Consider the following 57671-nt stretch of genomic DNA (forward strand, 5'->3'; position numbering starts at 1 on the left):
CTATACATGTGAGGTTTACATAAGTCCGCATTATCGGTAGTCACTGTATTTAGTAACCTATAAAAAAGCCCTCCAGATTGAGGGCTTTCATGTGCACATAATCATACTTATCGGAAGTAAATGTATTTTTTATTCAACATTCAACATTCAACATCCTTTAGTTGAACAAGAATAATTCGTTATTTTTCTTAAATTTTGTAGAAATACGGTCCGCAAAATTCCTCATGAGTATGGATATATGTCCATGTAAAGTCCGTATCGACTATATAAACATCATCAATATAGCTTTCAATTTTGTTTATGATGTCTTCTGCCTTTATCCTGTTTGCATTCTTAATCATTAGAGCATTTTCATCGCCTTGATAAAAAATATAGCATTCATTTTTATTCTTAAAAGACTATAGAAAATTAGAACAGACCCATCGGAGGGAGTACTCGGATTCGAACCGGGGAATAAGGGTTTTGCAGACCCATGCCTTACCACTTGGCTATACCCCCTTAAGAATCAGCGGGATACAAACGTATTCCCGCCTGAAAATATTCTTAAACATACTCTGAATAAATTTTGATTAGGCTTTATCAGAAACAACTTTAACCTTCGTTTGCGTAACGCTACGCTGACCATCCACACTAACAGGGACATCCCCTGCCAAAGTGACCCGACGTACCACCCGATGTTGATCACCATAATCGTTAACCGCATAGTGCTGTGTTGCACGGTTATCCCAAATCACTACATCACCGACAGCCCAGCGCCAGCGTACAGTATTTTCTGGTTTGGTAATATGATCTTGCAAAACGGAAAGGAGATGATTGGAATCAGACAAGGATAATCCAAGAATTCTTTTTACAAACTGTCCTAATACCAATGTTCGCTCTCCTGTTTCTGGATGCACCCGTACGAGAGGATGCTTAGTCTCATAAATAGTTGATGTAAATACGTCCTTATAATAACGATAATCCTCTGATGATGCTTGTGTGTGATAAGCTGCATAATCATAATCATTTGTATGCAACGCCCAGCGCTGATCAACAAGATTACGCAATTCTTTGGATAAATTTCGATAAGCAGTTGCTGTATTTGCCCAAATCGTGTCCCCACCAACTTCAGGGATGATAACTGAGCGGAGAATGGAGGCTTTAGGGTACGCATCTACAAATGTTACATCTGTATGCCAAGCATCTGCACGCCCTCCATGAGTTGAATCAAGTTCAAGAATGCTCGTGCCATCTTTACTCGGTACCGTTGGATGAGCATACAATTCGCCAAATAGACGCGAGAACGCTTCTTGGCCAGCATCATCAAGGTGCTGTTGATCACGGAAAAACAATACCTTGTATTTTAATAAAGCCTCTCGTATCGCCAACACTTCCGAAGTGTTCAAATCAGCAGATAGTCGAATCCCTGTTACTTCAGCCCCAATCCTCGCTGTAACTGGTTTAATTTCTAACTGAACTTTAGTAGAATTTGATGGATTAGTCTTACTCATACAATCTCCCCCTTACGTTTCCTTCAGAATATAATTCTATTTTTTTGACAAACAAAGAAAGTTTTGAATAAACAAGAACAGGCCAGAGCACCTATTGGTGTCCTGGCCTTCAGTTAACTGATCAGCTCTTACTTATAGAAATTTAATTCATACTAATCTTATGTACTTTGTTTGATATTTAGATTGTAATACTTTTCCTGTTACACTGTCAATTCTTTAATTGATATTTCAAAATAAAAAATTAATAGTTTAGAAATTCTATGGGTATTACTCTGCGCTAATTTCTGTCTGTACCTGCTCTGGGGATACTTCCTTTGTATGGGTACCCCCACTTATATTTAAGCCAATTACACCACCAATAATCATAAGTATCGACAATATTTTAACTAAGGAGATAGGTTCTTTAAAATAAATGAGAGCTATAGTTGCGATAATAGCTGTACCTAGCCCAGACCAGATAGAATACGCAATACTTACATCAATCTGTTTAAGTGCCAACGTTACCAGAGTAAGACTCAATCCATAAAAAACAAATATAAAGATTGAAGGAATTGGTCTTGTAAATCCTTCAGACATTTTCATGGACGTTGTACCTAATACCTCCGATAAAATCCCTAGTAAAAGTAAAATCCAACTCATTACCCCTTCTCCACCTTTCTTCATCTTGAAATGCAAATGGAACCTAGAAAGGTTCCATTTGCGAAAACAATACATAATTGAATTTAGAAAATTATTATTTTTATCCGCCGTTTTTTATCTCTCCATCACGTATACTGGAAATGAAATAATCACACCACCTACTAAAATCCTTATCACGTTTCATTTCTTCTATTGATTTATTATGTCTAGATAGAGGATTTGGCATGTCGACTATAATTCTTCCAGGATTGGACTGCATAACTACAATACGCGTCCCTAGCAATAACGCTTCTTCAACATCATGTGTAATAAAAAACACACATTTTTTCGTTTTTCTCCAAATTTCAAGAAGATGGTTTTGCATGGATACACGAGTTAAAGCATCTAGAGCACTAAAAGGTTCATCCATTAACATAACCTTAGGGTTCGCAGCAAGCGTTCTTGCAATAGCTGCCCTTTGCTTCATCCCCCCTGAAAGCTGATAAGGTAACTTTTTAGTAGCAGCTTCTAACCCCACGATTTCCAGGTAGTAAGAAACTGTATGCTTTCTCACTGCCCTCGGTATGCCTTGCATTTTTAAACCAAATTCAATGTTTTTTTCAATTGATAACCACGGAAATAAATTGTGATGCTGAAATACTACTCCTACATCGGCATTAGGCTTTCTATGGGGATTTCCATTGATTCTGACCTCACCTATTATATGCTTCTGAAACCCTGCTATAACATTTAGCAATGAAGATTTCCCACAACCTGATGGACCTAATACACAAACAAAATCGTCTTCATATAATTCGAGATTAATATGCTCTAATACACATAAATCTTGATTTTCATAACGTACACTCAAATCTTTTATTTCAATTACATTAGAACGATTTACAGTCTCTGCATGTTGTTTATGTGGGATACTTACGCTCATATTACTTCTCCTTTCTCTTCTATTGTTTATACAAATCGCTTAGCAACGCACGCTGATATGTATTTAAATCCGGCGCAGACGATATATTTTTCTGTTTGACCATAAAATCCGCAGTATCTTTTAAGACGTTAGCTAGTTTCCCTGGCTGCCCTGACGTTCCAAAATACTCCTTCTGCTGGGAAGCGTCCAGCCAGATAATTTGCTTCATTGTTGTTAAGCTTTCCTCAGGAGACAAGCCTAATTCTTTAGAGAGAAGCTGAGCAGATTGTTCTGGTTTGTCGTGATAATAATGTACTGCCTCATCTAAGACAGCGATATATCCTTTAACAATGTTAGGGTACTTCTTCGCAAAATCCTTATTCACAATTCCAAATTCCCCAGTCACAATGTCTTTTTGTGCCAAGTCTTTTGAACTAATAATCATATTCCCGCCTTCAGTGATCAACTTAGTCTGTATCGGCTGCCAAATGTAAGCTGCATCAATATCATTCCGTTTCCAAGCAGCATAAATGTCAGCTGGCTGCATATCAAGGAGCGTAATTCCTTCTTTTTGAGGGTTAATACCTTCCTTTTCTAAAGCCTTTAGCAAGCTATAATGAGACGTTGAACTAAAGGTGGTCGTAATTTTCTTCCCTTTTAAATCCTTTAATGATTGAATACCAGAATCTTGTTTTGCGATTAACGCTTCGCTTTCGCCGATAATATCATGCAGGTAGTACACTTTATACGGTAACTTGTTTGCAATTCCTATTGAACCCGGAGGTGTACCTACAAGACCAAAGTCAATACTCCCACTTGCCATCGCATTATTCACATCTCGGCCTGAATCAAACTTAATCCAATTAATTTTTACATCAGGATACTTTTTTTCTAGCAAGCCTAAAGCTTTGGCTAGCAATTCTCCATTAGGGGAAACTTGATATCCCAATCTAATTTCTTTTGGTGCTATGTCATTTGATGTGGAGTCTTCTGCCCCTCCTGCTGCTCCTTGATTCGAGCAACCCGTAATTAGACTAATAATCATAATTAATATAAGAATCCATAACGTATTTCGTTTCCTTTGAAAAACCATATCATTTCTCCTCCAACTTTTGTAATTGCTATGTTAGGAATCTTATTTCCCAACCCATGAGAATTGAACACGTTGATACCATCTAATAATGCCATCCATTAAAATGGCGATCCCTCCCATTAAAATGATTCCTACAAAGACAATATCACTCCGTAAATACTTACTAGCATCCAATACCATCCAGCCAATACCTGAAGTGGCAGCGACCATTTCCGCAGCAACTAGCGTAGCATATGTAACCCCAATCGCGGTGCGAAGACCCGTTACAATGTCTGGAAGGGCAGATGGGAGGATGATATATAAAAGAACTTTCCCTTTTGAAGCTCCTAATGTTAATGCACCATTAATCCGATCACTTGGAACTTTCTGTACACTAGATACAGTTGCCAGAAACAACGGAGCAAAAGCACTTAGAAATAATAATGCTATTTTCGATTTATCATCGATCCCCATCCATAGCACAAGTAAGGCATAATAGGCTAGCGGAGGAAGCGGCCTATAAAATTCAACAATAGGATCAAAAATAGCCAGTATGTATTTTGAATAGCCACATAGGATTCCTAATGGTACTGCTGTAAAAAACGCTAAAACCAAAGACGAAGATAACCTATATAGACTATTTAGAATGTGAGTATTTAACGATGCTCCTTTGTATCCCTCTGTTAATAAATCTAAAAATGCTCTCCAAACAGCTTGAGGAGACGGTAGAAAAATAGGGTCTACCCATTTCAAATTGGTGCTCACTGCCCAAATAATACATAGCAAGCTAACGCTAATCACTGAGACTCCCCTAATAGATATCCTCCCTCTGTACATCAATTTTTCATTCACGTTATATCCCCCTTTCCTTTGAACACAAAAAGGCTCCTTTTGATTTTGCTAAAAAATCAAGAGGAACCTCCAGTCGTCTGGTCAGATAACCTAAAATTCATATCGGTTTATTATGGTATTTGTAGTTTTCCAATAATTTCTTGTTACCACGATATATCATCCATACTTCCCGCATAAAGGTACAAATCTAAATAATCATTTATCCATAGTTGCTTTTCTCTAATGTTCATAAAAAATCCCCTTTCTTATCTGCTGAAGCTAGGCTCTTCTGGAATTGGCATCCTATAAAATAAAAACTATAGTTGCTGAGGTTTCACCAAACCAGCCCCTTCACCTTTCTGGATAAGAGAGTTTGTTTCTTATAAATAATCATAACAAAGTATCTTCAGTTTACGCATTTAGTGATCCTTCAAAAATAACTTCTTTTAATGGTTTTCTAGTACTAGGATTTTCACGTTCTTGCAAATTCGCATCAAGTGTTTCTTTGTTGTCACGATAACCAATGGTAATTACCGCATGAAGATCAAAATCTTCTGGAATCTTCAGTAAGCTTCGGGCTTTATCTTTATCGAACCCTCCAATTGCATGCGTACTAAGTCCAAGTAAAGTAGCCTGAATCGCTAAGTGTCCCCAAGCTGCGCCAGCATCAAATGCATGTGCATTGTTTAAATCACCATTATCCCTCTTTTTGTTCGATGCGATCAGAACAAGAACAGGAGCTTTTTCCGCCCAAGCTTGATTAAAAGGATTTAAGAATTCATGAAAAATCTTCAATTGGGCTTCTGTTTTCGCCACAATAAAGCGCCAAGGTTGATCATTAAAGGATGAAGGGGCCCAGTGTGCTGCTTCAAGAACACTATATAGCTCTTCATCAGACACCTTCCGACCGGAATATGCACGAGGGGACCAACGATTTAAAAATAAGGGATTAACAGAATACTCAGCTTTACGATACTTCTCAACCTCACTCGTAAGTTGTTCAACAGGATTAATTTTTAAACTCATCATATACACCCATTTCCTTAGTTTTTTGTAACAAAAGGCTCGTCTAATGAGAAGCCCGCATGCGTTTCATAACAAGATAAGATAGGTCAGAGGAAGCGGTAGACTTTCTCCCTTTGCCCCAACCGATATTTTCACGATAGCTGCCAAGTATTCCTTTTCTAATTAAAGCCTGTTCATCCACTTCAGTAGTTTGCTCAGCGAAAGGCGCTACATACAAAGCATCCACTGGACAATACAATTCACACATAAAGCAACTTTGGCAATCGGATTGTCTGGCAATGACAGGAGCATCTCCAGCCTTAGTCTTTTCAAACACATTGGTGGGACAAACAGATACACATAGATTACATTTTATGCAGCGATCTTTACTTAATAGTTCAATCATAAAACGATCCCCTCCCTTATAGGGAATTTAGGATTTTGATCAACAAATGGCTTCGCCCAAGTATGATCTAGTCCGCCGCTTAAGATACGATAATGCTGCTTTTGATCGATCGTTGGAAAATCTTCACGGCGATGCATACCTCGGGTCTCCTTTCGTTCCAGTCCGCTTGTATACATCCATCTGGCAGTTGCCGTCATAGCGGCAGCTTCACGGATTCTAGTCACATTACCATCTTTAGCCCCAATTCCTTGCTTGATCTCCTCCCAAATGCTGTCCAAACGATTAAGAGAGGCTTTCAGACCAACACCGGTCCGAAACCAGTTCCGATCATACGGAAACACTTCGTTTTGTACTGCTTTCACTATTTCTTGAGAGTCTGGCGCATCCGAGCTTACAATCGGCTGTTTCGGAACCCCAGAAGCTCTCGACAAGCCTTGTGCATTTCGGTTAGATGCGTAGCTTCCTTGTTTAATTGCAAACCTAGCTGCAGCCTCTCCTGACCAATAGCCAGAAGACATGGCCCAAGCGGCATTGTGACTGCCCCCACCGGTAAAGCCGCCGCAGATCAGCTCACGTGTTGCTGCATCGCCCGCTGCATAAAGTCCTGGAACTTGAGTGGCACAAGTTTCATCTACAATGTGGATGCCTCCTGTTCCCCTAACTGTTCCCTCGAATCGTAATGTAACCGGAAATTTTTGCGTAAAGGGATCAATACCGAGTCGATCGAATGAGAGAAAGAAGTTAGGCTGTGCCTTGCGCATAGCTGTTTTCATCATCTCATTAACTTTATCAAGCCTTGCATACACGGGCTGTGTAAGCAGTGTTCGAGCGATAACAGAACGTCCTTTTTGCGAGCCAGCCCCTTCAATCACCGTACCATCTTCATAATAAAAGGTTGCCCACGTATAGAAAGCCGATTTCGTTACGGGAGAAAAGGCTGGAGCAAGCGAGTAAGCCGTAGAAAATTCCATTCCGGAAAAGTTTGCTCCAGCTTCAGCGGCGAGCAAATACCCATCTCCAGTTAACACATTCGTACCAAGAGCTTTACTAAGGAAGGCACATCCTCCAGTCGCAATAATAACCGCTGCCGCCTCAATTCGCCATGCTTCTTGTGTTTGATTGTTAATCCCAGCGGCACCGGCTACCCCATATTCATCAGCAAGCAATTCTAAAGCAGGACTATGATCAAGAATACGAACTCCGGCTTTTTGAATTTGTTTTCTCATTAGCTTCATGTATTCAGGCCCTTGCAGGGTACCTCGGTGGGAAACACCGATTTCATCCTTTGGAAATGGGTAGCCCCATGCAGCGATTTGATTCACATTCTCGAAAGTGCGGTCCAATACACGCTTCATCCAGCCGCGATCCGCTAAATAACCACCCAGCGCTTCCCGGCCTTGCATTGCCTTCTCTCGCTCTTTAGAATCAGGATTCACATACCATACGCCAGTGCCTGATGGAGCTGTCGCACCGCTTGTTCCACAGTATCCTTTATCTACAAGCACAACTTTTGCCCCGCCTTTAGCAGCGGTTAACGCTGCCCAAGTACCCGCGGGACCGCCTCCGATGACAAGCACATCTGCACGAAGATTTAAATCAGCATGACTCATGTATAAATCCTCCCATCCGTGTAAAAGCGACTAAAAATCCACCCGAACATTCAGTCCAAGAACGATGCCTATCAGCATCATTCTTGGGGTTTCTGAAAATGGTACTCTACTTATATCAAGACTCATGGTCATGACTAGCAAGGATCATGATGATTAATGAACTTTTGTAAACTGATTCGCCGGACGAGAAAGACCTAAATTCTCACGTAAAGTATGTCCTTCATATTCAGTGCGAAATAAACCGCGACGCTGCAGTTCCGGTACAACTAAATCAACAAAATCCTCCAAGCCTCCCGGTAAATATGGCGGCATAATATTAAAGCCATCGGCAGCATCATTTTTAAACCATTCCTCTAGCTGATCAGCAATTTGTTGTGGAGTCCCTTTTATTTCCCTATGCCCGCGAGCACCGGCAATTTGTTGATATAGTTTACGGATCGTCAGTCCCTCTCTCTCAGCTAAGTCTTTCAACAGCTGAAAACGGCTTTTCCCTCCATTAATTTGATCTAGATTAGGTAATTCCGGGAGGGGTCCATCAAGAGGATAACCAGATAAATCGACTCCAATCATGGCGGAAAGCAAGCCAACTCCTGCTGCTGGAGGAATCAATTCTTCGAGAAGCGCTTTTTTCTCATTCGCCTCTTCCTCTGTTCTTCCGACAATCGGAAAAATACCAGGCATAATTTTCAAATCATCATGGGAACGTCCATACTTAGCAAGTCGCCCCTTAACATCTCTATAAAAGGTTTGTGCTTCTTCTAGTGTCTGCCAGGCCGTAAAAATCACTTCCGCCGTTTGAGCCGCTAGCTCTTTACCAGCTTCTGAAGATCCAGCTTGAATTACAACCGGATGGCCTTGAGGCGGCCTTGCAATATTTAATGGCCCTTGAACCGAAAACCATGTTCCTTTATGATTCACCTGATGCACCTTGTCTCGGTCCGCAAAAACGCCTGCTGTCTTGTCAATCACAAGGGCATCATCCTCCCAGCTGTCCCAAAGCTTTGTGACTACATCCACAAACTCTGCTGCTCGGTTATATCGAAGCTCATGCAATAAGTGCTCTTCTTTGCTGAAATTAAGTGCTTCTGCCTTTGTTGCGGATGTGACAACATTCCATCCTGCACGCCCATTACTTAAGTAATCCAAAGAAGCAAATTTACGGGCGACATGGAACGGCTCGTTATAGGTAGTAGAGACAGTTCCTGCCAGCCCAATTCGTTCAGTGACGGAAGAAAGCGCGGATAATAACGTAAAGGGTTCAGGACGAACGGTAACAGTTTGCTCTATTGCTGTAGGAGAGACGTTTTGGCCCACTGCATAACCATCAGCTAAGAAAATCATGTCAAACTTTCCACGTTCCGCTGTTTGGGCTAACTTTTTATAAAAATCGAACTTCAATACGTCATCCGCCTTTGCATCTGGGTGCCGCCAAGCAGCTACATGATGGCCAGGAATCATAAAAAATGCTCCAAGTCTGAATTGTCGTTTTTCTTTACTCATCTTTATCTCTCCTATTAATATATTTTATTCTCCTTGTGTAGCTTTCCAAGTTGTAAAATGTCCTTCCAGCTTTACAAGAGTCCAGTTAAATAATAGTCCTAATGCGGAAATTGTAATAATACCTGCATACATATTCGAAACTTGGAAATTGTATTGCGCATAGTTGATTAAATATCCTAAGCCGGCCTTTGCACCAACCATTTCTGCTGCTACCAATACGAGAATTGAACTGGCACCAGCTAGACGAATACCGGTAAAAATGGTCGGTACGGAAGCAGGGAGAATCACCTTTTGAAATAATCGAACTGGAGATAATCCCATCGATTTAGCAGACTTGATTAATAAAGGATCAACATGCTTTACCCCGCTGATCGTATTGAGAAGGATTGGCCATGAGCAAGCGTATATGATAATAGCAATCTTAGATGTTTCTCCAATCCCTAATATAAGAACAAAGACGGGAAGAAGCGCCAGTGCTGCAGTATTGCGAAATATCTCTAGCAATGGAGTCAAAATTTCAGAAAGCGGTTTATACCAGCCTACTAAGAGCCCTAGTGGAATCGCTAGTAATAAAGAGATTACGAATCCGGTTAAAGATCGAAATAAACTAGCTTTGAAATGAGATAATAGTTCACCAGATAATAGAAGCTGCCACCAAGCCTGAACCACTTCTGAAAACGGCGGCAAAAATGTGCGATCTACAAAACCGAGGCGAGGTGCAATCTCCCATACCGCCAGTAAGACAAAAATGGCAGCAAAGCTTTTGAACAGCTTTTTTAATGATATGAACGGAAGAAGTACTACTTTTTGCGATTGTTTTTTATTTAAGGTAATTGTTCCTCCAATATTAGCCATGAATAGTCACCTCTTTCTTCGAATTCCCTCTATGCGAGTGGGCTAACTGCTTATTTCGCTCAAGCTCTTGCGCTTTGGCTACCTCTTCCCGAAGCAAGCTCCAAATATCATGACGGATCTTTGCAAACTCGGGATTGGAACGCAAATCTTCTTCGCCTGTCCTTGATTCAAGTGGAATATCAATAATCTGTTTGATTTTTCCTGGACGGGAGGTCATGACGGCTACCCGCTGTCCTAAGTACACTGCTTCGTCAATACCATGGGTAATAAATACAATCGTTTTTTTTGTTTGCTCCCAAATTCGAAGGAGCTCACTTTGTAACGTCTCCCTTGTTTGTGCATCCAACGCAGCAAAGGGTTCATCCATGAGTAGGACATCAGGATCATATGCTAAGCTTCTCGCAATGGCTACCCGCTGCTTCATACCTCCAGAAAGCTCATGAGGATATCGATTTTCAAAGCCTGACAAGCCAACTAACGAAAGATAATGTCTAGCTCGTTCTGAGCGTTCTTTTTTCGGTACACCTTTTGCTTCTAAGCCAAACTCGATATTTCCTTGAGCGGTTTTCCAAGGAAATAATGCATACTGTTGAAAAACAATCCCGCGGTCAAGACTTGGGCCATCGATAGGCTTTCCATCTAATAGGATCTGACCAGATGTCGGCTTCGTTAAACCCCCAAGCAAATCTAGCAGCGTTGATTTCCCGCATCCGCTCGGACCTACGAGAACCATGAATTCCCCTGTTTTCACCTCAAAATGAATATCCTGTAAAGCAGTGAACTGAGCTTTAGAATTTTTCCTGCCTTCTTGTTTGATTGGAAACACTTTGTTGACGTGCTGAAAGCTAATTTTTACACTCATATTCATAGTCCCCTTTCATTTGGTTTATTTTTGAAACGGATTGAACTCATTCGTATATAGATCACTTGACTTAATTTGCCCTTTTTTCAGCTGACCATCTTTGATGAGCCAATCGATCCAAACACTAAATTCTTTATCCGCAATCACCCCGCCTTTTCCTGCTACACCTGTGCTCTTCCAATATTGAATAATAGAAGTATCTTCGTTTCTTCCTCTTTGCTTAATAATTTTTTCGTACCGTGCGATAACTTCTTCGCGAGGAGTGGTTCTAGCCCATTCAATTGCTTTGGCAGTTGCCTCTACAAATTTTTTCGCCGTATTCGGATTTTGCTTCAGGAATTTCTCAGTCATTACATAGCTTCCCGCGGTAAATTCACCAAACAAATCATAATCGCTAAATAAAGGATGGATTCCGCCGCGTTCAAGCGCTTTATCCCGCAGAATACCGCCAAGTACCGCAACGTCAATCTGCTTCTGCCGTAACGCTTGCTCTGTGCTGACGGGAGGAAGGGCCACCAAAGTGACTTGTTTAATCTCCTCATTTGTTAAACCATTTCTGTGTAAATATTCTTTTAACATAAATTCATGGTGGGCACCGAGTGTATTCATCGCCACTTTTTTTCCGATTAAGTCCCGAGCTGTCTTGATAGGACTTCCATCTAATACAAAAAAGCCGCTCCAAGTGTTTTTATCAACACCGTAATAACCAACAACTGACTTAATCGGTGCCTTTGCTGCCTTTAACTTCGTAACTGCTCCATTAAAAGCTCCACCAAAATCAACATCCCCTGTTACAGCTGATTGAATATCCTGTGGTCCGCTGGTTGTGTTCCCAATCCATTTCAGCTTAATTGGAGCTAAATATCCTAAATCCTCTGCCAGTTCAGGAAATGTAACATTATTTACAGAACCTTGGTAACGAAGCTCTAACGTTTCATATTTATCAGACCCAGAGGTACTTGATGTTTGTTTTCCGCAGCCGGAAATAAATATCATAACGATGAGCATTGAAAGTAAGATTAAAAAACTTCGTACAGTATCTTTCTTTTTTACATGCATTTTCTTTTCCCCCTAAACTTTTCCATCGTAGAATCATTGTGAATAAATGAAAGATAAGGACAGCTTCTAGTTATTAAATAAAAAAAGGTCTATACTCCAGAACGGATGATTCCGGAATAAAAACCTCTAGTTGACTAGTCGGTAACTAACCGCTATTCAATTCGTATAAAACAAAAAATCATCGATCATCAGCCGGCCCCCTTTTTTCATAGATATACAAAAAGAGGCTTCTACTCCAGGATAAAATATTCTGGAATAAACGCCTCTAGTTGACTAGTCGGTAACTAACCGCTATTCAATTCGTATAAAACAAAAAATCATCGATCATCAGCTGGCCCCCTTTTTTCATAGATATACAAAAAGAGGCTTCTACTCCAGGATAAAATATTCTGGAATAAACGCCTCTAGTTGACTAGTCGGTAACTAACCACTATTTAGTTCAAGTAAGGTGCAGAAGCAATAACTAACAGAACCTGCCTCCCAAAAAACTATGTATACCTAGTGGATAACTATGTTTTAAATCATAACAGCTGCCTTTTTTCTCGTCAATATATTTCTCTGTATTTTTTAAATTTTCAAAAAAGGTAGTTCTCTTAAAATACTGACTTTCCGTAGAGTGATCTAAAACGGCCGTTCGCCGATAATCGCGACACGTTCGGCTACACGCCGATTTGGATAATAGTCGGAAACCGCGTAATGCTGGGTAGCACGATTATCCCAAAATGCAATTGAGTTTGCCTCCCATGAGAAACGTACCTGATACTCAGGGGTTTGAACCTGTTGAAATAGATATTGCAGCAGCTGTTCACTTTCTTCAGTCTCAAGACCTATAATTCGGGTAGTGAATGCAGGATTCACAAACAGCGTCTTTCGTTTAGTCTCTGGGTGAGTGCGTACCACTGGGTGTTCAACGGCTGGAAACTCCTTTTGCCAAGCAATCAACGCTTCTTGGGACAAAGAGGGACCGAAAGCATGGGTAAAATCATGAATGGCAGTAAGTCCATCGATACGCTCTTTGATCTCTTCAGGTAAATTATCATAAACGGCAGCCATATCTGCCCAAAGTGTATCACCGCCAGCCGGAGGAGTTTCAACAAGGCGTAATACAGCGGCTTTAGCAGGATTCAGTCGCCATGTGACGTCCGTATGCCAAACATTCTCATAACCAATCCGCTTTTCATCCTTAGTAAAACGAATAACCTCATCAGAGTCACCCTGCGGATGCCATGGATGTGTTTCTAGCTCCCCCCATAACTTAGAAAACGCCACTTGTTGGTCACTAGTAATCTGCTGATTACGAAAGAAAATAACTTTCCACTCTAGTAGCGCTCTGTTCAACTCCTCCTTCAACTCGGGGGTGACTGGATTCCGCAAGTCTACTCCAATGATTTCAGCACCAATAGTTGGGCCTAAAGGCTTCACTTCAAATAATTTGTAATAATTTTCCTCCACTCCCTCTGGAAGACGCCGCAGAATACGTGTACCCTTGTGAACCTTACGATATGAAAGCTCCAGTGGACGATACTCATTTATAATAACCTTAGACATATAGCATTCTCCTTTCAAAAATAACGAAAATAGTTAATACATAGCAAAGTCATACCAAAACCGATTCCTGCACGCCCTTGGCTAATCCTAACCAAAATTCCTCATTCATTCGGGTTCATGATCCTTTTTTACACTGTAGGGAAGTATAAATTTCTAGCTAGAAGTGAATTCGACGTAGTCGGAAATCTTAGGAATACAGTATAAGTGCGACTATGCCTCTGTCCTCGCCAATCGTTTTCTTTATCTAGCCTATCTCACTCACCCCCTTTCATGACTCAAGCACTTGTGCCTGTCTGCTCCTCCGATGTATCATCTCCTTTTTGATGTAACAACAAAGCTAGGGGTACTGCAGTCAGTGCAAACAGACCTGCGATGAGAAAAGCATCATCCACACTCATTGTATAAGCTGTAGAATGAACCCACTTCTCTCCGTTTTGTCCTGCCGAAAGATTCAGTTCCTCCAAATGTACCCCCATCCTCGAATAGAAAATAGATGTGAACATCCCTAATGCTAAAGCGCCCGAAACCTGACGCAGCCAGTTGATGAGGGCGGCTGCATGTCCTGATAAGTTTCTCGAGACCACCCGCATACCTGCGTTCATAGCAGGTGTCATGGACAGGCCTATTCCGATATATCGGATGGACATCCATCCGGCTACATAAGTTAAAGTAGTGTCCACTCTCAAGTGGCTGAACTTCCACGATGCGGCTGCGAGAAGAATAGCACCAATAGCAACCAAGGGCATTGGACCTACACGATCGTAGACTTTCCCCGACAAAATAGTAGCCAATGCCAATGAAAGAGCTGGGGGAATAAGCAGCACACCAACTTCATAAGAAGATAGTCCGTGAATCTCCTGCAGATAAAGTGGAATAAAATAAATCCCAGAATATAGCCCTATCATCAATACAACGGATGCAGCAAGGCTGGCGGTGAATGTGCGTGATTTAAAAAGCCGCAGCTGCAGAAGGGGCTCTTTTACCTTCAACTCATGTTGAATAAACAATAAGATGGCTGTCAGTCCTATAATTAAACAGATTATTGAGTTTCCAGAAAACCAGCCCCACCGATGAACATTTCCAAAGAGGGACAATAATATCAAACTCCCAGTAATCGCTAAGACCATCCCTCTTCTATCCAGCCTTTGAGTTATGTTCACACGATAATAAGGCAAATATTTCGTCCCCATTGCATAGGTGATAATACCAAGCGGCACTGTTACTAAAAACATCCAACGCCAATTATATCCCTGCAGCCAACCGCTAATAGTCGGAGCTAATGCGGGTCCGAGAATCGTAGAAGCCGACCAAAGGCTAATTGCTAAAGCTTGCTTCCCCCTTGGTATAGTCTGATAGATCATTGCAAGCGAAACAGGTTGAATCAATCCGCAAAATATACCTTGAATGATACGAAATATAATTAATACATAAACATTCCAAGCAAACGAGCAAAGAATGGAGCTAACAGTCAATCCACAAATAGAAAACAAGAATAGTTTCTTGTTGCTGAAACGGTTACCCAAATAGCCGCTAATGGGAGCTATAATTCCGGTTGCTAGTGTAAATCCTGTAATGAGCCATTGAACAGTTCCTAACTCGGAGTGAAAGATTTGAATGAATCCCGGCAATGAAACATTTAGCGATACAATGTGATAGACTGCTACAAACGAACCAATAAATAAGGTTATTAAAGAAAGCCGGTAGGAGGATACAGACTCTTCGTTGGGGTCATATCCCATGAATACCCTCCTCCTATTCAGGAAGTTTCGACGTATTACGTATAAAATGGCTACGCATTGCAGAGCTCTTTTTGTTCTGTTTACTTTCTTTATCTTGTATAGCTATAAACTCAGTCAGCTGTTTAGTAAGACCTCTATTTCCAAATCGTATAAATTTATGTTGATCGGACTCTTGTTCTGTTTCTTGAACGAATCCTAAGAATGCTAGAATATAGATTCGACGGGAAAGAATTTCCTTGATGCCATAATGATAAAACCATTCATCGATGGTATTATATATCCCTCTGTTCAATCGATACTGTTGATTGCACCAATTAAAGAACTGTAAATCAGGCAAATTTAGATACTCATTTTGTTTTAACGAAGTCCTCCCTGTTTCTTTTCTAAAAATATGCTGTGAGTTCAAAACAATCTCCGACATATACAATTCCTCCCTAAATATCTGTTTAAAAATCCAAAAGATGTCCTTTACTTTTTTGCAAGTTTAAATCAATCATTTGTTTTATAGCGAATTCTCCATCCTTCCTCTTCTCCTTTCACTTCTTTACAAACAAAAAGGCCCTCAGTTTCAGATGAAATTCACCTTGAAAATTGAGAGCCTCTAGTGATCCAGTCGGCATATTTTTTATAAAGCATGTATCTCCCTGTTGTTTTCATTGAAACTCTTAAGGCGTTTCAATGTTTGTTTAACGTAGAGAATATCGTTCATAATTTGTTGTTTTAAATGGACTATTGAGGGGAATTTTTGTTCATTCCTTACTTTAAAAAGAACGCGACACTCTAGAGACTCCCCGTAAATATCGTTTACAAAATCCAGAAGATGTACTTCAATAGTTCTTGATACATTTGAATCGAATGTGGGTTTAACACCAACGTTCATAATCCCTGTATATTCCTTTTCATTCAGAAGTACACGAACTCCATATACGCCATTTTCTAATTGTTCATCATGAGAATCGATATTGGCTGTTGGAAAACCAAGTTTGCGTCCTATTTTTCTGCCATGAACCACGGTTCCTTGAATAGCTGTTTGCCCGAATCTCGAACTTAACATTACTTTTGACCTCCCTCGTACTCTTTATAATTATTACAATATTTCTAAATAAGGAGCCCCTTAGCATAAGTGAGGTTCATCTTATACTAAGGGGCTGCCGGTTGACCGGTAAGCCATATTCATCAAACATATATGTGTGATTGTATCAAAGTATTGTAGGTTCAGTTCTACATCTCTCTAAACAAAAATAGGTTATCTTTTCTTACTTTACCCACTTGTTTACTCAACATTAAAGCTATTGATTAACAATATATAATTTAATAAAACAGTTGTCAATGATCTTTTGGAAATATTTCGTTGAATCTATTCCCTAAAAGTGACATTTTAGATGATCTCTAGTCTATTTCTAGACACTATGTACAGGTTAGGGTTCAAGACATTGTTTATGGGAACTTTTTATCTATACAAGAAACTTCCCATGGGAAACGCTAGGCAGATCTCATCCTATGTTAGTCTTAATAAATTATCGTTTAGGAAACCATACTGTAAAGGAAAATTCTATTTTAAGGAGCTATTGTGCATGAAAGAGAAATTTAAACCCTTATTTGAGCCCTTTCAATTTCGTAATGGTATTGACGTGAAAAATCGGATTGTTATGGGGCCTACGACCAATTTTTCTTCCCATCCTGACGGTACAGTAACAGATGAAGAAGTCAATTACTATACCAGACGTGCACATGGTGTAGGAATGCTCATCACAGCATGTGCATATGTCACCCCGAATGGTAAAGGATTCCATGGTGAATTTGGTGCTGATACAGATGGAATGCTTCCAAGTTTAAGTCGATTGGCAAAAGCGATTAAAGATCAAGGAGCAAAGGCTATTCTCCAAATCTTCCACGGTGGTCGTTCTTGTCCACCAGAACTTCTACCGAACGAAGATTTGGTTAGTGCAAGTGCTGTTGCTGAAGAGCGTGATGGCGCTCCAGTTCCACGTGCGCTTGAGGAGGAAGAAGTCGGAGAAATTATTCATGCATTTGGAGAAGCAACTCGTCGTGCGATTGAAGCCGGATTTGATGGGATTGAAATTCACGGGGCAAATGGATACCTTATTCAACAATTCTTCTCCCCTCACTCCAATCGCCGTACAGATCGTTGGGGAGGAAATATAGAAAATCGTATGGCATTCCCATTAGCAATCGTAGATATTACGAAAGAAGCAGTTACTAAGTACGCCACACAACCTTTCATGATCGGCTACCGCTTCTCACCGGAGGAACCAGAAACACCTGGTATTACAATGGCTGACACCTTACAGCTTGTTGATGCCCTTGCTAATAAGGATCTAGATTATCTACATGTATCTTTAATGGAGTTTTGGTCTTTAGCCCGACGTGGCACAGACGATACACGATCTCGAATTGAACTCATTGTTGAAAAAGTAGATAAGCGTGTCCCTATTATTGGAGTAGGCTCCATTAAAACACCAGATGATGCTGTTAAGGCTATAGAATCTGGCGTTGAATTCATTGCCCTCGCAAGAGAAATTATTATTGAGCCCGATTGGGTGCAGAAAATCCTCGAGGGAAATGAAGCCGAAATTAATACAGTATTAGTAAGAAGCGATCAAGAGAAACTTGCCATCCCAATCCCACTTTGGCAGGCCATCATGAACACGCCAGGGTGGTTCCCTGTAGCCGAGTAAAGATATTTTAATAAAGAAAAAAGCGATTCAATGTAAAGTTGGAACGCTTTTTTCTTTACATCATCATATTGTTTTATTGGCCTTTTGATTGTTATTCCTTACGTAAGCGAATATCTAGTAAGAAAGTACCAAATGGCAGCAATGACGCCATAAAAGCCCAAAGTACACGCATGAAGGACCAGCGGTGTCTAAACCAAACAATAAGTAACATTAAGCAAAACGATACAAACAGGATACCATGTGCCATGCCAAAAATCTGGACAAGGATAGGAAAATCTGCAAAATACTTAAGCGGCATCGCGATAAAAAGTAAGATTAAGTAAGAAATCCCTTCAATAATACCAATGCGACGCAATAATCCAATGGCTGATGTCTGCATATGACTAAACCCTCCTATGAAAGTGAATTTTAGTAAAGGATTGGTTGTACACTATGAATCTTCCTCATATTAATAATAATTATTGGATGATTTGGATTGTATCTTGATCCTTGCTTTGTACACCTTCATCAAAAGTAAGTTTTGTTCTAAAACAGTACGATATCTCTTTTGAGGAAATCGGCATAAAAGCTGGTAGCTTAAAAGTAAATGGCAGTTTATTTGATTCTTCAGAATAAATCAGTCTTGATGTCAAAATGATTGTTGTATCAATTATTTGTTCTAAACCTGTAGAATGGTTAATCATAACCAAATCACACTCAATTCGTTTAATTTGTTGTTCAACGGTGCCCCCTTTAATTAAGAAATGTCCGTTAATATATTCATCCGGTCTATATGTTTTTTTAAGTAGGACAAGATCTATCTGTGCTGAACCTATTCCTAGAAGAGACATGGACTTCCGTAATATCAATGTATTTCCCCCTCAATTATATGTATTTAAGATTCACTTGATTTCCAGTCATGTGCTTTTCAATTTTTTACATTTTAAAAAAGTATAAATTTCTAGCTAGAAGACCATTCGACGTATCATGTACTTACCTCTCCCTCAAAATTACGAAATAAAAAAACCTTTACCATTTTTGGTAAAGGTTTTTTTATACAAATAAAGACCTTTACCTGCATGTTGGTAAAGGTCTTGCTAACAACGCTATGTTGCCAACAAAGCCGAGAGTAACAAAACTCCGTAATGACGACTTTGCTGTAAAAGCTACTCCCCTTTAGGAGAACTATTCAACTATTTGTAATAATGATAAGGTAGCTCCCATGAATCTGTCAATTATTATTTTATACTTTCTATCACAGATTGCTTATCTTACTCAAAAAGTCATTTAGCTCCCTTTCCCTCTCAAGTTTAAAAGGGTATCCAAAATTAGTTGGAGTTTTACCATTGTTTATCCCTTTAGGAAAACGCCTGAATGCAGTACTGTGGCTTGGTTTATCAGGAATTTTAAAATGTCCCTTTACAGTATCTGGATGCAAAACAATAGTTATTACTTTATTAGGGAGTAAATATACTATCTCTTTACTAATAGTGTGTTCAAACTCTGCGGCCTTTTTCGTTTTATTGATTAAAGTAAAATTATTTTCAGTGAAAATCTTATAAATCGCCTCGCTTATTGCCATTGTTTTAGATCCAATGTTCGAATTTGTTTGGGCATTTATAAGTTGTGCACCGTCCATATTATTAAGCTGTTCCCAAAATTTTTCTATAGTATAGGTGCCAATTCCATTTAGTCTCATATGCAATTGATCCAGTGATTCTGTTATGTTCCTAAGGGAATGTATTCCTATGCAAGAAAGCTCAGTCAGCAGATAGCTACATCCCTTTAGGGGAAGGACATTTATTGCCATATCTGCTAGTTCATTAGATAAAACAAGTGTTTTATCTTTAAATATAAGGTGTATTTTGGAAATGGGTAGTCTTATCTCTTGAGTTGAATTTTGCAGCCTTTCAGTTTCCGTTTTGATATCATTAAGCTGTCGTTGAATTTCTATCCACATATCGTCAAGTTTTTTATCTAGATATGGTTTAATCAAACCATTCATATCCTCCATTTTCCATGAATTTGATTCTGGAGCAATATGAATTGGAAGCCTATATGCCGGAGCCTCAAAATTATATGTTACATATACCTGCATGTACCAAACACTTATCTCAAATAGAAATTGATGAGCTTTCACCACATCGGAAACTTCCGCTTCCATCACATCATGCACCGCTTTGTTGCCTTTCTTTCGAATCCATTCCAGCTTCATATAAACATCTTCTTCGATTGCATTCTGGCGATATAATTTATGTATTCTCTCAGCGTGCTTGAGTGGGTATACTTCTTCCAATCCCTCTTCTTTGCTAATGATTTTCACAAGGTGTTCACTATATAAACGTGACTCTATCATTGTTACGTGAGGCTCATTAAACATTTTTTCTTCTATACGTTCAGCAAGTTTGGCTAAATCGGCAGAGAAGTGATTAACAAACTCAAATAAAGAAGCCATCTTTATCTCTCCTAGTTCTTAGCATCTATTAAACTTAAAAATTTTCTCTATATATTAAGTAAATGTTCCAATAACATACAAAATAATTTTATCAAAAAATTAGAAGTCAGTCTCTGGTTTATTATAAAGTTCATACAATGACAAGTTTTTTTATATTTTTAATTAATATTTTTTATTTTATTACAAAATATGGTAAATGAAATTATAAAGTGTTGCTTAGCAAAGTAACGACCACTGATTTAGGCTAATCCGAAATCATAATGGTCACAGTTGGGGTATGGCTCCCTGTTATCCAGTTAAACAGTTTCTTCATAATGAAATAAATGAGTATCATGACACACATAGATACAAACAATAAATACCAAATAAGAAACTTACATAAGAAAGGAACACCAAAAATGGATTTTACACATGAGAATACGTTTGCAAGAGATTTTATTCCACCAATGACAACGATCACAAGTGGAATTGGTCTAGAGATTCTTCCTGATTTATTTTGTTTGCCGATACAGATCGTTAATGTATGCTTTGTCGGGGATCCAAAAGAAACAAATGAGTTTGTGCTGGTAGATGCTGGAATGCCTGGTTGTGCTGATGTTATTATGAATGCTGCGAGGGAGAGATTCGGACAAAACTGTAAGGCGAAAGCTATCATCCTTACACACGGCCATTTTGACCATGTTGGTTCACTCTTAGAATTAGCTGAAGCTTGGGATGTTTCTGTTTATGCTCATAGGCTAGAAATGCCTTATGTAACCGGGAAAGAAAATTATCCTCCTGCTGATTCGACTGTAGATAAAGGGTTAATAGCTAAAATATCACCAATGTTTCCGAATCATGGAATTGATGCTGGGAGATGGGTTCAACCACTGCCGGCTGACGGTACAATCCATGAGTTGTCTGGATGGCGTTGGTTTCATACAGGCGGGCATACACCAGGACATATATCCTTATTTCGTGATAAGGATCGAGCTCTTATTGCCGGAGATGCATTTGTAACAGTTAAACAAGAATCTTTGTATAAGGTGATCACCCAAAAACAAGAAATTAATGGTCCCCCAAAATATTTTACAACGGATTGGGAAGCTGCCCGAGAATCTGTGCGCCATCTTGATGCTTTAAAGCCTTCCGTTGCCATTACAGGACACGGGCTTCCTTTAGTCGGGGAAAAGTTATCATATGAATTACACCGACTCGCAGAACAATTTGATGAAATTGCGATTCCAGAAAAAGGACGTTATCTCCATTGAAGGAGAGTTTTAAAAAAACATGTAAGTATAAGTGCAGTTACGCCTCTGCCTTCTCCTAACGGCTCGCCAATCGGCTTAAGGGAAGGGTATTCATTGCTATGGGGCAGAGAAAGCATTACAACCCTTAAAGAGGATATAACCAAAAGAACATCGCAAAAGAGATGCCGCTTAGAGGATCCCTTTTGCGATGTTCTTATTTATTGTGTGTATTCAAAAAGCTAAGTATAGAATTTGTTATCTCGCTTGCTTCAGTTCCTGCTGAAGGAACTCCGACCAGCTTAGTTACTTCACTATGAGAAATGTTCGTATATCCATAGAACGATACTTCATTTTGGTTCTGTTTTACAATGTCAATAAAGCGCAGAGTCGAAGTATTTTGCTTACGTGCAATCAAAAAAGAAGGTGGAAGTGGCTGGCGTACTGCATATGTAATCGGCGAAGCGACAGCCCACTCGTTTTTATTCTCTCCAAATACCTTTTTGTAAGACGGAATTCTCTGGATAAAGTATTCAAGATCAACAGGTCCATCTAAGTCCACAAGTGAGTGGATTATATCTGTTGATAAGTTATTTGCTTGTAAATACTTAGGATTCGTACCGACAAGCATAATGAGATGACCTCCGGCGGAATGTCCCATTAAGTTAATCCGTCCTTGGTCCAGGTTATATGTATCTGCGTTTTCGTAAACCCAACGAAGGGCTGTTACCACATCTTGGGCCATTTCTTCATATGAAGCTTTAGGATGTAGGCGATAGTTTATCGATATGAATGCATAACCATTTTCAGTGAAAAATGCAGGTTTAGCTGATACATTCTCTTTATTGCCTCTTGACCATCCTCCTCCGTGCACATAGAGGATGACGGGGATATTCGTTCCTTTAGGCGTATACAGATCTAGTTTTTGTCCACTTTCTCCGTATGTAATATTAGATATTTTTTCATATTGTTTTTTATCTATTGAAAGAAAATAATATGAAACGAAGGCTATAATTAGAAGTAAAATAGGCAATACATATACACTTTTTCTTTTCACTCTCAATTTCCCTCCTGGATTTCTCTTCTCTAAAGTTACAACCAAAATAGTTAGGACGCAAGAGCAGCACTCATTATTTCATTTTTTATAGCACTTATGTTTCCTTCTTTATATTCGATTTCTTTTTTATCCGTACATTCGATAAAATAGAAGGAATTCCCTTTCTACTATCGAAATATAATGATTACAATCCAGAGGAGGGATACCTATGATTATGAATCGTGTAAATTCATCTAAGTTGGTTTCTGTAGGTTATGATGCATCTGCAATGATTTTACGTGTCGAATTAAAAAATGCTACCTATGATTATTACAATGTGCCTGAGCATGTCTATAAAGGTCTTATGAGCGCTTCTTCTCATGGACATTATTATTCAACGTATATCAAGGATGCCCATCGCTACCAAAGAGTTCACTAATCGGTAAATTAAATGTAAAGCCGCCTGCAACAGTGAACGGTATACATAAAAAGCAAATCTTAATAGAAATTCTATAGTATAAGTTCAGGCTACTACGGAATAATACTATTGGTATTATCTTCTATTTATCGAAATCAAAAAATACTTACAGTCGTCCGGTAAATACTCTTTCTTGGCGTATGTATAACAAAGGCTGTATAATAAATGCTTATTAATACAATAAAGGAGAAATACAAAATGGCAACATTGCGTGTATATCAGCCAAAAGAAGAATACATATCAGTAGTAAAGCAATTCATTGACGTGGAAGAACAAAATCCTAGTAAGGAATTATTAGACGAATACTATGCTTGTGTATTTGAGACAGACGAAATGAACTTGCCTGGTGCGTTCGATGATGAGGATATTTTGCTTTCATCCGTAGAAGCAATGGTCAATGTATCAAGCAAGAAGCTGCGAGCATTAGGTGCATATGATGTAATTGATATAGCACAGAAAGAGAAACGAAAACAACTCTTACTATTAGAAGATGATGAGTATGAGGTAATAGAAGAGTAGCTGTATAGGATGTCTCACAAAAAGCTGAGTGCGTGTCCCTGCATTTTTGTGAGACCGTCTTTTTATAATATATCGAAATGTATACAGATACACTCGCTTACCCTTAAAACATAAGTTGCTGAATGATTATGGAAAATAGACAGCTTTGATGTGAGAGATTTTCCAATAAACAAATTCGCCATTCGCTAGTATAAGTTGCACCATACTATTTTGAACTTGCTTCAACAGGCCTGTTTTCATTGGATGATCCCCACAGTCGAGTATAACAAGGCTATCTTCACATTTCTTTAGCTGTTCCTCCAATGACCTTTGCATTGGCGAATTGGTAGGTTTAACAGGCAAGGCTTCGTTACCTAACGTATACGGAGTAAGAGAAGAACGATAGGGGATTAGCCACTTTAGATGATTTAACGATATAAGCATTGTCTTGTATATAGGGGAATAAAACACAAAATAATCATTGAGTATGTTTGTGATATATCCATGAATTGCTTTATCTCCAATGATATATATCTGTACAAAACGACCTTTCGCACTTAATAGTGTTTTTCGGTAAGAGATTTCATTTTCATCGTCACGGAACGGCGCTTCTATTTTATCGCCTTGTAGCTCGTTATTTAATTCAGTGCTAAGCTTTACATTTTGAATATGCACATGAGGAATATATAAATAATCCTTCCCATTGTATAAGACTATGATATCTAAACCCAAATCAACTAAAATCCCTTGTAGAAAGATTCCTCCTGAAATTTCTAAATCAATTTGCTTTCCAACAAGTTGTTTCAAATGGTACATATTTTCCCTCCTTCTAAACAAATTGGGAAAAGCGATGGAGATGCAATGTATGCACATCCACCGCCATTTTTATAGTCTGTTTTAATAACGTCCTTTCGGATTCCAATCATAGTCAATCGATTCAATGACAGTTTCACGTGAGTAACTACGGCTATTACTATTATTGCTATATTTATTACTGTATTTGTTATTATTCTTGTTACTGTATTTATCACTGTACTTGTTGCTGTTTTCGCTACTATCTTTGCTGCTGTCTTTGCTACTATCTTTATCGCTGTCTTGATTACTGCTTTGATTACTGCTTTGATTACTATCTTGATTGCTATCTTGGTTGCTATCTTGGTTACTGCCCTGATCACTAGTTTCATTTTGGGAATCTTCACTAGTGCTATTATCTTCTTCATTTTGGTTTTGATTGTTTTTTTCAATATTTTCCATTACCTTCTTGAATGAACCTTTCGGACCACTGCTGATACTTTTAATATGATACGGGTAAATGCGAAGTACCTCTTCATTGTTGACGAGTGTATAGTGGCCTCCTGTACCTTCGGAAAGAACTCCTTCAATTGCTTCTGGACCTTTACCATTGATGGATACCCATTTATGGTTCATATGGCGAAATACATCATGAAAGCTGCTAGCTGCTATATAATCTAACTGCATATTTCCTTCCATAGCAGTCTCTTTTTCCATAGCGATTTTCTTTTCAGAGTTTACAGTAATACTTTTAATATGTGCAGTATTGAAAAATACATATCCATCATCTTTTGTGAACAAAATAATATAATCTTCAACAGCAGCTACTAAACGTCCTGGTCTTGAATCTGGACCTTGGTTTACATGAACATTTTCATTGATTAGTTGCTTCAGCAAGCCGCGGAAATCATCAGCTTGTACACATGAGATGGCATCTTCTTGTTGCTCATAATATGAATGTGCATTTGCCTTTACATTCTCAGTAATGCTTTTAATATGCTGTACATTATAATAAACAATAGATTTAGGCTTTTGTACATATAATGTAACATAATCAGAGTGAGCCGCAAGAAGCTTTCCGATTTTAGAATCCGGCCCCTTTCTGTATACTTGAACCTCTTTCCCGATTAAAGAATTCAAAAAATCATGATGAAACTGAGGGTTAAATGACTCCTGCTTACGGTAACTTGTCGACAAAACCATTTCCTCCTTGTTGTTATATCCATAAGGGTTGTTTACACTGCATATATACGTGCCCTACAGCACGTTTGTATAAACGAATGTCTCGACTGATTGAAAAATTCAACTAAAGCCTATAAATCTAGTAAGCATGCCTAACTACAGCCCTGCGTATCTTTATCTAGAAAGTGATTCTATAGCGAGTTAAATACAAATTTGTACCTTATACAACTAAAATCTGTTGAACTTTGTTAAATTTATGTTAATATAATGTAAACGCTTATTTAATTTTTTGTAAAGCGGGGAATAAGTATGAGAATGGAAATGTTTTGTGGGGAGTTTCATTTTGCAGCACTAGACTTTGTCTTTGATTTACTTGATGAAATTACAATAAAGATTCAGAAGAGGGTTTTATTTTATGAGGAACAAATTTTCAGCTATGCCCGCAGGCAATTAGAGAATTTCTTTCTAACAGTTCGTTTAACACCAGCAGTGTTATGCGCTTACAAAAACGAACTATGGGGTACATTAGTCTTTAAATTAAAATCTATAGTAAAAGAAAAGCAGGTACTCAAATGCGCACAATAAATAAGGATAAATAAAAAACTCCTCCGCACCCATTTCGGAAGAGTTTTTTATTATTTTCTTACTCGTTCATCTGCCATTTATTCATCTTTGAGATGTCCTTTTCCCCTAGCTGTTTCAGAAGTGAGACAGGTTCATCATTGATAACTAAGTTTTCAATATACTGTTTCTTCAAAAACCCCTCCTCTTCCATGTTAGAAAGAAGTTGCATAAAACCATCATAGTACCCATGCATATTGAACAAAGCAACTGGTTTGGAATGATAGCCGATTTGCTGCCATGTCATGACCTCAGCAAGCTCCTCTAACGTGCCAATCCCTCCAGGCAACGCGATAAAAGCATCTGCCATCTCATACATTTTCGCTTTCCTGTCATGCATATGCTCAACAACGATTAAATTTGTGAGTTCGACATGATTGACATTTTCATAAATTTTTTTTGGAATAATGCCTGTCACCTTTCCGCCTTGCTCCAGAACAGATCTGGCCAATTCCCCCATCAACCCAACATTTCCTCCTCCATAAATGAGCTCGATGTCACAGGCTGCCAAGGTTTTTCCAAGAAGCCTCACATCATCTATGTACTTGCCGTTTTTTCCGAAACTGGAACCGCAAAACACGCATATTTTCTTCAACACCGCACGCCCTTTCCATATGTATGGTTTCTTTATTATTATATCTGCTTACACAATCGGTGTCATGGTGAAAACATAGCTGAAATTACTGTGTGGGATATCCTGTAATGATCTCCCTCTATACCTAATTTCTACAAAAAACATGTACACCCTCTATGGATGTACATGTTTTTTGTAATGATTAATCTTTTACAAATTTATTTTGTTTACATAATATTTTTATAATAAACAAATGTGTTATCTCAGTTAGACCTCCTATTTTCTTGTTCTTCGAGTAGTCTCTTATGAATCCAAATAGCGGCCTGTGCACCTTCCCCCATTGCAATTGTGACCTGCTCCGAATGAATCGCTATATCACCAGCTACCCATACATTTCTAATATTTGTTTCTTTCGTTCGGGGATCAGTTATAATGTGTTTATTCGGTTGTAAGGATACCCCAAGTTGCTCAGCAAGTTCATTGCGGACATGGTTGCCGCCAAACGCAATAAAAGCCCGTTCACCGCTTACAATCTTTCCGCTTTGTAATCGAACGCCTTGAAAGAACGAGCCATCTTCTGTAAGAACTTCCTCGATTTTTTCGTTTATATAAGAAATTTCAGCAGCATGAAGCTTTTTCTGTAGTTCATCTTCAATTGGTGTACCGTCATGATTGATGTATACAATGTCCTTCGTCCAATATGTAAGAGCAAGGGACATTTCCGCTCCGGTTTTACCAGCACCGAGTACGAGAACACGTTTATGTTGAACCTCATATCCATCGCAATCTGGACAAACATACACAGTTAGTCCTAAACCATCTTTAATATGTAAAATATTTGGTAACCTATCCATAACACCTGTCGCAAGTAAAATGATGTTAGCTTTATAGGTTGTACCAGCTTCTGTTGTTACGATATACAACCCTTGTTCTTGTCTTACCTGGACGACCTTATCTGTTTGAAATTGGACACGGTAACGTTGAGCATGAATTTTCCCTAAAGATCGCAGCGTTTCTCCACTTACACCGTCTGGCCATCCCAATATGTTATGGTATCCTTTACAAAGATTAGATCTTCCGTCATTAGAATCGATGACAAGTATGTTATGTTTGTATCTTCCAAGTTGGACAGCCGCTTGTAAACCTGCTATACCTCCGCCAATGATAATGCATTCGTAATGTTCTATCATATGTTTTCCTCACTATTATCGATGTTTACCCATTAAATAATATGTACAAAGGAGGTGTAAAGTATGTTTGAGATGTTATTACAATTTTGTATCGGATTATATTTACTTTTCAAATGTCAAAAAGCCTGCAAATATTTGCAGGCTTTTCAATTAGATTAGCAATGTTTCTTTTGAGACTTCACATTGACTTGTTGATTTTGCAATACTTTTACAGTTAATTCAATTACCATTTTTTCTTCTACTCTAGTGAATGTTCCTTCTTCAAATGGAGAATGTAACACTTCGCCTCGAGCGTTTAATACACGGCCCATTTGACGATCTAATGCTTCATCGAACTCAATAAAGCGGCTTTCGATTAGCTCACAAAACGGAAGCTCATTAAAGTGTTCTCCGCTTAATTGATCAAATTGCGATAAGTCGCCAGAGAGCAAATGCTCTTTTGGAGAGAATCCTTTTGGAAGTTGTGACTCAGTAAAGAATGTAAAGTTTTTTGTGTCTGGATTCGTTTGGAATTTCGGGTTGTTTAAGAAGTCGATAGCAGTTACACCAGTAAATGGGATGTCAATTGTTAAGGAACGAATATTGGATAAAACAGAATTGCTTGTTGCCGCAGTTGGAGTAGCGTATTGAATGTTTTTACGTACAAACCCTTTAATAAAAAGCTTGTTAGTTGGGGTCAGTAAACGACATTGTACAATTTTCAGATTCTTTTTAATTGCTTTAATCTCCAATACTGGCTCTGGGAAATTAATAATTGTGTCTACATCAATTTGTACTTTTGTTTCACCTATTACAACCGGTATTTTTGCAAATACATTACCCTCTGTAATATCTGGCTCTACATTACGATTTGATAATTCTGGCAAAACACTATTTGAATGAAGACCAGGGAAAAAAGGAGTTGATAAAGTTTTTGACTCGTGTCCAGTTTTTGACTCGTGTTGTCTACCCTCTAAAGAACCTCTAGAATGTTTTTCTGACATGGAAGCCATCCTTTCTTTTATTCATGTTGCATTTTCAATATTATGTATACGCGGAAAAGTGGACTACGATTGGACAAATACCCTAGGACAAGAGCATAATTTAGAAGAAATTTGTAGTTTTTTGCTAATACCGTTCGTTTTTATGCCCTTGACAAATATTCCCTAGAGATACATACCTAGAATTTTATTTCATTTGTTACATTCCAGGTTCCTTTCCTAATAACGATTGATATAGCACTCGTTTTAGTCCGTATCTGCAATGGAAAAAACAGATATAACCTGTTAAAATACTGAAGGTGTCTGAAGTTTTAAAGAAAACTCGCTGATTGGCGAAGACAGATGCTTGTGGTTGCAAGTGCACTGCATTTTCTAAAGTTTTCGACTATGTTAAATGACTTCTAGCTAGAAATTTATACTTTTCTACAGTGTAAAAAAGACACCGACGACCGTTCAAGGGAGGTACATCTATGAAAGTAATATTATCTAATCGTATGGAGGCATTCAAGCCTTCTATTTTCAGCGAATTGGCGGCTTATAAGCGAAAAAAATTAGAGGAAGGCTGCGCCATAATAGACTTAAGCATTGGAAGTCCTGATATGCCCCCACCTGCCTTTGTAACGGATATATTGGCAAATAGTGCGGGCAACGGGAATGAATATGGATATTCTCTTGCGGGTACTGAGGAGCTTCATAAAGCGATTTCTGACTATTATGTGAATACATATGGTGTTACTCTTCAACAATCGCAAGAAGTTTTAATGCTGATGGGTTCACAGGATGGTCTGGTTCACTTGCCAATGGTGTTCGCTAATCCAGGGGACTATATTCTTGTTCCTGATCCTGGCTATACAGCATATGCAACTGGAATTGCAATGGCAGGAGCGGTTCCTTACTTAATGCCGCTACAGAAGAAAAATGACTTTCTTCCAGACTTATCGCTTATTCCAGAGGATGTTGCAAAACGTTCAAAACTTATGATTTTAAACTTTCCGGGAAATCCTGTTCCAGCTATGGCAAATGACGTCTTTTTCTCTGAAGTCATTGCTTTTGCGAAACAGTATAATATTATTATTGTTCATGATTTTGCTTACGGTGAGTTGTATTTTGAAGGCAAGAAACCGATTAGCTTTTTATCAGTTTCTGGTGCGAAGGACGTGGGTATTGAAATAAATTCATTATCTAAAAGCTTTAACATGGCTGGATGTCGTATTGGCTATGCGATTGGAAATGAGAAAATTATTGCTGCTCTCGGACAACTAAAATCTAATTTAGATTATGGTGTATTTTATCCTATTCAACAAGCGGCCGCAAAGGCTTTGCGAGAGGGAGCTCAATTTTGTGAAGAAAGCAGAAGAATGTATGAACGAAGAAGAGATATACTGATAGATGGACTAGAAGCTCTTGGATGGAAAGTGGATAAGCCTGCAGGCAGTATGTTTATTTGGGGGGAGATTCCAAATGGATGGAGTTCCCTTGATTTTGTCTATGCGCTTATAGATCGTGCTAATGTTGTAGTAACACCGGGTCATGCTTTTGGCCCTTCAGGAGAAGGCTTTGTCCGAATTGCTCTTGTTCAAACGGAGGATAAGCTTCGGCTTGCATTGCAGAACATACAGAAAAGCGGGATATTTAGCTAAACAAACAGGCAGGGGATTCCCTGCCTGTTGATATTTTTTATATTACAATTCATGGCGTTGGTGTAAATTATACAAGGGGTTTTTGGATTAAAGTAGCGAATTCAAGCTCGTGCACATGTCCATCGTCTAATGTAGTAGTTCCTTTGACAAAGTGTACATGTTTGCCATTGCCAACAGGGATAGCAGGACCTGTTTCTATTGCAACCTCATGGTGATGATCCAAAAAGTCAGTATTAACGAATATTACATGTACATGATTGTCTCCTTTCGGGATCACTTCACTTGTAACTCCTGCAAAACGATGATTATGTCTATCATCCCCTTCCTCTGCCAATTTGGTACTGGATACAAATTCATGCACATGGGTCTGAATTGTTTCTTCTCCTACATTTGCTGTAGCTGCGGTTGTCTGTATCAATTCTCCTGCTGTCTGTCCTAATCTTTCTGTATCAGTTTTTGTGTTAGGTTTATCCTCCCTATTGTTCCTCTCTCTACCAGATAGCCACGATGAGTCCCTATTCATAAAGGCAATCCCTCCTTTTTATATAAGAGCATGATATATATTATTAGAATTAGTAAGAATCTATGCTAAAAAATCCTGTTTACAGCCATGGAAAAGTTGTAACATATCCAAGTTTTTTTGCCACTATCTAGTTTCTGTAAAAACCGAAATTATAGATTTCTCAATAATGTTTTATATTCTTTATGTAGTTATGAAAAGTGTTTTTATTAATATAATTAAGTACGTGAAATTCAATAATGTTCTCACACCGTACTCCTTCGCCTTTCAACAATTGGGTTTAGATAGTCTTTTTTAGCCCTCCTTCTTTCTTTAGCCCCTGTGAAACAAGAACAAGCCAGCTTTAACTGAACTCGCGATACTGAGAACGGTCGAAGCCCTTTCCGCTTGCCTTATCGATGAATAGATCACGTTCTCCCATTCCCTCAGCTTTCATCATCTCAATGTATGTTTATTTGGGTGGAGGTTCCAAATGGATGGAGTTCCCTTGATCGTGCTAATGTTGTAGTAACACCGGGTCATGCTTTTGGTCCTTCAGGAGAGGGCTTTGTCCGAATCGCTCTTGTTCAAACAGAAAAGAAGCTTCGGCTTGCATTGCAGAACATACAGAAAAGCGGGATATTTAGCTAAACAAACAGGCAGGAAATTTCCTGCCTGTTGAACTTTTTATAATACAATTCATAGGCGCTAGTGCAATGCAAGAGCTACAATAGCGTATATGAAAGGATTAGAGATTTTGTATGATTGAAAAACATTTATATGAGGGGTTGAAAGAATCCAAAAAGGAAGGTAATTACCTTTTTTGTTTTTTTATTAATTAATATAAAATACGGTAATTGATATTTCAAACCGAGCTTCAGCCTTAGGATTCTCCATCAGTTGTCGATCGTGCTACCGAGCATTTTTGTACTTACTTGGCCTGGACTTTCACTAGCTAGCAGACCAAGTACGTGCAAAATAAAAAAAAAGCACCTGTCGTCAGACTAGTGCTCTGTTGTAAACTATACAACTCTAAATTCAAAAGAACTTTCAGGTTGTTTTCTAGTATTTCTCGATAGTTTTTCTTTTTGCATCTAATGCCCACTGTGATAACCTTGACCATAACCTTGACCTTGATGTCCATAATAACCGTGAGGTCCATGATGATAGCCTGTATGATATGGATAATAGTGATGATGTGGATAATAACCAACGTGATATGGATAGTAATGATGATATGGATGATAACCAACATGATACGGATATACCATTTATACCCCTCCTCCGCTTAGATTTCTTAATTAAGATATGTGTCCTTTATTAAAAAGGTAATAGGAGAAATGCCCAACATAAAAAAATCCTGTTTGTAAACCAGTCAGCATTTAAATACTTCCTAGTATGCAAGCATAGGCATACCGTTATTAGTTATCCAAACTCACATTTGGCATAAACCTGCTGCATTGAAATTATCACCTATTGCGGTTAATTCTTGAAGGGTTGGCGTAATGTACATTACTGGTCTGCCTCAGTAAAAGTAACATTTTTATAAAAATGAACTTATAATGCATTACCAGTAAAATTAAGACGGCATATTCTACAATGTAAAAAGAAATTACATTTAGTGCCTTTTTGAAATCGGGGGTCTAATATTGAAACAAACATATTTTGATACATTATTGCAAATTATACGTGGGTCAGATTCAGGAGAAATTACAAATACACAAACTCTGATCGGAGATTTTATTAATCAGCTTGATTTCGAGAAAAAGACTGAGGATCTTGATTGTTATATATTCGCTGCTGCTTTGTCTAAGCAATTTGATTTTGAAAATGACACTAACATCAATTTATATCTTCAACGCTTTGAAGTTTCTCAAATCATTCTTTTTAACATGCTTGCTAAGCATTTTCCTCTTGCCTCCATAGCAAGTCATCTAGCAAATAAAATTCTGGAGCAATTTATAGAATTGCATGATGAGATTTCAATACTGAATATTGGCATTGGAACGGGACGACAAGAATTAGCTTTAATAAACGAACTTGAACTGAATGGAAAATTACCTAAAAAACTGATTTTATTTGCTGTTGAACCGTCTGATGAAAGCTTATCTCAAGCGAAGTCGAACATACAAGCCGCTGCTGCTGAAAAAGGAATTGAACTTGTTTTTCATTCTTTTTGTACAACTGCTGAAGAAATGACTCCAGAAACCTGGGATTTCATTTCTAAATCTGAATACCCTTTGCTAGTTAATGCAGCTTTTGCTTTACATCATATTCATGAGCTAGAGGACGATTTTGACACAAGAAATAGAGTTATACAACATATCTATGATCTAAATCCACTGGCTGTTATCATGTGTGAACCTCATGTCAATCATAATACCTCATCGTTAGAGGAACGATTTCAGAATTGCTGGAGACATTTTAAAACCGTTTTCAACATTATAAATCAATCGGAATTAAGTCATGAAGGGAAAACCGCACTAAAGCTTTTTTTCAGGAGAGAAATAGAGGATATTCTAGGAAAACCCGAAAATATTCGTACAGAACGGCATGAACTCGGTGAAAAATGGGTAGAACGTTTATCCTTGAGTGGATTTTCTCCGGTTAACCTAGATATTCTTCCTGATGTACCAATGCCAAATGGATTTAGTGTTCGTTGGAATAATGATTATCTTGGACTAGAATATGAAAAAGAAACACTTATTTCGATTCTCGTACAAAAATAATTCATTAGAAACATAGAACGCACACCTTTCTTAATAAAAACGATAATCCTGTTCCACCATATTATTAAGATATTTAACTTGTCATAGAGTTTAAGCTAGACATTAAAGGAATTGGAAAAGTATCGTCAAACCTTAGAGTAGATAGATAACAATATAACTTTTTATATGTATTTAGTAATCGAAAAATGTTGTTTATGACAATATATTTTTCGAATGAAAAATTAGGCTTAATATACAGGTCATACATAAAAATCTTGTAGATTAAGCCTAATTTAACGTAATTCCGAAATTCATCTCCCTCCTCAAGCGTGTGAAGGGCGAAGCCCAACGGTAAGGAGGAGATGAACTTCAGTTAGGCGATATCCTAAAATCTTTTCTCTTGCTCCATAAAATGGTATAACATATACAAATATGCTCTTTGACAACCTAATTTTATCTTCTAACAGTTTTCTTTTCTATTTTACATATCCAGCATTGTCGTTTTAAACAAACAGGTTTCCCAGCTCGTAAGGTTTAAACCGATTGTAGCGAACGCTCGAAATAGCTTATCATAGTCTATATTTCTAAAATGTTTATAGTCAGTAATACACTTCAATAAGTGATCTTCGTAAATGTCCGCATAAAACATCTGATATTCCTCCTGTAAGGTTTTATACAGCCAAGTTTGCTTCAAGGAATTGCTTACGCTCATGGCTTGATAATGCTTCTCATCAATGTAGTTTTTATATCTTTTCTTCACTTCGGGATGCATGGATGAAACTTGTATGCATTGCTGCTTGATACGAAAGTATAGATCTGCAATATCAAGATTGTGCTTCTCTTTTTGTTTAAGTGAGTAAGGCACACGTTGATATGGTAATCGTTCTATCTCTTCAGCCGTAAAAAATATTGATGATTCTCTTTTCGTAGCGCTTGTACAATCTGAAGAGTGAAATAGATTAAATATTCCATTCCTCGATCCAAACGTATGCCGTATTGTCCCTTCCTTTGCTTTCTCAGGCCTGAAGTTTCCTTTCCACTTTTTTTCAATCAGATCAGAAACCGATTGGTACGATGATGGTGGTGTACCTTGAACTAGCACACATAAACTTTCTCCTAAATTAAAGAATTCGCTTTCTAGTTCATGCCACCACTCAGAGTAATCTTTATTTTCCTCCCAATATAAACGTCGGCATAGATCCGGTGTAATAGTCACATATTTGTAAGTAAGAATCTGAAAACCCTTTTGCCGCAGAAATGATAAAATATCTTGTTCTAAACCTAAGTACACCGCGTCCGGTTTACATATCACGAATCCTAAGTTGTTCCAATTCAATGTCTGTATCCCCTTTCTACTCTGTGTAATAATATATGACGAAAAAATAAGCTTGCTTGTACACAAAATAAATTGGGCTGTTTATTTTAAATATGAATACCGTATTTATGAGAGTTTTACATAAGTAAGCATTCAGGAAGTAATAGTTCCTTCAAGGTTACAGAAATGGAAAGAGATTTCTCCATTACAGTACATGAAATTATCCTTGTTTAACTATTAACTCTCACGTTTGTATTCCTTCACTTTGCGATAAAACGTTGCTTTTTTCATACCTATAGCTTCCATGAAATGCACTGTCGTTATCTCTTCAGCTTTCTACCGCTTGTAGAAACTCTCCAGTCCTTTGGCATTTCTATGGCAAGACCAACAAATTTGATCCCCTCATAATGAGCCATTATCCACCATACAATAGTATCTATGAGCTGAATAAACAAAAACAGCAACTTTAACCTTTAATCATTAAGATTATTAGGGAATAATAAAATCCTTAGCAAAAACACTGGATAAAAACAAGGGGTCATGTCATACTTAATAAGCTATGTCTCAAAATGTGCGAAAACATAATTAAAAATTTAATTATTTTCGATACCAGAAAGGATGAGAAAATGCAGAAAAATCTATTTACTAGTGGTCAAGAAGTAAATATTAGAACGTCTGGTGAATCGGTAACAATCTCTAAATGTAAATATATAAAAAACATGAAAAGGTACGCTTACATTGTCAATGAATATCCATCTACTTTTTTCTTTGAAGAAGAATTAACGAAAGAATAATGGCAAAAATCTTTCTTTATAAGTCATGGAAGTGGCGGCTCAGATTATTTGAGCATACACCTGAGATTGAACTGTCGCTAAAGGCTGACCATATTTCTATCACAGGTTTGCTTGCAGACTTTGGGGAGCGATTCATATTGCGAAGGTGAATGGGCGGTATGTGCTGATGATTGAAGCGGATACGTTGTTGTTTGAAAAAGGCTTTTCGCCGATTGAGTTTTTGAAGCCTGATGAACTCGAGAATCTGATTGATCGTATTGGGCGGAAAGTGGAAACTTGACTCGCCCAATTAATACGAGTAGCAGGTCTTTCATCTATATATACTTCGTGTACTTTTTGTATGAAGCTGTCTCTTGTCGAATAATGTTTAGGACTTCCTAATTCTGCCCATCCAATTGAAGCAACACTTTTTTCTTCCAAATTGATATTAATTCATTGTCATTGCCTGCACGAACCATCCACCACTTTGTCATTCACCTTATCAAACCTTTCCTATCATGAAAAAGAGCCATACACATTGTATGGCTCACTCATTATTGGAGTTTTCGCTTCTACATGTGTACTTTCTGATACCATTGCAAAGAATATTTACTAACGGCCCTTTAGGTTAAACTATCCAAGGAGATTTACAGGATGGAGGCATCAGCATGAATAAAACTTTTATAAATAACACTTTCGAAAAAGCGACTCTAAGGTTTCTATTCCTTTTTGGGATAATTGCTTTTTTCAACTTGATAAGAAAGCCTCTTATGAAAGACTGGCTCATTATCTTTTTTCTTAAAAGTTACATTTCAACAATTCTAGACGCTGTAGTCGTGAAAAAAGGTTACATAAAATATCCTGTTAATTTGTTTAAAATCTTTGATTTCAGCTTCTTGTTCAGCTACATTCTCTTCCCCATTTCATGTGTGTACTATAATCAACTAAGCAAAAATTCAAATATTTTCGGTATGATAGCAAAATCTCTATGTTTTAGCATCCCTATGACAATTGCTGAAAATTGGCTCGAAAAGAATACACGACTAATTGAGTACAAAAAGTCATGGAATTGGAAATATACGCTTTCTTCTCTAACCACAACATTTTTGATTGTCCGTTTGATTATCGGTATAATCCGAAAGAGTACCAACACAGGACGCACTGCTATTAACAAAAGAACAATAAAAACACCTGTCACACGATAGGTGTTTTTCTACATACCTCACTCATAACGGTTTATTAAATCCATAATCGCAATCTCCAGCAAGTCACTCTAATTGAATCGTTTCTCTTCCAAATTCGTCCAGTTACGCTCTCAGATATAACAATGGTCTTCCTTACCTTCTCAAGCATCATAATGCGTTTATGTAAGACATCTCGCTTTGTTTAATGCTCCTATTCCTTCATGTACTCAGATGCCATCTCCTTGAGTGCTTTAACCTCTTCCTGCGTGAAGTCCGTTGCATTGGCAAGTGAAATACTTGATGCACACTCTCTCACTGCTTGTGATACTTCTTGTCGTACTCGTTTCACAATAGGTGAATCGCTGTATGAACTCACAAAATCAAATGAGGACAGGTTGTTAGTCCTTTCCCTTTTTTACTGGTTACCGTAATGCATCTTTATGATCTGTTGTATATTAATAAACTCCTATCTCTCCAAATGGGGTTGATAAAAATACCCCCAACCTTCCTCCATGAATTTCCCTATTGTATTTCTTTAACTATCGAAATAATATTTAAACCGCTAATTTCATTTTTATAACGTTTTATCACTATGATTTGCCTTAATTAATTGTCCGCGTGTTATCCCCAACTGATTTGTTGCTTTTAATGCCCTCCATACGCTCGTTCCGTTTCGTTTTCCTTCTAATGCCTTGTAAACATTCTAGAAACTCATTGATATCAAGGTTTTGTTGAATATTTTTCCTTACTATTCCCCCGAAATTGTCGATACAAGCAATCAATTTACATCAGCTAAATGCAACCCTAGCAGCTGTTGGATTTCTGTTTTTTAAGATAATGCTATCGACTGTTTTGTATTTACTGAAAAAAGATATTTTCAAAAAATTAATACGGTATATGAAATTATTAATTATTTAACTACAAACTTTTACGTTCGTATTCCTTATTAAATCGTATCTGTTAGTTGAGTCGTGTCGGATATTTACCGAATGTATGGATGAGGGTGGTTTCTGCATCCCACCAACACACTAACACATCAACTCCACAGCAGGCTTGCGGAATGGAAGGACCGTCAGATTCAATTAAAGGTAAGGAGAACACCTTAAATGCCTCCATAAGCCATTCAGGGCGTCTTTGAGTGTATGCTTTATAACACACTAAACTCATTTATTATTTGTTGTGAAACTAAAGCACCAGTTGAATAAGTAACAGTATTAAAACAATGTCGTTTTTGTGAAAATTTAATCGGATAATTTCCTTGTTTCTGTAAAGCATATATATACTAAGTAATTGTTTATATGGACTTAAATTACATAATAAACTGCAGATGAATACAAGAAGGCAAGCTACAATTCAATCGTGGCTTACCTTCTTGTTAAGACAGTCATCTTTTTTCAATTTAGCTTTGTATTAAATCAGCAGGAGAGTAATAGGAATGAACCATACCCGTACATTCCGTTGTTCCTTGTTCCGATTTTCAGCGTCTGGCAAAAGCTTTTAAACCGCTAATTTCATTTTTGTAACGTTTTATCACTATGATTTGCCTTAGTTAATTGTCCGCGTGTTACTCCCAACTGATTTGTTGCTTTTAATGCTCGCCATACGCTCGTTCCGCTTCGTTTTCCTTGCAGCGCTTCTCGGTATAATGTTATAACCTCTTTCACTTTATCTGCACCTTCTTCAAGGAACTCTATACGATAATGCTGAACACCATGCTGTATAAAATGATTTAAGTATTCAGCCCCTGATTGTTCAATCGCATTATATACAGTATTACGACAACCGATATCTACCCTGACTGGATGAGACATACCAATACGATCTTGCAGGGAAACTCGATGCGTTTCGCATGGTCGACCACAGTTTGTAAAATCAGTACCTTCACTTAAGAACGTACAGTATACACAATGTTCCGTGTGGAACATTGGTAAGTGTTGGTGAATAACCATTTCCATTTGATCCGTCTTTGCTACCGCAAGCATATCCATCATCTGTTGGATATTTAAATCATAGGATGGCGTAACTCGTTCTAATCCGCGCTCTAAAAACATCTCGACAGCTTTATGGTTTGCGATGTTTAAAGAGAAATCGCCAATGAGCGGTAAAGAAAGCTGTTGTTCAATATAATAATGTGCTGCTCCTAAGCTTCTTACGAGAATAGCATCTGGGCCCGCCTTGACAATGCCATTTAAAATTCCGTTTTCGCCTGGCATATGAATGCGTGGTGTTGTTAGAGCTATATGTTTTCCTGCTTTACGTACGGCTTGTACCGCCTTCGGATAATCTGTTGTAAATTCAAAATCAGCATAGATAAAGGTAACATCTGTTTCACACGCTGCATGAATTTGTTCCATTGTGCGGCAAAGCACTAACAGCTGAGGAGCTTCTGCACTTATGTGATTCTGTTTTTGAACTGCTGTTGATACTGCATGCTTTTTATATTGCTTCGGCTCCTGTCTTAGTGCAAGTAATGCCTCAGAAGCTTCACGGCGCATACGATTCAGTTCTTTTACAGGAACAATAACATTGCCTGAGAAATGTGCGGTAACATGTGCCAGTTCAAACACAGTGCCTCCTAAGCGGCCCCATTGCTCCTGCAAATATTCTGATGTTAACGGTCGTTTTATTGCCTCCTGCAGCAGCTCTTCTGATTCAACTGTTACAGTATAACCTGTCACTTCGTCACGCCATACAGAAACAAGAGGCTTTCCTGCTTTTCCATATGCGTCAATCGTTATAGGAAATAGCTTATAGGTATATTCTGCTTCAAATGTTTTACGCAGACGACGATCTAATTCTTGATCACTCGTTTTCCAAATACGATCGCCCACACGTACCTTCGTTAAGTTCACATCATGACGGCCCGGGACAATTTCAATTAGACCATTTTGCACTTCGCCTTCAACTTTTTGCCCCATTTTACGAAGATCGTAGATGCGCCCGCCTTCTTCTTTCTCCTCCGGACGGCCAGCATCAAAAACAATACCGTCACCGCGTTTTACCGGTGCCTGTAATTCACACAATACAGCATCCTTTAATACTTTTTTCACCGTACCTAAAAACACACCGCGGCTTTTTGGAAATGTTCCGTCAAGCAGCTGTTTATGATTCGTCCCGCTTAAAAAGCCATATGTGAATCCGCGGCTGAAGCTTTGCTGTAGTTCGCGCAAATCTTCTTTTGTAGGGTTGTAATCACGGCCGGCTATATATTCATCAATTGCCTTCCGGTATTTACTTACTACGTTTGCTACGTATTCGGGAGATTTTAAACGACCTTCGATTTTAAAGGTAGAAACGCCTGCTTCAATTAACTCAGGTACAAGCTCTAATGCAGCCAAATCCTTTGGTGACAGTAAATAAGCAATATTTCCCATTTCCCGCTTTTCTCCGTCTACAATTAAATCATAAGGAAGACGGCATGCCTGTGCACATTCCCCGCGGTTCGCAGAACGTCCACCCCACATTTCCGAAGTTAAACATTGTCCAGAGTATGATACACACAATGCACCATGCACAAATACTTCAAGAGGCACATCTGTTTTATTTGCGATAGTTTGAATTTGCTTTAAGTTATTCTCACGGCCAAGCACGATAACTTCTAAATCATACGGCTGCAAAAATTGTACGGCTTCTGGAGATGTAATCGTCATTTGTGTAGAACCATGGATTGGAAAATCAGGTGAAATTTCACGAATTAACTGTACTAATCCCATATCCTGCACAATCAGAGCATCCACTCCTGCCTCAATACATGCTTCTACTAACTTGCGTGCATCCTCTAATTCCTGTTCAAATACTAATATATTAAACGTAACGTATCCTTTTACATTGTATTTATGCAAGTACTTCATCACATCTGGCAGTTCTTCCATTGTGAAGTTTTTTGCACGTACACGGGCGTTAAATTTATCTACTCCAAAAAATACGGCATCTGCTCCGTTAGCAACAGCGGCACGTAAACATTCCCAATTACCAACAGGTGCTAATAATTCTATTGCACGTTTGCCCTTCAAGCATCTCAATCCTTCCTAGTTTAAACTCACGACTTTAATATTACTGCATAAACAGTTTGTTTACAAATGTGTTTGTATATGTTCTTGCAATTTGTAAAAAACTAATTATTAAATTCGAGTTACGCTACATGAAATTTTATAGCGTGTGAGATAATGTGGTTGATTTTAGACAACAAAAGCAAACTTTCACTATAAATATACGAGTATGCTTTTTACTAATTCGGCTGACGTTTTTTAAAAATAAATTTTTATTTCGATACGTGAAATTAACCCCCTCAGAAGTATAAAGCAGGTGTCTTCCTGCTTTATACTTCTACATCCTTCCCCTCTTCTGCTACGTGATAAAGCAAGTGGGCAAGATGATGGATTGAACCGTACTCCTGCTCCTCTTCATTCTCATCCTCTTCCCCTTGGAACTCAAGGTCATTTAAATATAATGCCATGAATTCATAAAAATCCTTAAGTTGGAACGAATAACAAGCAATAGGATCTTCCCCATCCTCTTCATATTGCAAAGATAAGTAATATTCGGTCCCATCTGTATCTTCCGCATCAAAAAACACGAAAAAGCCGATATTTGTATCAAGTTCAAACAAATGTCTAGTTCCACCCGCTGTAACTCGGTTAAAATCATCCTCATTTAACTTTTGTACCGTTATCATAGGCATTTCATCTTCGGCGTGAAACGTTACCGTAAAAGATTTCATATTACCACCTCCGCATTTAATACCTCTAGGATACACAAGTTTTTTTCATTTCAAACCAGTCAATATCCCTGCATTTTACTTAGAAATCCTATCCCTTATATTGTAAATAGCCCTCCAGCAACTGTTTCTTCATTTGTACATGATTCTCTGAATCACGCAAAGATTCGATATATAAATGAAGGGCAGCCCTTGCTTTTTCTCGAAAATTCGCTTCTTCGGCTAGTTTCTGTAAATCCTTCGGTACAAACAAAAGCTGCTCCTTCACCTTTCCCTCTAGTTCATCCCCTATGTATCCCTCTTGCTCAAGTTTTTTTCTTATCCATGTATGAAAACTGTTTTCTTCTTCCACAAACATATCCTCCTTTCTATTCGTCTTGTTATGCTTATTGTATCTATTTCGCTTTACACGTGTACAGAGATTATTAATTTTTATAAAACAGCTAACATTTGTTTCTTAATTACTGCAATAAATGGATAGTGCTCTCGTTGAACATTTAATTACTATTTAAGGTCACTTGATGAGCGACTTTTGTTACAAATAGCACAAAGACAAAGACCACTTGATTGTAACCCTCAATTGTTTTTTAACTGAACTTCCATTAGGCTAGTATGGATTTATCCCAGAATCTTATGTAGTAAGGGTTGTTATTTAGCAACTTTAAAATTTAAAAGGAACATGAAAGTAAGCTATTAGGAAGACAATAATAAATAAGGAGAGGATATAAGCTCGGAATGGATAACGCTGATGTAGTGCAATAACCGAGAACATAACAATGTCAAATAAAAAAGAATACCAAAATTTCCATCTATTATCATATGTAATCCTTCTAAAGACATGTAAAACCCACTCAACAGCAATGTAGATCCCAGACCAAAGCAGTATATATTTCAGTCGCTCAGGCCATCCTTTTGGAAAATGAGAAAGAAAAAGGAATATGCTAACTGGCATAGTAATTAGCGCATAAACAATGACGACCATACTATGCCCGTAGAGAAAATCCGGATGGAACTTCCATAAGGAATAGTCTTTTACCATGTATTCGTAAAGTAAACCACCTGTAGCAATAAAAAACATGCTGGCATGATATTCTCTCCAGTTATTCCAATTACCCCATTTAAAAGAAGCCAGGATTGTTAGAACGGCAATAGCAACGTGCATAGTTATTGTCCTTTCAAGCGCTTTTAAAAATAGTTTGCCCTGCTTATATTTTAATAATTACTATCTGAATGTAATCTCTTTCCTAAGGTCTTCAACTCTCTTGGCAATTAGTTCACCCCCTTTCCTTAAAACTCTGTAAACATTAGTGTTGATAATTTGAACAAAGGAAGAAAGGTCCAATTTGGTCCTTCTGCTGTATATCTTATAAAGCTAAATCCTTCATTGAACAAGTAGTACCTTCTTTTCATTGCGAATAATCTTCGTATTGTTCAATCAATTCCTATTAATTAACAAATTCCTGAGTTCCTTCATACGATATTCAAAAAATGGAGTTGATTTTCATGGTGAGATGGATTGACGTATCTGTATCACAACATCAATTAAAACTTTTTGATGGAAACAGGCTTATAAAAGCTTACCCAATTGCAGTTGGGAAAATATTGTCACCAACACCCTCTGGGACATACACGATTATCAATAAACAACATAATCCTGGTGGACCATTTGGAGTGCTTTGGATGGGGTTGTCAAAACCTCATTACGGTATACATGGAACAAATAACCCAGCTTCAATCGGTAAGAATGTCTCACATGGATGTATTAGGATGTTTAATCATGATGTTCTGGAATTATCCTCTAGAGTTCCCGTTGGTACTGGGGTTTTTATTCATACATGACTCTATTAATCTCTCCTCCTTTACTGCATATTTTTGTAAAATGCTTCCATTTCCTTTTTTTGCAACTGCTGGAGACTGATTATAGGCTTCCCACTGGCTTCTGCTACACGCTGCAAGGATTTCAGTCTGAGCAGTCATTCTCGTTCGTTTACGCTTAAACTGCGGCAAATCCTTTAGCTTCAATTCAATCCCAGCAATACTTTCACCATTCGCAAGTCCATATTTCAATTTTAGACTTCTGCTCTTCCTCTTTATTCCCGTATTCGTCTACATTCTCGACTTCGAGTAAGAGGAATGTTTGTTTTGTAAACTCCTCCTTGTGCTAAATGCTTTTCAAAATAAAAAGCCATCTTTTTAAAAAGACGGCACACTAATCCTGTTGAATGCTGTTATTGTGTTTAGAGAAAAACCACTTATAGTACCTATATGATTACAAAGCTTTATAGTACTTTTATTTTAGCATTGTATAAATTGATGATAAGATAATCTACAACCTCATTTTCACCTATTGCTTAAAATGTTGGTCAATAATTTCTTCCAGTTGAGCTTTATCCATAACGAGCTGGTCGTTATTATTCTTTAAGATATCATCGTACATGGTCTTCCACTCGCCACCAACTTGATAGTAGTGGAGTTGCGTATCCGGATTAAAGTCTTTTATAGCTACGCCTAAACTTATCATATCGGATGTATTCATATTGGATGCAATCAAGAAATTCGGCACTTGTTTTATAACCCCAGGCAACTTTGTCACATTAGAAGGCTTTAATGCTGTTTTTGCAATCCCTATCAAGGCTTCTTCTTGTAATTTTTGACGATCATATTCTCCATTCTTTAGAGAATAACGCTCATGCACAAGTTCTGTTACCATCTTGCCATCAACTGAATGAACACCAGCGTTTACCACTTTATTTTTATTTTCTGGGTACCAAGGATGGGTCAATTTCACATCGAATGGTACGTTCATATCGATACCACCTATAGCATCCACCATCCCCTGCAGTCCTTGGTAATTTGTTTCTACATAATAATTAATTGGAACACCTGTCAATTCACTAACAGCATTTACAGCTGCATCTACACCTTTTTGGGCACCCTCTGTTGCCTGCTTAATATATTGTACACTTGTAAGCTTTGTATAACCATAACCATCCAAATGCACTCTGGTATCTCGTGGTATGCTTATCGCCTGATATTGATTTCTATTTAAATCCACATGAAAAAGCATCATAGAATCAGAGTGTCCAACGTTCTGTCCTTTTCTTTCATCTGACCCAATTAGTAAAACATTAAATACACCGTATTGAGATTGTGTATTATTAGGGGTCTTGCTTACTACAGGAACTTCTTTGAAATGATTTTGGGGCTGTAGTTGTTTATATACAAACCCTGTAATCGCCAAAAGTATAATAGCCAATACACCTACACTATAACCAATAATTTTACGTTTGTTTCTTTTTCTTCTTTTTTTCCTTATTTCACCCATAAGCTCTAATATCCCCTCAATTTAATTAATCTTTTAAAATATAAAATCATTCTACTATTAAGTGAAGTGATTTCCAAATCTATTTTAAAAAAGTAAAAACTTACCGGTGGATAAAATAGTAATTGAATTGCAAGCAACGTTTCTTTGCTTCATTCAGCTACCTCATATGCTTCTCGATACCAACCATAGGAAGTAGCTCAAAAAAGCGGAAGAGGCGGATACCCCTCCACTCAAGCCAAAAGCATTTTATGAAGAACTGGTATTGTCGAATCATATTCTCCACAATGAACAAACAGCAGTTTCCGCTACCGCTTGTCTACATATCGAACACACAATAACCAAAGTATACATATATAGGTGGCAATCGTACGACAAAAAAGCGAACTGCCGCAGCAATCCGCTTTCGAATAATTTATTTACTAATAGCTAGTAACACTTAAGCACTAACTATCGCATCAAGGATAATTTCGACTCGCTTGTCCTTTACTTCGTAATTATTGCGGGTTTTCAAGTGAAGCAGAATCATTACCTATGGTATCAATTGGACTATACTTCGTAGAACAGTTAGCAAAGGCGGCATTAAGCTGTCCTTCGAAAATGTGAATTTTTCAATAGTATTAGATGCTAGACTATAAATAAACATTAATCATCACAACCCATTTAGTTAGCAATTTTGTTAGCGAGTTAGCAATTTGTTAGCAAACTAGATAGGAGCCTTGTCACGACTAGACTTTCGGGATACTATAGATATATAAGAAACCACGTTGTCCCCATTCGCACATGACCGACAACGTTAAGAAGAGCGCATCATAGCTGGCGCTCTTTTTGCTTTTCTTAATTCATTTTCAAGGTGTTCCAATATCGGAACAGAACACTTAGAATTATAAAACCTGATGTTAATTGTAAATACTAAGTTCAGAACAGATACAATTACGGAGGGTATTCAATGTTACACACAATCATTTCGTATCTAAGATTGATACTTCCCTTCTTATTTCTAATTGGAGCTTGGCGGTTTGGAGATTGGAAAAATTGGAGAAAATATTATCCAACCATCGTTTTTTACATAAGTGTCGACTTTAGCATTTCCGTCCTCACATATGAATACCCATTATGGCTTTTTCATAAATCCCTACTTATTCCAAATCATACAATAACAGATTTTTTTATGACATTTACAGCATTCCCCTCCGTGATTCTGCTATATCTTTCAAGATACCCTTACACGTCACGATGGTCTTGGCAGGTATCTTATGTTACCCTCTGGGTTATTTTTTTTACTACAGTTGAAAGTGTATTCAAGTTTGCGAAGCTAATTTCCTACCATAATTCTTGGAATTTTTGGTGGTCTGTTACTGTTTGGGCCTTTATGTTTGTTGTGCTCCGTCTTCATCATACTAAACCTTTGTGTGCTTGGTTAATCTATTTTATTTGTATCGTTTTTTTGATTACTTACTTTGACTTTCCAATTAGCAAATTGAAATAATAAAAGAGATAGGAAAAGAGCGCATCATAGCTGGCGCTCTTTTTGTTTATTCTTGATTACTTATTACGGATTCCCTTTTCACAACATTTCGGTAATAAGCATCATTAGGTTCAGCCCATACCCAGGAGCCTTTTGTATACTTCTCTTCTTCGCAGCATCCTGGGCAATTATCTTCCTTTCTTTCATCTAGGTACCAAGCTCCATTAGGATAACAACTTGGAACAAGACCTCCATACATATTGAGCGGCCATAGTTCATCACATGCTTTGCATCTATACATCACAATCACTCCTAAAGTGCATAATCAACCGCAAGAAGGACAAAATCTTGGTCCGTTAGGCAAATCATCATGTATAAGCCACATTGAACCACCACATCTGGAACAAATATCATCATCGTAATAATTGATAACATTGTCGCGGTTATATTCTTCTTGTGTCATATCATAATCATGTCTCATTGCTTATCCCTCATTTCGTTTATCTTTATATTTCTGGAATCAACGTGACAATCGTATATACTTTGTATTTATCGGCAAGTTGCTCAAGCCTCTGTTTGCGGTACTGGGTGATTGTGAAGAAATGAAGGATGGGGATTTTGTTATATTTTTGCTTGTAGAGTTCGCTATATTCGGCATATCGCTTGAATTTCTCTTCGTTCTTTATCATTTTTTGCGTGCGATCTATCTCTACACATTGAAGAGCTCCGTCCTTTTTGAACGTGGCATCCGGGATGATCCGCATGCTCTTTCCGTTTTTTGTATAGCGCAGCTCTGGTTCTATAGTCCAATCATCAGGGCAATGGCAATGCAACCACGCTTCATTTCGTAGCATACAGTGTGCTAGCTTACTGACAGGAGTTGCCCTCTGTTTATCTCCAAACAATGCCCGACCGTCTTTATTGAGATAATAAACGTATTCTTTCTTATAGTAGGTTACATTCGTATAGTGCCGCATCTCTTTTAGAATACGGTGTGCATTGCGCATACCGCCCATATCATGAACGCACATCAGATGCCTTTGTGTAGCAAACTGAAGCATTCTAATCGTCGATAGAATCTCCTGTTGGCGCTTCTGCTTCTGGACGCTTAAGTTCATCTTTCATCACCTCATATTTCATGCAGATTTTCTCCATTTTCTCATTGGTGATATAAGGAACTTGTAACTCTGTAAGTTGATTTGTTTTATATAGCGCACGACCTGGTATAGACGGAAGGTTTTCGAGCCCTCCTTCATCCAGTACCACTTCAGACGCTTTATAGGTAGTTAAGCGGAAACCGATCTTTGCATCTGCCATTTGCTTCACAACAGATGGAACAGCGGTTACGGTTGGATATTGTGTGGCGAAAATCAAACGGAAACCTAACCCGCCAGCTGTTGTCGCAATGTAGCTCATCCAGTACTGGCATTCCTCTCGAATGCTGTTCACTTCCCGTTTTAAACCCTTAGCCGGGGCCAACACAGCACCTTCATCGATAATGATGAAGAAACGGTCTTTCTCTTTTGTCTCTGTAATGTTTTCGTACCCGTTTTCTTTCATAAAAGCACCCTGTTTTTCAATACGATCTTTCAATTCCCGAAATACCTTCAGTGCTTTTGCCGGTGTATCAGCAAAGGCTTTGACTTGTTTCATGTTTCGGTAGCGATTGAACGCTAAGCCTTTTTCCTTCAAATCGATAATATAAAAATGTGCATGATCGGGATTCGCTTCAATTAGGGTAGCAAATAGGTTTTTCATGAACACGGTCTTACCCATTCTTGTTAAGCCGCCCACTAACATATGAGGCGTTTTATCAAAGTCATGGTACACTAATTTTTCTAAACTTTGCCCCATTGGAATTTTCCATTTTCCCGACTGCGCCAAGTTAGGCGACCAATGCCACTTTTTTGGAATCTCCCTGCTGAATACACGAATGTACAATTTATAGTTGTTGTAGGTAATTCGCACAGGTTTCCCTAATCCCTCCGCCACAACTTCTTCCACCTTTCCAATCACTTTGCTCGGCATACCCAACGGCAATTTATAAATATATGTGATACTCCGATCATCTTCTTTCTTCTCTTGGAAAACAGGATATTGCAGTTTGTCATTTCGTTTAATCGCAATGCCGGCCACCTCAAAAAACACTTTGATTTTCTCTTTATCATCCATTTGTTTTTTTAACTTATCACCGTAGGCAGCATACAAAAGTGCAGCTGCTGGAATCAGCATCAATTCAAGCATTTTTCTCCCTCCCCATATACCCTTATATAAGGGTATATATCCCTCGTTTTTGGAAGAGAAGCGGACACGATATTTCCCTTGCGTCTGTAAATGTCCGCTACTTCCAGATGTGTATTCCATCATAGAAAAGCGAAAAGAACATAACGTAGAAGGAAAATAAACGAGCCTGTAAGCGTGGTGTACATGGTCATACGTGGAAGCCAATGTGGAATAGTGAACCCCTTCTGTTCAGCTATCTTCATGCTAATTACGGAAATCCCAGTTACTGTCCAAACAACGATGCTTTCACCTACGATTGTCATAGTTCCTCTCCCTCTCCTTGAAAGTAGTTATGAATCTGATTGGCGACGTTTAGATATCCAAAAGATTCAGCTACATCGTACTGGAACAAGTGATACATGATAGCATCCAACTCGTCAGGATCTTGCGCTTCATCATATAAAGATTGAAGCCGTTCAGCAGGATACAAGCAGCTTACTTCGTTCAGATGCTCATATTGCTTTCTGACATACAGCATCAAACTCGCTCCTTTCGGTTTCGAAAGTATTGATCAATGCGCCGTTGGATGCCCTGTTCGTTATATGGACCGTATACTTCATCTTCATCAACGAACAGTTCGCTAATATCTAAGTAATCGGGATGATCTGCAGAATTGAAGGCTCTGTGCCGTAACAGGTGCTGGTGAACTGCATCCAGTTCCTCATCTTCCTCAGTATCGGACCACAAATCAAACAAATGCTGAGACGAATATAAATGATTGCTGCTCTCTGCTTCTGCGTATTCCTTCCGCTTCCACATCATAGCGATTTCCTTCTTTTCTTGAGCTCTAAGCCTTTCTTCGTCATAACGGGTTCATAATCATTAAAAATATCTCCCCATTCTAATGGCTCTTTCTCGCCGATTTCTTCCTCGATGTCGGCTGCCAGACGATAAAACCCCGGATATTCAGAATCAATCGCTTCATGACGATCCATGTGGTTATAGACAGCTTCTTTCTCCTTCTTGCTACGAGCACTGCTGTACATATCTCTAAGTGCTCCAGACGAATATAAATACGGTGTTGTATTGAGGTGTGCGTATTCCCATCTCATGGTGTTCCCTCCCTCAGAAGAATGAACGGAAAGATGTATTTACAGGTGGCTTCTCGTTTGTTTTTGGTTGTTCTGAATGTACTTCTGGTTCTTGAATAGGTATTTGGGCAGCAATAGATGTGATAAGTGGGGAAATAGGTTGTTGCATCATATCAGCTGCTATGAGGCGTTTGACGTACTTGGAGAATACTTGTTTCTTCGCATGTTCATATAGCTGTTTTTCATATGGATCATCGAGCGAAAAGGATACAGGGCATACTTCACGCATCACCGTACACCAACTTTGACAACTCATAAAAACCAATTGCGTTTGCGAACATCGGATGCACCATCTTACCTGTATGAATCGGTCTGAGAAGCTGAGCTTTTGGATATACCTGAACGATAGAAGGATATATTTGCGCTGCAGCACCGCCTGCGATGCGAATATCGTCAGCATATGCACACATGCGCGTCATAGCTGATAAGATGCCAGAAGTAACTGCCGCTATATCTCCACCATGAGACAGTGTACCAAACGGGAGTGTATCGCTTTCTTTATCGATGAAATATCCGTCCTCGATTGTCGCGATGTTGACTGTTCCAGAACCAATTTCAATGATTCGAATCTTCCCTCCTTGCGGTTGGCACCAAAACACCCCTGCTCCTTCTGCTGCGACTTCTACTGATTGAATACGAAGTGTTTTTTGTACGCCATTTAGCAGTAGGTCATGTTCACCTATTAGCAACTCCTTAATTCGCTTCTTTTCATCTGGCGTGTGACGTTTGATAGGCTGGCCGACGATGAGTTCAAATGTTTGCTCCTGTGTAAAGCGATGAAGCGCAATTAATACACGCAACTTCATATCCTCATGTGCCTTAGACAAACCCATACTGCGACGCGGATAATAACTTTCCTTCTCTGCCAACATTCCTGCAAAAAATGGTTTCCCTTCATATGTGCCAGACATCGGATCATGATAATCGTTTTCTAGGCGAAGGTCTCTTCCGTCACCGAGACACGAATCAAAGAAAAATACCCCCTCGTCCGTAGCGATTTTCGTATTCTTGTTACCTGGGTCTACCCCTGCTCTCCTCATAAAAAAATCCTCCTTCGTATTACCGCCGTATTACGGTTGAAATACCGTGTTACAGTTGTAATACATGATTATGAAGGAAGAAAATGTCCATATGCCGAAAAAATAAAAAGGACATACATAAAATGGAGGAAGAACATGAAGTGCAAGCTAAAAGAGATTATGGATAAGCGAATGATAAAACAAAAAGCACTGGCCGAACGTATTGGAGTAGCTCCCCAAACACTAAGCGCGATTGTTAGAGGGAAACAGGAACCAACTTTACGTGTAGCGATGCGAATTGCAAAAGTGCTGGAGTTACCTATTGAAGAGATATGGCAAGAGGAAGAAGAAAAACAGGAGTAATCCAAACGCACGCGGACATAATAACCTTGAGGTGATATGTCATGCGTAGTATACGCTCATTTTTCGTCATAGCAGGGCTTTTAGCATGTATCGGGGCTATCGCGTACCAAATCCTTTCCACTGCTTTACGGGCAATTTCAACGGCTTTTCTATCTTGGAACGTCTTACAACAAGTCATTTTTTGTGCGGCAATCATCGGTACCATTTGGTTGGTCCGAACAATATTTAAACAAATCAATGCCGCAAATCAACGTGCTGAGGATAACCAACGAGCTGCACGTATCCAACGAGTGAAAACAAAAGAATATCTCTCTACTGTAGATCCGCGGCAATTTGAATTTATTGTGGCGGATGTATTCAAATCGTTGGGATATGATACAGAGGTTACAAAAGGAAGTAATGATGGTGGTAAAGACATCATTTTAAGAAAAGGCAAGGAAACGAAGCTTGTTGAGGTCAAACGCTATAATAAAACCTCTATCGGCAGACCATACATCCAAAAGCTTCACAGTGCTATTGTGGATGCAAATGCCATAGGTGGCTATTTTGTCACGTTAAGCCATTTCAACAGCAATGCTCGGCAATATGCACACGGGAAAAACATTGAATTAATCGATGGTAGTGACTTGCTTGGATTGATGGAGAAAGTGACAAAAACGTCCTGATAAAAGGGCGTTTTTTGCTGCAAAATAAAAGCCCGTAGGTTTATGATCCTACAGGCTTAATTCACCAGGTAGTTATGTATTAATGATTAACTATTCTTTGTTATCCTTGATAGAGATTTATACGCCTTGTAATTCTACTTTTTCAAGACGGTTCTTTTCATGATTTTGATTTGTAAAAATAGAACGGTCATTTTTGATTGCTAACACTTCAAAAAATGGAGCAAACCTCTCTTCTGTAATGCCGAATGCTGACATAAACTTTTCGAATAATTGCTGTTCTTCTCGCTCTGCTTCTCCATCCGCTAAAGAAGAATCGATTAAGTTTGTTAAGATAGCTAACTTTTGCGCATCTGTTAAAATTGGTGCAGCTTCACGCAGGAATGTATCAACAGAGTTTCGAGCAACGTATTTTTGTACACTTTCAAGCAAGTCATCATTATTACCACCTACATAGATCTTGCCATCTTTTTTCTTACCACCAATAACTGCAAGAAGTTGACCAACTTCCTCCATGTCATACTCACCATCTGCACCCATCATGTAAAACAAAGAAGATGCAAATGCAAAATGCGGCGTCATAGTCTTGCTATCACCTTTATCACCCTTGAAACGATCGAATAAACCCATTGCTATCTACCTCCTATTAGTAAAATAACAAAATACAAGCCTATCATATCATAAAAAGTAAAACTTTGGATGTATATGCATGTGTTTATCGGATTATTATTTTTATGTAAATTTATTCCTATCATTCTGATATACTTGTATAAATGCATAAAAGGGGGGAAATACATATGAATACAAAATTCACAAAATTAAGTAGTCAATTTGGAGTTATCGAGTATCCAGTTACACTTGCAGATATGGAAGAAATCATGCAGGAGTTCCCGAAAAGCGAGCGTAAATTTTATGAGTTCGCTCTTACTGCATTGAAAAAGGTTATGAAAAAAGATGAAAAAATTTACGCCTTCAATATGGCCGATCCAAAGTTAACTAAAACCGGATTTATTGTAGTAGCTGAACACAACCTTATCTTTGTAACTCTAAAAGGTGGTTTATTCGGCGGAGCTGATACAGAAATCGTTAAATACAAAGATATAAAGAGTGTTGATTTCGATATCATTCAAGGCCTGCTTGGCATTTCTCTAATGAATACAGGAATTATATATTTAGAAATGAAAGGTATGTTAGGTAGCAAGAAACGGACTATTCGCAACATTCCTGAGGAGAATCTTGATTTTATTGTGCAAAGACTTCGAGACAGAGTGTAATAAAAAGAAAGTCGCTCAACGAGCGGCTTTTTTGTGAGTAGTACAAAAAGGAACACGAACGAATACGCTATTACATAAAAATTTTCAGGAGTGACTAACTGTATTATGAATCCTTTTTCTCCAAGAGTTGTTGTGACCCCTATCCCCCTTTGGCAATTTGGTGCGCAGCATGGAGGGGGACCTGCAACTCCAACTCCTCAGCCGATACAGCATTATCCTACAGCCACAACGTATTACCACTATCATTTCCCGTCAATATATTTTCAAAATTTCTATGGTACATTTTATATCTAATAAAAATTGTATAAACTACAAAGCCGCCCCAGAAAGGAGCAGCTTCGTTCATTTATTTCACCGAATCTGCTGTCTTGAATCAATTCTAAAAAAGCCCGTAGGACACGGAATCCCACGGACTTTCTCGTATGTATACAGCATCCCCACAGACGCTGGCGTGCTCTTAGCGATGCTTGCGAGCGTTACGCTACAGCTTATGCGGGTAAGAGCGAAAAAATGCAAGTACTTAGAAATATTCTTGATTTATACCCCTTACAATTCCACCTTTTCATGATTTTCATTTGTAAAAACGGTTAAATTATATGGGAGCTTTTTATTTTCGTGCACCTTGTCGAGTGCACAAAAAAAGCGATGGAAATATTCCGTCGCTTTTCATATAAGATACTCTACTTTGTTTCAAACTATGGACTAACCACTGTAAAGTTAGCTGGTGTTGCTGTGACTGCACCGGAAAAACGAACCTTGTAAGTCCCAGGATTTATATTTGGTACCTTTAATGATGTCGTAAAACTGTTATTACTTATATTTACCGCAGCTTTCGATTCTAAGCTATCCAATTTACCATTTCCATTGCTGTCGAAATACACAGTTCCCTGTGTCTGTCCTAGAAAATCTTTTCCGGCAACCGTCACACTTGTTCCTTGTACCCCGCTCGCAACTGATAAATTAAGATTTGGAACGACTAGAGTAAATGTTTCGGGATCTGCTGTGACGGAACCTGAAAATCTAATTTGGTAATTCCCTGCTGGCAGGCTCGGGACAACTAGAGTTGTCGTGAAACTTCCATTCGTAATTGCCACGGATGACTGTCGATCTCCACTATCTAATTGACCATTTCCGTTGCTATCAAAATACACAACCCCTTGGGTTTGTCCTACAAAGTTCTTACCATCAACCTTTATACTTGTTCCCCTTAACCCCTTAGAAGAGGATATACTAAGATCCGGTTTAGCAACAACTGTAAAGTTGGCTGGTGTTGCTGTGACTGCACCGGAAAAACGAACCTTGTAAGTCCCAGGATTTATATTTGGTACTTTTAGTGATGTTGTAAAGCTGTTGTTACTTATACTTACCGCAGCTTGGGGTTCTGAGCTATCTAACTGACCATTTCCATTACTGTCGAAATACACAGTTCCCTGTGTCTGTCCTAGAAAATCTTTTCCGGCAACCGTCACACTTGTTCCTTGTACCCCGCTCGCAACTGATAAATTAAGATTTGGAACGACTAGAGTAAATGTTTCGGGATCTGCTGTGACGGAACCTGAAAATCTAATTTGGTAATTCCCTGCTGGCAGGCTCGGGACAACTAGAGTTGTCGTGAAACTTCCATTCGTAATTGCCACGGATGACTGTCGATCTCCACTATCTAATTGACCATTTCCGTTGCTATCAAAATACACAACCCCTTGGGTTTGTCCTACAAAGTTCTTACCATCAACCTTTATACTTGTTCCCCTTAACCCCTTAGAAGAGGATATACTAAGATCCGGTTTAGCAACAACTGTAAAGTTGGCTGGTGTTGCTGTGACTGCACCGGAAAAACGAACCTTGTAAGTCCCAGGATTTATATTTGGTACTTTTAGTGATGTTGTAAAGCTGTTGTTACTTATACTTACCGCAGCTTGGGGTTCTGAGCTATCTAACTGACCATTTCCATTACTGTCGAAATACACAGTTCCCTGTGTCTGTCCTAGAAAATCTTTTCCGGCAACCGTCACACTTGTTCCTTGTACCCCGCTCGCAACTGATAAATTAAGATTTGGAACGACTAGAGTAAATGTTTCGGGATCTGCTGTCACAGAACCTGAAAATCTAATTTGGTAATTTCCTGCTGGCAGGCTCGGGACAACTAGGGTTGTCGTGAAACTTCCATTCGTAATTGCCACAGATGACTGTCGGTCTCCACTATCTAATTGACCATTTCCATTACTATCAAAATATACAACCCCTTGGGTTTGTCCTGCAAAATTTTTACCATCAACCTTTATACTTGCCCCCCGTAACCCCGTAGAAGAAGATATACTAAGATCCGGTTTAATAACATCAAATTTTCTAGGAACAACTGCAACCTTTCCTGTTGATGATTGATATCTCACATAATATCTTCCTATTTCTACATCCGGTACCACTAGGTTTGTGGAAAAGTTCCCTGTACTACCTGCTGTCACACTCTTAGTTGGTTCTCCATCATCTAATTGGCCATTATTATTACTATCAAAATAAACTATTCCAGTATCTTCACCAAAGTCATACCCATTAATACTTACAGTAGTATTAACCAATCCAATACTATGTGTTAGTACTATCGTAGGTGCTTTTACTTCAAATCCTACTGGAGTCACTGTTACAGTGTTTGAAGAACTTTTATATCTAATATAATACTTACCTGGTGTTACATCTGGAACAGTTAAACTTATTGAATATATGCCTCCACTATTTGCGAAAACCGCTGAACTTGGCTCTCCATCATCTAACAGTTCATTATTATTACTATCAAAATAGACGTCCCCTGAACTATAGGGTATGAAATAATTCCCATTGATAGTAACTACTTGATTAACACCTCCGCCTCCATAATTTGGAGAAATACTTAGTAAAGGTGCTTGCACCGTGAATTGGACATCGTTCACGCTTACGACTTCCGCATTTGATGTATAACGAATATAGTAACTTCCTGGATTAACATCCGGTACTTTCAAAGAAGTAGAAAAGACGCCCTGTCCATCCGGTGAAACTTGTACATTTGTCTCCCCATCATCTAATAATCCATTGTTATTACTGTCAAAATAGATTATTCCAGAACTGTACGAACTAAGATTTGTTCCATTAATCTGGACACCCTTCCCCACACCACCTTGACTCGGATTTATGTTAATTGAGGGAGTAATAACTTGGTACTTCACAGGAGTAACGTCAATTTCCCCCAAGGAAGATACATATCGAATAGTATATGCCCCTGGTACGACACTTGGGACTTTCAGGCTAGTTGAGACATCTCCTACATTATTCACCTGTACACCTTTACTAGGTTCGTTACTATCTAACTGACCATTATTGTTACTATCAAAGTAGATTGTTCCCTGATCATTCCCAGGCAGAGTACTACTCGCAATACCTATATCTCTATTTATTCCACCTTTACCGCTTGAAGAAGACAGAGAAGGTGTCACAACTTGATACTGGGCTGGGGTAACATCAATTGCCCCTGAAGAAGATACATATCGAATAGTATATATCCCAGGTTTAATATTTGGGATTTTCAGTATAGTTGAAATACTCCCTAAATTATCTACTTGTACACCTTTGCTAGGTTCGTTACTATCTAACTGACCGTTATTGTTACTATCAAAGTAGATTGTTCCCTGATCACCCCCAGGCAGAGCAGTACTTGAAATAGTTATATCTCTATTTATTCCACCTTTATTACTTGAGGAATGTAGGGAAGGTGTTACCACTTTATACTGGGCTGGACTAGCATCAATTGTTCCCGAAGAAGACACGTACCGAATATTATATATCCCAGGTTTAACCCTAGGTACTATCAGATTAGCGTATACATAACACTCACCATAACTTGGTCCCTCACAATATGCTGGTGATACCACTTGTCTTGGCTCATCTATATCCATCTGACTATTTCCATTACTATCAAAAAACACTGTCCCTTTATCAACTGGAGTTTTCCAATTCCCCCTAACACTTATACTTCTATTTATCCCTCCACCATATGGAGAAACAGATAAACTGTACTGTCCATCAGCAAAAGCTACTATTATATCATCGGTATATAAAGCTGATAAAATAGTTGAAATACAAATTATGTATACTGCAA

At 38.4% G+C, this 57671-nt stretch carries 59 protein-coding genes, 1 tRNA gene, 3 pseudogenes and 1 riboswitch (1 of these 64 running past the window's edge); of the genes and pseudogenes, 15 read left to right on the plus strand and 48 right to left on the minus strand.

The genetic code is table 11. The annotated features are described in order from the left end of the window. Nucleotides 1-188: 188 nt before the first annotated feature. From AAHB12_RS31805 to AAHB12_RS15220, 18 genes and pseudogenes are all read right to left on the minus strand, one after another. Nucleotides 189-380 (minus strand): annotated as a pseudogene (locus AAHB12_RS31805) (DUF4275 family protein); the annotation flags it as partial. 46 nt (nucleotides 381-426) lie between these two features. Continuing rightward, a tRNA-Cys gene (locus tag AAHB12_RS15140) sits at nucleotides 427-498 on the minus strand. A gap of 71 nt (nucleotides 499-569) precedes the next feature. Further along, on the minus strand, nucleotides 570-1490 hold the full coding sequence (locus tag AAHB12_RS15145) for a TauD/TfdA dioxygenase family protein (protein ID WP_342045851.1): 921 nt from the start codon (nucleotides 1488-1490) through the stop codon (nucleotides 570-572). A 267-nt stretch (nucleotides 1491-1757) separates the two neighbouring features. Beyond that, nucleotides 1758-2129: a DMT family transporter gene (locus AAHB12_RS15150; RefSeq protein ID WP_342045852.1), complete on the minus strand. Its 372-nt coding sequence runs from the start codon at nucleotides 2127-2129 to the stop codon at nucleotides 1758-1760. Nucleotides 2130-2229: 100 nt separating this feature from the next. Then, complete coding sequence (locus AAHB12_RS15155) at nucleotides 2230-3051, minus strand: ABC transporter ATP-binding protein (protein ID WP_342045853.1); 822 nt, start codon at nucleotides 3049-3051, stop codon at nucleotides 2230-2232. Nucleotides 3052-3070: 19 nt separating this feature from the next. Beyond that, entirely contained in the window at nucleotides 3071-4123 is a 1053-nt protein-coding gene (locus tag AAHB12_RS15160; RefSeq protein WP_342045854.1) for a taurine ABC transporter substrate-binding protein, read from the minus strand. Nucleotides 4124-4165: 42 nt separating this feature from the next. Beyond that, entirely contained in the window at nucleotides 4166-4954 is a 789-nt protein-coding gene (locus AAHB12_RS15165) for an ABC transporter permease (RefSeq protein WP_446715566.1), read from the minus strand. Between the two features lie 242 nt (nucleotides 4955-5196). Then, nucleotides 5197-5303, minus strand: a riboswitch (SAM riboswitch). Between the two features lie 41 nt (nucleotides 5304-5344). Beyond that, a complete protein-coding gene (locus AAHB12_RS15170; protein WP_342045965.1) occupies nucleotides 5345-5959 on the minus strand; it encodes a nitroreductase family protein in 615 nt (204 codons plus the stop codon). Nucleotides 5960-6002: 43 nt separating this feature from the next. Beyond that, the gene (locus tag AAHB12_RS15175; RefSeq protein ID WP_342045855.1) at nucleotides 6003-6344 is read right to left on the minus strand and encodes a ferredoxin family protein; all 342 of its coding nucleotides are present in this window, start codon (nucleotides 6342-6344) and stop codon (nucleotides 6003-6005) included. Then, nucleotides 6341-7954, minus strand: coding sequence for an FAD-binding protein (locus AAHB12_RS15180; protein WP_342045856.1), 1614 nt, complete (start codon nucleotides 7952-7954; stop codon nucleotides 6341-6343). The genes AAHB12_RS15175 and AAHB12_RS15180 overlap by 4 nt, the downstream gene beginning before the upstream one ends. Before the next feature lie 153 nt (nucleotides 7955-8107). Further along, on the minus strand, nucleotides 8108-9454 hold the full coding sequence (locus AAHB12_RS15185; RefSeq protein WP_342045857.1) for an LLM class flavin-dependent oxidoreductase: 1347 nt from the start codon (nucleotides 9452-9454) through the stop codon (nucleotides 8108-8110). 24 nt (nucleotides 9455-9478) lie between these two features. Beyond that, on the minus strand, nucleotides 9479-10309 hold the full coding sequence (locus AAHB12_RS15190; protein WP_342045858.1) for an ABC transporter permease: 831 nt from the start codon (nucleotides 10307-10309) through the stop codon (nucleotides 9479-9481). Continuing rightward, complete coding sequence (locus tag AAHB12_RS15195) at nucleotides 10302-11171, minus strand: ABC transporter ATP-binding protein (RefSeq protein WP_129726225.1); 870 nt, start codon at nucleotides 11169-11171, stop codon at nucleotides 10302-10304. Before AAHB12_RS15195 ends, AAHB12_RS15190 begins: the two co-directional genes overlap by 8 nt. Nucleotides 11172-11195: 24 nt before the next feature. Beyond that, nucleotides 11196-12179 carry an ABC transporter substrate-binding protein gene (locus tag AAHB12_RS15200; protein WP_446715569.1) on the minus strand — a complete coding sequence of 328 codons (984 nt, stop codon included), beginning with the start codon at nucleotides 12177-12179 and terminating at the stop codon, nucleotides 11196-11198. Nucleotides 12180-12851: 672 nt separating this feature from the next. Further along, on the minus strand, nucleotides 12852-13778 hold the full coding sequence (locus AAHB12_RS15205; protein WP_342045859.1) for a TauD/TfdA dioxygenase family protein: 927 nt from the start codon (nucleotides 13776-13778) through the stop codon (nucleotides 12852-12854). A 275-nt stretch (nucleotides 13779-14053) separates the two neighbouring features. Next, nucleotides 14054-15517 (minus strand): DHA2 family efflux MFS transporter permease subunit, encoded by a 1464-nt coding sequence (locus AAHB12_RS15210; RefSeq protein ID WP_342045860.1) that lies wholly within the window; start codon nucleotides 15515-15517, stop codon nucleotides 14054-14056. Between the two features lie 13 nt (nucleotides 15518-15530). Then, nucleotides 15531-15938: a hypothetical protein gene (locus AAHB12_RS15215; protein WP_342045861.1), complete on the minus strand. Its 408-nt coding sequence runs from the start codon at nucleotides 15936-15938 to the stop codon at nucleotides 15531-15533. A gap of 204 nt (nucleotides 15939-16142) precedes the next feature. After that, nucleotides 16143-16571 (minus strand): riboflavin kinase, encoded by a 429-nt coding sequence (locus tag AAHB12_RS15220; protein ID WP_129726221.1) that lies wholly within the window; start codon nucleotides 16569-16571, stop codon nucleotides 16143-16145. A gap of 520 nt (nucleotides 16572-17091) precedes the next feature. Here AAHB12_RS15220 and AAHB12_RS15225 point away from each other — a divergent pair. Beyond that, nucleotides 17092-18216 (plus strand): NADH-dependent flavin oxidoreductase, encoded by a 1125-nt coding sequence (locus tag AAHB12_RS15225; RefSeq protein ID WP_342045862.1) that lies wholly within the window; start codon nucleotides 17092-17094, stop codon nucleotides 18214-18216. A gap of 91 nt (nucleotides 18217-18307) precedes the next feature. Here AAHB12_RS15225 and AAHB12_RS15230 read toward each other — a convergent pair whose 3' ends face one another. From AAHB12_RS15230 to AAHB12_RS15240, 3 genes are all read right to left on the minus strand, one after another. Continuing rightward, complete coding sequence (locus tag AAHB12_RS15230) at nucleotides 18308-18595, minus strand: DUF3817 domain-containing protein (protein ID WP_129726220.1); 288 nt, start codon at nucleotides 18593-18595, stop codon at nucleotides 18308-18310. A 79-nt stretch (nucleotides 18596-18674) separates the two neighbouring features. Next, nucleotides 18675-19064 (minus strand): sporulation protein, encoded by a 390-nt coding sequence (locus AAHB12_RS15235; RefSeq protein WP_342045863.1) that lies wholly within the window; start codon nucleotides 19062-19064, stop codon nucleotides 18675-18677. Nucleotides 19065-19450: 386 nt separating this feature from the next. Next, nucleotides 19451-20650: a hypothetical protein gene (locus AAHB12_RS15240; RefSeq protein WP_342045864.1), complete on the minus strand. Its 1200-nt coding sequence runs from the start codon at nucleotides 20648-20650 to the stop codon at nucleotides 19451-19453. Nucleotides 20651-21048: 398 nt separating this feature from the next. Here AAHB12_RS15240 and AAHB12_RS15245 point away from each other — a divergent pair, with 398 nt between their 5' ends. After that, nucleotides 21049-21900: an MBL fold metallo-hydrolase gene (locus tag AAHB12_RS15245; RefSeq protein ID WP_342045865.1), complete on the plus strand. Its 852-nt coding sequence runs from the start codon at nucleotides 21049-21051 to the stop codon at nucleotides 21898-21900. Nucleotides 21901-22093: 193 nt separating this feature from the next. Here the strand turns inward: AAHB12_RS15245 and AAHB12_RS15250 are convergent, their stop codons facing one another. After that, nucleotides 22094-22933: an alpha/beta hydrolase gene (locus AAHB12_RS15250; RefSeq protein WP_342045866.1), complete on the minus strand. Its 840-nt coding sequence runs from the start codon at nucleotides 22931-22933 to the stop codon at nucleotides 22094-22096. 208 nt (nucleotides 22934-23141) lie between these two features. Here AAHB12_RS15250 and AAHB12_RS15255 point away from each other — a divergent pair, with 208 nt between their 5' ends. Beyond that, nucleotides 23142-23351, plus strand: a complete 210-nt coding sequence (locus AAHB12_RS15255) for a KTSC domain-containing protein (RefSeq protein WP_129726217.1) — start codon at nucleotides 23142-23144, stop codon at nucleotides 23349-23351. A gap of 237 nt (nucleotides 23352-23588) precedes the next feature. Beyond that, a complete protein-coding gene (locus tag AAHB12_RS15260) occupies nucleotides 23589-23909 on the plus strand; it encodes a hypothetical protein (RefSeq protein ID WP_129726216.1) in 321 nt (106 codons plus the stop codon). A gap of 126 nt (nucleotides 23910-24035) precedes the next feature. Here AAHB12_RS15260 and AAHB12_RS15265 read toward each other — a convergent pair whose 3' ends face one another. Both AAHB12_RS15265 and AAHB12_RS15270 read right to left on the minus strand, forming a co-directional pair. Continuing rightward, entirely contained in the window at nucleotides 24036-24704 is a 669-nt protein-coding gene (locus AAHB12_RS15265; RefSeq protein ID WP_342045867.1) for a DUF2642 domain-containing protein, read from the minus strand. Nucleotides 24705-24785: 81 nt separating this feature from the next. Then, nucleotides 24786-25877: a spore coat protein CotH gene (locus AAHB12_RS15270; protein ID WP_342045868.1), complete on the minus strand. Its 1092-nt coding sequence runs from the start codon at nucleotides 25875-25877 to the stop codon at nucleotides 24786-24788. A 294-nt stretch (nucleotides 25878-26171) separates the two neighbouring features. On the opposite strand from AAHB12_RS15270, the gene AAHB12_RS15275 reads away from it, so the two are divergent. Continuing rightward, nucleotides 26172-26447 carry a hypothetical protein gene (locus AAHB12_RS15275; protein ID WP_342045869.1) on the plus strand — a complete coding sequence of 92 codons (276 nt, stop codon included), beginning with the start codon at nucleotides 26172-26174 and terminating at the stop codon, nucleotides 26445-26447. A gap of 58 nt (nucleotides 26448-26505) precedes the next feature. Here AAHB12_RS15275 and AAHB12_RS15280 read toward each other — a convergent pair whose 3' ends face one another. The 3 genes from AAHB12_RS15280 to AAHB12_RS15290 all read right to left on the minus strand — a co-directional run bounded on the left by AAHB12_RS15280 (nucleotide 26506) and on the right by AAHB12_RS15290 (nucleotide 29230). Continuing rightward, nucleotides 26506-27081, minus strand: a complete 576-nt coding sequence (locus AAHB12_RS15280; RefSeq protein ID WP_342045870.1) for an LOG family protein — start codon at nucleotides 27079-27081, stop codon at nucleotides 26506-26508. 239 nt (nucleotides 27082-27320) lie between these two features. Then, the gene (locus tag AAHB12_RS15285; RefSeq protein ID WP_342045871.1) at nucleotides 27321-28247 is read right to left on the minus strand and encodes an NAD(P)/FAD-dependent oxidoreductase; all 927 of its coding nucleotides are present in this window, start codon (nucleotides 28245-28247) and stop codon (nucleotides 27321-27323) included. A 155-nt stretch (nucleotides 28248-28402) separates the two neighbouring features. Next, nucleotides 28403-29230 (minus strand): CsxC family protein, encoded by an 828-nt coding sequence (locus AAHB12_RS15290; RefSeq protein ID WP_342045872.1) that lies wholly within the window; start codon nucleotides 29228-29230, stop codon nucleotides 28403-28405. Between the two features lie 467 nt (nucleotides 29231-29697). On the opposite strand from AAHB12_RS15290, the gene AAHB12_RS15295 reads away from it, so the two are divergent. Then, the gene (locus AAHB12_RS15295; protein ID WP_342045873.1) at nucleotides 29698-30867 is read left to right on the plus strand and encodes an LL-diaminopimelate aminotransferase; all 1170 of its coding nucleotides are present in this window, start codon (nucleotides 29698-29700) and stop codon (nucleotides 30865-30867) included. Between the two features lie 67 nt (nucleotides 30868-30934). On the opposite strand, the gene AAHB12_RS15300 is transcribed toward AAHB12_RS15295, so the two are convergent. Next, nucleotides 30935-31390 carry a YmaF family protein gene (locus AAHB12_RS15300; protein WP_342045874.1) on the minus strand — a complete coding sequence of 152 codons (456 nt, stop codon included), beginning with the start codon at nucleotides 31388-31390 and terminating at the stop codon, nucleotides 30935-30937. 444 nt (nucleotides 31391-31834) lie between these two features. Here AAHB12_RS15300 and AAHB12_RS15305 point away from each other — a divergent pair. Then, a pseudogene (locus AAHB12_RS15305) lies at nucleotides 31835-32017 on the plus strand (LL-diaminopimelate aminotransferase); the annotation flags it as partial. Between the two features lie 443 nt (nucleotides 32018-32460). On the opposite strand, the gene AAHB12_RS15310 reads toward AAHB12_RS15305, so the two are convergent. Next, on the minus strand, nucleotides 32461-32637 hold the full coding sequence (locus tag AAHB12_RS15310; protein WP_342045875.1) for a hypothetical protein: 177 nt from the start codon (nucleotides 32635-32637) through the stop codon (nucleotides 32461-32463). A 378-nt stretch (nucleotides 32638-33015) separates the two neighbouring features. Here AAHB12_RS15310 and AAHB12_RS15315 point away from each other — a divergent pair, with 378 nt between their 5' ends. Continuing rightward, nucleotides 33016-34095 (plus strand): GRAS family protein, encoded by a 1080-nt coding sequence (locus tag AAHB12_RS15315; RefSeq protein WP_342045876.1) that lies wholly within the window; start codon nucleotides 33016-33018, stop codon nucleotides 34093-34095. A 460-nt stretch (nucleotides 34096-34555) separates the two neighbouring features. Here AAHB12_RS15315 and AAHB12_RS15320 read toward each other — a convergent pair whose 3' ends face one another. Continuing rightward, nucleotides 34556-35410 (minus strand): nucleoside-diphosphate kinase, encoded by an 855-nt coding sequence (locus AAHB12_RS15320; RefSeq protein ID WP_165350662.1) that lies wholly within the window; start codon nucleotides 35408-35410, stop codon nucleotides 34556-34558. 795 nt (nucleotides 35411-36205) lie between these two features. On the opposite strand from AAHB12_RS15320, the pseudogene AAHB12_RS15325 reads away from it, so the two are divergent. Both AAHB12_RS15325 and AAHB12_RS15330 read left to right on the plus strand, forming a co-directional pair. Next, nucleotides 36206-36463 (plus strand): annotated as a pseudogene (locus tag AAHB12_RS15325) (DUF3898 domain-containing protein); the annotation flags it as partial. 469 nt (nucleotides 36464-36932) lie between these two features. Next, nucleotides 36933-37367, plus strand: coding sequence for a CBO0543 family protein (locus AAHB12_RS15330; protein WP_281278870.1), 435 nt, complete (start codon nucleotides 36933-36935; stop codon nucleotides 37365-37367). A gap of 190 nt (nucleotides 37368-37557) precedes the next feature. On the opposite strand, the gene AAHB12_RS15335 is transcribed toward AAHB12_RS15330, so the two are convergent. The 6 genes from AAHB12_RS15335 to AAHB12_RS15360 all read right to left on the minus strand — a co-directional run bounded on the left by AAHB12_RS15335 (nucleotide 37558) and on the right by AAHB12_RS15360 (nucleotide 43225). Continuing rightward, a complete protein-coding gene (locus AAHB12_RS15335; RefSeq protein ID WP_165350661.1) occupies nucleotides 37558-37695 on the minus strand; it encodes a hypothetical protein in 138 nt (45 codons plus the stop codon). Between the two features lie 611 nt (nucleotides 37696-38306). Next, nucleotides 38307-38447 (minus strand): hypothetical protein, encoded by a 141-nt coding sequence (locus tag AAHB12_RS15340; RefSeq protein ID WP_165350660.1) that lies wholly within the window; start codon nucleotides 38445-38447, stop codon nucleotides 38307-38309. A gap of 410 nt (nucleotides 38448-38857) precedes the next feature. Continuing rightward, entirely contained in the window at nucleotides 38858-41368 is a 2511-nt protein-coding gene (locus AAHB12_RS15345) for a DUF3656 domain-containing U32 family peptidase (protein ID WP_342045877.1), read from the minus strand. A 296-nt stretch (nucleotides 41369-41664) separates the two neighbouring features. Further along, a complete protein-coding gene (locus AAHB12_RS15350) occupies nucleotides 41665-42066 on the minus strand; it encodes a cytosolic protein (protein WP_129726205.1) in 402 nt (133 codons plus the stop codon). 88 nt (nucleotides 42067-42154) lie between these two features. Continuing rightward, nucleotides 42155-42415, minus strand: a complete 261-nt coding sequence (locus tag AAHB12_RS15355) for a hypothetical protein (protein ID WP_129726204.1) — start codon at nucleotides 42413-42415, stop codon at nucleotides 42155-42157. Between the two features lie 309 nt (nucleotides 42416-42724). Then, nucleotides 42725-43225, minus strand: coding sequence for a CBO0543 family protein (locus AAHB12_RS15360; protein WP_342045878.1), 501 nt, complete (start codon nucleotides 43223-43225; stop codon nucleotides 42725-42727). A 341-nt stretch (nucleotides 43226-43566) separates the two neighbouring features. Between AAHB12_RS15360 and AAHB12_RS15365 the strand changes: the two genes are divergently transcribed. Then, complete coding sequence (locus AAHB12_RS15365; RefSeq protein WP_129726203.1) at nucleotides 43567-43902, plus strand: L,D-transpeptidase; 336 nt, start codon at nucleotides 43567-43569, stop codon at nucleotides 43900-43902. 505 nt (nucleotides 43903-44407) lie between these two features. Here AAHB12_RS15365 and AAHB12_RS15375 read toward each other — a convergent pair. After that, the gene (locus AAHB12_RS15375) at nucleotides 44408-45388 is read right to left on the minus strand and encodes an LCP family protein (protein ID WP_129726202.1); all 981 of its coding nucleotides are present in this window, start codon (nucleotides 45386-45388) and stop codon (nucleotides 44408-44410) included. A 946-nt stretch (nucleotides 45389-46334) separates the two neighbouring features. Between AAHB12_RS15375 and AAHB12_RS31810 the strand changes: the two genes are divergently transcribed. Continuing rightward, nucleotides 46335-46874, plus strand: coding sequence for a CBO0543 family protein (locus AAHB12_RS31810; RefSeq protein ID WP_446715567.1), 540 nt, complete (start codon nucleotides 46335-46337; stop codon nucleotides 46872-46874). 46 nt (nucleotides 46875-46920) lie between these two features. Here the strand turns inward: AAHB12_RS31810 and AAHB12_RS15380 are convergent, their stop codons facing one another. From AAHB12_RS15380 to AAHB12_RS15420, 9 genes are all read right to left on the minus strand, one after another. Further along, nucleotides 46921-47154, minus strand: coding sequence for a hypothetical protein (locus AAHB12_RS15380; protein WP_342045879.1), 234 nt, complete (start codon nucleotides 47152-47154; stop codon nucleotides 46921-46923). A 205-nt stretch (nucleotides 47155-47359) separates the two neighbouring features. After that, nucleotides 47360-47971 (minus strand): replication-relaxation family protein, encoded by a 612-nt coding sequence (locus tag AAHB12_RS15385; RefSeq protein ID WP_342045880.1) that lies wholly within the window; start codon nucleotides 47969-47971, stop codon nucleotides 47360-47362. Then, nucleotides 47916-49097, minus strand: a complete 1182-nt coding sequence (locus AAHB12_RS15390) for an FtsK/SpoIIIE domain-containing protein (RefSeq protein WP_342045881.1) — start codon at nucleotides 49095-49097, stop codon at nucleotides 47916-47918. The genes AAHB12_RS15385 and AAHB12_RS15390 overlap by 56 nt, the downstream gene beginning before the upstream one ends. A 119-nt stretch (nucleotides 49098-49216) precedes the next feature. After that, on the minus strand, nucleotides 49217-49399 hold the full coding sequence (locus tag AAHB12_RS15395) for a hypothetical protein (RefSeq protein WP_342045882.1): 183 nt from the start codon (nucleotides 49397-49399) through the stop codon (nucleotides 49217-49219). Further along, the gene (locus AAHB12_RS15400) at nucleotides 49396-49614 is read right to left on the minus strand and encodes a hypothetical protein (RefSeq protein ID WP_342045883.1); all 219 of its coding nucleotides are present in this window, start codon (nucleotides 49612-49614) and stop codon (nucleotides 49396-49398) included. Before AAHB12_RS15400 ends, AAHB12_RS15395 begins: the two co-directional genes overlap by 4 nt. Further along, the gene (locus AAHB12_RS15405) at nucleotides 49614-49898 is read right to left on the minus strand and encodes a hypothetical protein (RefSeq protein ID WP_342045885.1); all 285 of its coding nucleotides are present in this window, start codon (nucleotides 49896-49898) and stop codon (nucleotides 49614-49616) included. Before AAHB12_RS15405 ends, AAHB12_RS15400 begins: the two co-directional genes overlap by 1 nt. Beyond that, nucleotides 49895-50188: a hypothetical protein gene (locus tag AAHB12_RS15410; RefSeq protein WP_342045886.1), complete on the minus strand. Its 294-nt coding sequence runs from the start codon at nucleotides 50186-50188 to the stop codon at nucleotides 49895-49897. Before AAHB12_RS15410 ends, AAHB12_RS15405 begins: the two co-directional genes overlap by 4 nt. Before the next feature lie 13 nt (nucleotides 50189-50201). Further along, nucleotides 50202-50456: a hypothetical protein gene (locus AAHB12_RS15415; RefSeq protein ID WP_342045887.1), complete on the minus strand. Its 255-nt coding sequence runs from the start codon at nucleotides 50454-50456 to the stop codon at nucleotides 50202-50204. Continuing rightward, entirely contained in the window at nucleotides 50449-51267 is an 819-nt protein-coding gene (locus tag AAHB12_RS15420; RefSeq protein ID WP_342045888.1) for a ParM/StbA family protein, read from the minus strand. The genes AAHB12_RS15415 and AAHB12_RS15420 overlap by 8 nt, the downstream gene beginning before the upstream one ends. Before the next feature lie 135 nt (nucleotides 51268-51402). On the opposite strand from AAHB12_RS15420, the gene AAHB12_RS15425 reads away from it, so the two are divergent. Together AAHB12_RS15425 and AAHB12_RS31815 are read left to right on the plus strand one after the other, a co-directional pair. Continuing rightward, complete coding sequence (locus AAHB12_RS15425) at nucleotides 51403-51609, plus strand: helix-turn-helix transcriptional regulator (protein WP_342045889.1); 207 nt, start codon at nucleotides 51403-51405, stop codon at nucleotides 51607-51609. 41 nt (nucleotides 51610-51650) lie between these two features. Then, entirely contained in the window at nucleotides 51651-52274 is a 624-nt protein-coding gene (locus AAHB12_RS31815) for a restriction endonuclease (RefSeq protein WP_446715568.1), read from the plus strand. 117 nt (nucleotides 52275-52391) lie between these two features. On the opposite strand, the gene AAHB12_RS15435 is transcribed toward AAHB12_RS31815, so the two are convergent. Continuing rightward, entirely contained in the window at nucleotides 52392-52901 is a 510-nt protein-coding gene (locus tag AAHB12_RS15435; RefSeq protein WP_342045890.1) for a TerB family tellurite resistance protein, read from the minus strand. A 167-nt stretch (nucleotides 52902-53068) separates the two neighbouring features. Between AAHB12_RS15435 and AAHB12_RS15440 the strand changes: the two genes are divergently transcribed. After that, complete coding sequence (locus AAHB12_RS15440; protein ID WP_342045891.1) at nucleotides 53069-53545, plus strand: PH domain-containing protein; 477 nt, start codon at nucleotides 53069-53071, stop codon at nucleotides 53543-53545. A 695-nt stretch (nucleotides 53546-54240) separates the two neighbouring features. On the opposite strand, the gene AAHB12_RS15445 is transcribed toward AAHB12_RS15440, so the two are convergent. Beyond that, nucleotides 54241-57671, minus strand: partial view of a hypothetical protein gene (locus AAHB12_RS15445; protein ID WP_342045892.1) — the 3' portion only. The gene runs 28 nt beyond the window's last position; the window shows 3431 of its 3459 coding nt (coding positions 29-3459); its start codon lies beyond the right edge, outside the window; its stop codon occupies nucleotides 54241-54243.

Source organism: Bacillus sp. OTU530 (genome assembly GCF_038440375.1).

Coding starts and splice junctions, on each gene's coding strand:
- AAHB12_RS15145 (WP_342045851.1), bottom strand. CDS start 1,490: ATGAGTAAGACTAATCCATCAAATTCTACTAAAGTTCAGTTAGAAATT.
- AAHB12_RS15150 (WP_342045852.1), bottom strand. CDS start 2,129: ATGAGTTGGATTTTACTTTTACTAGGGATTTTATCGGAGGTATTAGGT.
- AAHB12_RS15155 (WP_342045853.1), bottom strand. CDS start 3,051: ATGAGCGTAAGTATCCCACATAAACAACATGCAGAGACTGTAAATCGT.
- AAHB12_RS15160 (WP_342045854.1), bottom strand. CDS start 4,123: ATGGTTTTTCAAAGGAAACGAAATACGTTATGGATTCTTATATTAATT.
- AAHB12_RS15170 (WP_342045965.1), bottom strand. CDS start 5,959: ATGAGTTTAAAAATTAATCCTGTTGAACAACTTACGAGTGAGGTTGAG.
- AAHB12_RS15175 (WP_342045855.1), bottom strand. CDS start 6,344: ATGATTGAACTATTAAGTAAAGATCGCTGCATAAAATGTAATCTATGT.
- AAHB12_RS15180 (WP_342045856.1), bottom strand. CDS start 7,954: ATGAGTCATGCTGATTTAAATCTTCGTGCAGATGTGCTTGTCATCGGA.
- AAHB12_RS15185 (WP_342045857.1), bottom strand. CDS start 9,454: ATGAGTAAAGAAAAACGACAATTCAGACTTGGAGCATTTTTTATGATT.
- AAHB12_RS15190 (WP_342045858.1), bottom strand. CDS start 10,309: ATGGCTAATATTGGAGGAACAATTACCTTAAATAAAAAACAATCGCAA.
- AAHB12_RS15195 (WP_129726225.1), bottom strand. CDS start 11,171: ATGAGTGTAAAAATTAGCTTTCAGCACGTCAACAAAGTGTTTCCAATC.
- AAHB12_RS15200 (WP_446715569.1), bottom strand. CDS start 12,179: ATGCTCATCGTTATGATATTTATTTCCGGCTGCGGAAAACAAACATCA.
- AAHB12_RS15205 (WP_342045859.1), bottom strand. CDS start 13,778: ATGTCTAAGGTTATTATAAATGAGTATCGTCCACTGGAGCTTTCATAT.
- AAHB12_RS15210 (WP_342045860.1), bottom strand. CDS start 15,517: ATGGGATATGACCCCAACGAAGAGTCTGTATCCTCCTACCGGCTTTCT.
- AAHB12_RS15215 (WP_342045861.1), bottom strand. CDS start 15,938: ATGTCGGAGATTGTTTTGAACTCACAGCATATTTTTAGAAAAGAAACA.
- AAHB12_RS15220 (WP_129726221.1), bottom strand. CDS start 16,571: ATGTTAAGTTCGAGATTCGGGCAAACAGCTATTCAAGGAACCGTGGTT.
- AAHB12_RS15225 (WP_342045862.1), top strand. CDS start 17,092: ATGAAAGAGAAATTTAAACCCTTATTTGAGCCCTTTCAATTTCGTAAT.
- AAHB12_RS15230 (WP_129726220.1), bottom strand. CDS start 18,595: ATGCAGACATCAGCCATTGGATTATTGCGTCGCATTGGTATTATTGAA.
- AAHB12_RS15240 (WP_342045864.1), bottom strand. CDS start 20,650: ATGGCTTCTTTATTTGAGTTTGTTAATCACTTCTCTGCCGATTTAGCC.
- AAHB12_RS15245 (WP_342045865.1), top strand. CDS start 21,049: ATGGATTTTACACATGAGAATACGTTTGCAAGAGATTTTATTCCACCA.
- AAHB12_RS15255 (WP_129726217.1), top strand. CDS start 23,142: ATGATTATGAATCGTGTAAATTCATCTAAGTTGGTTTCTGTAGGTTAT.
- AAHB12_RS15260 (WP_129726216.1), top strand. CDS start 23,589: ATGGCAACATTGCGTGTATATCAGCCAAAAGAAGAATACATATCAGTA.
- AAHB12_RS15265 (WP_342045867.1), bottom strand. CDS start 24,704: ATGTACCATTTGAAACAACTTGTTGGAAAGCAAATTGATTTAGAAATT.
- AAHB12_RS15275 (WP_342045869.1), top strand. CDS start 26,172: ATGAGAATGGAAATGTTTTGTGGGGAGTTTCATTTTGCAGCACTAGAC.
- AAHB12_RS15285 (WP_342045871.1), bottom strand. CDS start 28,247: ATGATAGAACATTACGAATGCATTATCATTGGCGGAGGTATAGCAGGT.
- AAHB12_RS15290 (WP_342045872.1), bottom strand. CDS start 29,230: ATGTCAGAAAAACATTCTAGAGGTTCTTTAGAGGGTAGACAACACGAG.
- AAHB12_RS15295 (WP_342045873.1), top strand. CDS start 29,698: ATGAAAGTAATATTATCTAATCGTATGGAGGCATTCAAGCCTTCTATT.
- AAHB12_RS15300 (WP_342045874.1), bottom strand. CDS start 31,390: ATGAATAGGGACTCATCGTGGCTATCTGGTAGAGAGAGGAACAATAGG.
- AAHB12_RS15310 (WP_342045875.1), bottom strand. CDS start 32,637: ATGGTATATCCGTATCATGTTGGTTATCATCCATATCATCATTACTAT.
- AAHB12_RS15330 (WP_281278870.1), top strand. CDS start 36,933: ATGAAAGACTGGCTCATTATCTTTTTTCTTAAAAGTTACATTTCAACA.
- AAHB12_RS15350 (WP_129726205.1), bottom strand. CDS start 42,066: ATGAAATCTTTTACGGTAACGTTTCACGCCGAAGATGAAATGCCTATG.
- AAHB12_RS15360 (WP_342045878.1), bottom strand. CDS start 43,225: ATGCACGTTGCTATTGCCGTTCTAACAATCCTGGCTTCTTTTAAATGG.
- AAHB12_RS15365 (WP_129726203.1), top strand. CDS start 43,567: ATGGTGAGATGGATTGACGTATCTGTATCACAACATCAATTAAAACTT.
- AAHB12_RS15375 (WP_129726202.1), bottom strand. CDS start 45,388: ATGGGTGAAATAAGGAAAAAAAGAAGAAAAAGAAACAAACGTAAAATT.
- AAHB12_RS31810 (WP_446715567.1), top strand. CDS start 46,335: ATGTTACACACAATCATTTCGTATCTAAGATTGATACTTCCCTTCTTA.
- AAHB12_RS15380 (WP_342045879.1), bottom strand. CDS start 47,154: ATGTATAGATGCAAAGCATGTGATGAACTATGGCCGCTCAATATGTAT.
- AAHB12_RS15385 (WP_342045880.1), bottom strand. CDS start 47,971: ATGAACTTAAGCGTCCAGAAGCAGAAGCGCCAACAGGAGATTCTATCG.
- AAHB12_RS15390 (WP_342045881.1), bottom strand. CDS start 49,097: ATGCTTGAATTGATGCTGATTCCAGCAGCTGCACTTTTGTATGCTGCC.
- AAHB12_RS15395 (WP_342045882.1), bottom strand. CDS start 49,399: ATGACAATCGTAGGTGAAAGCATCGTTGTTTGGACAGTAACTGGGATT.
- AAHB12_RS15400 (WP_342045883.1), bottom strand. CDS start 49,614: ATGCTGTATGTCAGAAAGCAATATGAGCATCTGAACGAAGTAAGCTGC.
- AAHB12_RS15405 (WP_342045885.1), bottom strand. CDS start 49,898: ATGATGTGGAAGCGGAAGGAATACGCAGAAGCAGAGAGCAGCAATCAT.
- AAHB12_RS15410 (WP_342045886.1), bottom strand. CDS start 50,188: ATGAGATGGGAATACGCACACCTCAATACAACACCGTATTTATATTCG.
- AAHB12_RS15415 (WP_342045887.1), bottom strand. CDS start 50,456: ATGCGTGAAGTATGCCCTGTATCCTTTTCGCTCGATGATCCATATGAA.
- AAHB12_RS15420 (WP_342045888.1), bottom strand. CDS start 51,267: ATGAGGAGAGCAGGGGTAGACCCAGGTAACAAGAATACGAAAATCGCT.
- AAHB12_RS15425 (WP_342045889.1), top strand. CDS start 51,403: ATGAAGTGCAAGCTAAAAGAGATTATGGATAAGCGAATGATAAAACAA.
- AAHB12_RS31815 (WP_446715568.1), top strand. CDS start 51,651: ATGCGTAGTATACGCTCATTTTTCGTCATAGCAGGGCTTTTAGCATGT.
- AAHB12_RS15435 (WP_342045890.1), bottom strand. CDS start 52,901: ATGGGTTTATTCGATCGTTTCAAGGGTGATAAAGGTGATAGCAAGACT.
- AAHB12_RS15440 (WP_342045891.1), top strand. CDS start 53,069: ATGAATACAAAATTCACAAAATTAAGTAGTCAATTTGGAGTTATCGAG.